67 protein-coding genes (2 of these 67 running past the window's edge) are annotated in these 53,685 nt (G+C 64.5%); 42 read left to right on the top strand and 25 right to left on the bottom strand.

From position 1 onward, the window contains the following. On the bottom strand, positions 1 to 322 hold part of the coding region annotated (locus DS843_RS23065) for a S1C family serine protease (protein WP_149471181.1) (this coding region is incomplete at its 3' end). Its footprint begins 784 nt before the window's first position; 322 of 1,106 annotated nt are visible. Positions 323 to 989: 667 nt separating this feature from the next. Between DS843_RS23065 and DS843_RS23060 the strand changes: the two genes are divergently transcribed. From DS843_RS23060 to DS843_RS23040, 5 genes are all read left to right on the top strand, one after another. Next, positions 990 to 1,277 carry a hypothetical protein gene (locus tag DS843_RS23060; protein WP_149471180.1) on the top strand — a complete coding sequence of 96 codons (288 nt, stop codon included), beginning with the start codon at positions 990 to 992 and terminating at the stop codon, positions 1,275 to 1,277. 18 nt (positions 1,278 to 1,295) lie between these two features. Next, positions 1,296 to 1,658 carry a LysM peptidoglycan-binding domain-containing protein gene (locus tag DS843_RS23055; RefSeq protein WP_149471179.1) on the top strand — a complete coding sequence of 121 codons (363 nt, stop codon included), beginning with the start codon at positions 1,296 to 1,298 and terminating at the stop codon, positions 1,656 to 1,658. Between the two features lie 21 nt (positions 1,659 to 1,679). After that, positions 1,680 to 2,165 carry a bifunctional 3,4-dihydroxy-2-butanone-4-phosphate synthase/GTP cyclohydrolase II gene (locus tag DS843_RS23050; RefSeq protein WP_149471178.1) on the top strand — a complete coding sequence of 162 codons (486 nt, stop codon included), beginning with the start codon at positions 1,680 to 1,682 and terminating at the stop codon, positions 2,163 to 2,165. A gap of 27 nt (positions 2,166 to 2,192) precedes the next feature. Further along, positions 2,193 to 3,419 (top strand): hypothetical protein, encoded by a 1,227-nt coding sequence (locus tag DS843_RS23045; protein WP_149471177.1) that lies wholly within the window; start codon positions 2,193 to 2,195, stop codon positions 3,417 to 3,419. Between the two features lie 757 nt (positions 3,420 to 4,176). Beyond that, complete coding sequence (locus DS843_RS23040; protein ID WP_286192270.1) at positions 4,177 to 4,554, top strand: helix-turn-helix domain-containing protein; 378 nt, start codon at positions 4,177 to 4,179, stop codon at positions 4,552 to 4,554. Positions 4,555 to 4,582: 28 nt separating this feature from the next. Here the strand turns inward: DS843_RS23040 and DS843_RS32085 are convergent, their stop codons facing one another. Continuing rightward, the gene (locus DS843_RS32085; RefSeq protein WP_353618373.1) at positions 4,583 to 4,942 is read right to left on the bottom strand and encodes a transposase; all 360 of its coding nucleotides are present in this window, start codon (positions 4,940 to 4,942) and stop codon (positions 4,583 to 4,585) included. 512 nt (positions 4,943 to 5,454) lie between these two features. On the opposite strand from DS843_RS32085, the gene DS843_RS32080 reads away from it, so the two are divergent. Continuing rightward, positions 5,455 to 5,748 carry a hypothetical protein gene (locus DS843_RS32080; RefSeq protein WP_167525428.1) on the top strand — a complete coding sequence of 98 codons (294 nt, stop codon included), beginning with the start codon at positions 5,455 to 5,457 and terminating at the stop codon, positions 5,746 to 5,748. Between the two features lie 69 nt (positions 5,749 to 5,817). On the opposite strand, the gene DS843_RS23025 is transcribed toward DS843_RS32080, so the two are convergent. Beyond that, a complete protein-coding gene (locus tag DS843_RS23025; protein WP_149471173.1) occupies positions 5,818 to 6,558 on the bottom strand; it encodes a hypothetical protein in 741 nt (246 codons plus the stop codon). 342 nt (positions 6,559 to 6,900) lie between these two features. Here DS843_RS23025 and DS843_RS23020 point away from each other — a divergent pair, with 342 nt between their 5' ends. The 7 genes from DS843_RS23020 (at position 6,901) to DS843_RS22995 (ending at position 10,005) form a co-directional block, all read left to right on the top strand. Next, on the top strand, positions 6,901 to 7,287 hold the full coding sequence (locus DS843_RS23020) for a cytochrome c maturation protein CcmE domain-containing protein (RefSeq protein ID WP_149471172.1): 387 nt from the start codon (positions 6,901 to 6,903) through the stop codon (positions 7,285 to 7,287). 104 nt (positions 7,288 to 7,391) lie between these two features. Then, entirely contained in the window at positions 7,392 to 7,529 is a 138-nt protein-coding gene (locus DS843_RS31345) for a hypothetical protein (protein WP_167525427.1), read from the top strand. 27 nt (positions 7,530 to 7,556) lie between these two features. Next, the gene (locus DS843_RS23015; RefSeq protein WP_149471171.1) at positions 7,557 to 8,093 is read left to right on the top strand and encodes a hypothetical protein; all 537 of its coding nucleotides are present in this window, start codon (positions 7,557 to 7,559) and stop codon (positions 8,091 to 8,093) included. Further along, on the top strand, positions 8,090 to 8,518 hold the full coding sequence (locus DS843_RS23010) for a DUF1924 domain-containing protein (protein ID WP_149471170.1): 429 nt from the start codon (positions 8,090 to 8,092) through the stop codon (positions 8,516 to 8,518). Before DS843_RS23015 ends, DS843_RS23010 begins: the two co-directional genes overlap by 4 nt. 14 nt (positions 8,519 to 8,532) lie before the next feature. Next, positions 8,533 to 9,039 carry a flavin reductase family protein gene (locus DS843_RS23005; protein ID WP_149471169.1) on the top strand — a complete coding sequence of 169 codons (507 nt, stop codon included), beginning with the start codon at positions 8,533 to 8,535 and terminating at the stop codon, positions 9,037 to 9,039. A gap of 11 nt (positions 9,040 to 9,050) precedes the next feature. Then, a complete protein-coding gene (locus DS843_RS23000) occupies positions 9,051 to 9,476 on the top strand; it encodes a diheme cytochrome c (protein WP_149471168.1) in 426 nt (141 codons plus the stop codon). A 49-nt stretch (positions 9,477 to 9,525) separates the two neighbouring features. Beyond that, positions 9,526 to 10,005: a hypothetical protein gene (locus DS843_RS22995; RefSeq protein ID WP_149471167.1), complete on the top strand. Its 480-nt coding sequence runs from the start codon at positions 9,526 to 9,528 to the stop codon at positions 10,003 to 10,005. Between the two features lie 22 nt (positions 10,006 to 10,027). Here DS843_RS22995 and DS843_RS31340 read toward each other — a convergent pair whose 3' ends face one another. After that, complete coding sequence (locus tag DS843_RS31340) at positions 10,028 to 10,381, bottom strand: cytochrome b/b6 domain-containing protein (protein ID WP_167525426.1); 354 nt, start codon at positions 10,379 to 10,381, stop codon at positions 10,028 to 10,030. A gap of 17 nt (positions 10,382 to 10,398) precedes the next feature. Then, positions 10,399 to 10,602, bottom strand: coding sequence for a cytochrome b/b6 domain-containing protein (locus DS843_RS31335; RefSeq protein WP_167525425.1), 204 nt, complete (start codon positions 10,600 to 10,602; stop codon positions 10,399 to 10,401). 116 nt (positions 10,603 to 10,718) lie between these two features. On the opposite strand from DS843_RS31335, the gene DS843_RS22985 reads away from it, so the two are divergent. After that, complete coding sequence (locus DS843_RS22985; protein WP_149471165.1) at positions 10,719 to 11,069, top strand: hypothetical protein; 351 nt, start codon at positions 10,719 to 10,721, stop codon at positions 11,067 to 11,069. A gap of 84 nt (positions 11,070 to 11,153) precedes the next feature. Here DS843_RS22985 and DS843_RS22980 read toward each other — a convergent pair whose 3' ends face one another. Then, positions 11,154 to 11,594 carry a hypothetical protein gene (locus DS843_RS22980; protein WP_149471164.1) on the bottom strand — a complete coding sequence of 147 codons (441 nt, stop codon included), beginning with the start codon at positions 11,592 to 11,594 and terminating at the stop codon, positions 11,154 to 11,156. A 585-nt stretch (positions 11,595 to 12,179) separates the two neighbouring features. Between DS843_RS22980 and DS843_RS22975 the strand changes: the two genes are divergently transcribed. The 20 genes from DS843_RS22975 (at position 12,180) to DS843_RS22885 (ending at position 25,609) form a co-directional block, all read left to right on the top strand. After that, positions 12,180 to 13,529 carry a type II toxin-antitoxin system HipA family toxin gene (locus tag DS843_RS22975; RefSeq protein ID WP_149471163.1) on the top strand — a complete coding sequence of 450 codons (1,350 nt, stop codon included), beginning with the start codon at positions 12,180 to 12,182 and terminating at the stop codon, positions 13,527 to 13,529. Further along, positions 13,519 to 13,800, top strand: a complete 282-nt coding sequence (locus tag DS843_RS22970; protein ID WP_149168202.1) for a helix-turn-helix domain-containing protein — start codon at positions 13,519 to 13,521, stop codon at positions 13,798 to 13,800. The genes DS843_RS22975 and DS843_RS22970 overlap by 11 nt, the downstream gene beginning before the upstream one ends. 368 nt (positions 13,801 to 14,168) lie before the next feature. Then, positions 14,169 to 15,056: a recombinase family protein gene (locus DS843_RS22965; protein ID WP_149471162.1), complete on the top strand. Its 888-nt coding sequence runs from the start codon at positions 14,169 to 14,171 to the stop codon at positions 15,054 to 15,056. Beyond that, positions 15,032 to 15,460 (top strand): hypothetical protein, encoded by a 429-nt coding sequence (locus DS843_RS22960; protein WP_149471161.1) that lies wholly within the window; start codon positions 15,032 to 15,034, stop codon positions 15,458 to 15,460. Before DS843_RS22965 ends, DS843_RS22960 begins: the two co-directional genes overlap by 25 nt. A gap of 89 nt (positions 15,461 to 15,549) precedes the next feature. Continuing rightward, positions 15,550 to 16,128, top strand: a complete 579-nt coding sequence (locus DS843_RS22955) for a hypothetical protein (RefSeq protein WP_149471160.1) — start codon at positions 15,550 to 15,552, stop codon at positions 16,126 to 16,128. Between the two features lie 151 nt (positions 16,129 to 16,279). Further along, the gene (locus tag DS843_RS22950) at positions 16,280 to 16,465 is read left to right on the top strand and encodes a hypothetical protein (protein ID WP_149471159.1); all 186 of its coding nucleotides are present in this window, start codon (positions 16,280 to 16,282) and stop codon (positions 16,463 to 16,465) included. A gap of 48 nt (positions 16,466 to 16,513) precedes the next feature. Then, complete coding sequence (locus tag DS843_RS22945; protein ID WP_149471158.1) at positions 16,514 to 17,584, top strand: IS630 family transposase; 1,071 nt, start codon at positions 16,514 to 16,516, stop codon at positions 17,582 to 17,584. A 64-nt stretch (positions 17,585 to 17,648) separates the two neighbouring features. Next, positions 17,649 to 17,915 carry a hypothetical protein gene (locus DS843_RS22940; RefSeq protein ID WP_149471157.1) on the top strand — a complete coding sequence of 89 codons (267 nt, stop codon included), beginning with the start codon at positions 17,649 to 17,651 and terminating at the stop codon, positions 17,913 to 17,915. A 1,059-nt stretch (positions 17,916 to 18,974) separates the two neighbouring features. Next, positions 18,975 to 19,127, top strand: coding sequence for a hypothetical protein (locus DS843_RS31330; RefSeq protein WP_167525424.1), 153 nt, complete (start codon positions 18,975 to 18,977; stop codon positions 19,125 to 19,127). Between the two features lie 7 nt (positions 19,128 to 19,134). Further along, on the top strand, positions 19,135 to 19,578 hold the full coding sequence (locus DS843_RS22935; RefSeq protein WP_149471156.1) for a hypothetical protein: 444 nt from the start codon (positions 19,135 to 19,137) through the stop codon (positions 19,576 to 19,578). Between the two features lie 13 nt (positions 19,579 to 19,591). Then, a complete protein-coding gene (locus tag DS843_RS22930) occupies positions 19,592 to 20,023 on the top strand; it encodes a hypothetical protein (protein WP_149471155.1) in 432 nt (143 codons plus the stop codon). 12 nt (positions 20,024 to 20,035) lie between these two features. After that, positions 20,036 to 20,743, top strand: a complete 708-nt coding sequence (locus tag DS843_RS22925; protein ID WP_149471154.1) for a hypothetical protein — start codon at positions 20,036 to 20,038, stop codon at positions 20,741 to 20,743. Continuing rightward, positions 20,740 to 21,291, top strand: a complete 552-nt coding sequence (locus DS843_RS22920) for a 3'-5' exonuclease (protein WP_149471153.1) — start codon at positions 20,740 to 20,742, stop codon at positions 21,289 to 21,291. The genes DS843_RS22925 and DS843_RS22920 overlap by 4 nt, the downstream gene beginning before the upstream one ends. After that, positions 21,288 to 21,614, top strand: a complete 327-nt coding sequence (locus DS843_RS22915) for a hypothetical protein (RefSeq protein ID WP_149471152.1) — start codon at positions 21,288 to 21,290, stop codon at positions 21,612 to 21,614. The genes DS843_RS22920 and DS843_RS22915 overlap by 4 nt, the downstream gene beginning before the upstream one ends. Beyond that, positions 21,611 to 22,219, top strand: a complete 609-nt coding sequence (locus DS843_RS22910; protein ID WP_149471151.1) for a hypothetical protein — start codon at positions 21,611 to 21,613, stop codon at positions 22,217 to 22,219. Before DS843_RS22915 ends, DS843_RS22910 begins: the two co-directional genes overlap by 4 nt. Next, the gene (locus tag DS843_RS22905; RefSeq protein WP_149471150.1) at positions 22,216 to 22,653 is read left to right on the top strand and encodes a hypothetical protein; all 438 of its coding nucleotides are present in this window, start codon (positions 22,216 to 22,218) and stop codon (positions 22,651 to 22,653) included. The genes DS843_RS22910 and DS843_RS22905 overlap by 4 nt, the downstream gene beginning before the upstream one ends. After that, on the top strand, positions 22,650 to 23,201 hold the full coding sequence (locus DS843_RS22900) for a 3'-5' exonuclease (RefSeq protein ID WP_149471149.1): 552 nt from the start codon (positions 22,650 to 22,652) through the stop codon (positions 23,199 to 23,201). The genes DS843_RS22905 and DS843_RS22900 overlap by 4 nt, the downstream gene beginning before the upstream one ends. A gap of 11 nt (positions 23,202 to 23,212) precedes the next feature. Then, entirely contained in the window at positions 23,213 to 24,127 is a 915-nt protein-coding gene (locus tag DS843_RS22895; protein WP_149471148.1) for a hypothetical protein, read from the top strand. A gap of 17 nt (positions 24,128 to 24,144) precedes the next feature. Beyond that, complete coding sequence (locus DS843_RS22890) at positions 24,145 to 25,266, top strand: hypothetical protein (protein ID WP_149471147.1); 1,122 nt, start codon at positions 24,145 to 24,147, stop codon at positions 25,264 to 25,266. After that, positions 25,259 to 25,609, top strand: coding sequence for a hypothetical protein (locus DS843_RS22885; RefSeq protein WP_149471146.1), 351 nt, complete (start codon positions 25,259 to 25,261; stop codon positions 25,607 to 25,609). The genes DS843_RS22890 and DS843_RS22885 overlap by 8 nt, the downstream gene beginning before the upstream one ends. A 250-nt stretch (positions 25,610 to 25,859) precedes the next feature. Here DS843_RS22885 and DS843_RS22880 read toward each other — a convergent pair whose 3' ends face one another. After that, positions 25,860 to 26,069 carry a hypothetical protein gene (locus DS843_RS22880; protein WP_149471145.1) on the bottom strand — a complete coding sequence of 70 codons (210 nt, stop codon included), beginning with the start codon at positions 26,067 to 26,069 and terminating at the stop codon, positions 25,860 to 25,862. A 167-nt stretch (positions 26,070 to 26,236) separates the two neighbouring features. Between DS843_RS22880 and DS843_RS22875 the strand changes: the two genes are divergently transcribed. The 4 genes from DS843_RS22875 (at position 26,237) to DS843_RS22860 (ending at position 32,888) form a co-directional block, all read left to right on the top strand. Next, a complete protein-coding gene (locus DS843_RS22875; RefSeq protein WP_149471144.1) occupies positions 26,237 to 28,207 on the top strand; it encodes a hypothetical protein in 1,971 nt (656 codons plus the stop codon). Between the two features lie 200 nt (positions 28,208 to 28,407). After that, positions 28,408 to 31,224 carry an SNF2-related protein gene (locus tag DS843_RS22870; protein WP_149471143.1) on the top strand — a complete coding sequence of 939 codons (2,817 nt, stop codon included), beginning with the start codon at positions 28,408 to 28,410 and terminating at the stop codon, positions 31,222 to 31,224. Between the two features lie 107 nt (positions 31,225 to 31,331). Beyond that, positions 31,332 to 31,838 (top strand): hypothetical protein, encoded by a 507-nt coding sequence (locus tag DS843_RS22865; RefSeq protein WP_149471142.1) that lies wholly within the window; start codon positions 31,332 to 31,334, stop codon positions 31,836 to 31,838. A gap of 96 nt (positions 31,839 to 31,934) precedes the next feature. Next, positions 31,935 to 32,888, top strand: a complete 954-nt coding sequence (locus DS843_RS22860) for a hypothetical protein (protein WP_149471141.1) — start codon at positions 31,935 to 31,937, stop codon at positions 32,886 to 32,888. Between the two features lie 7 nt (positions 32,889 to 32,895). On the opposite strand, the gene DS843_RS22855 is transcribed toward DS843_RS22860, so the two are convergent. The 4 genes from DS843_RS22855 to DS843_RS22840 all read right to left on the bottom strand — a co-directional run bounded on the left by DS843_RS22855 (position 32,896) and on the right by DS843_RS22840 (position 36,360). Continuing rightward, complete coding sequence (locus tag DS843_RS22855; RefSeq protein WP_149471140.1) at positions 32,896 to 33,705, bottom strand: hypothetical protein; 810 nt, start codon at positions 33,703 to 33,705, stop codon at positions 32,896 to 32,898. Between the two features lie 225 nt (positions 33,706 to 33,930). Continuing rightward, the gene (locus DS843_RS22850) at positions 33,931 to 34,860 is read right to left on the bottom strand and encodes a replication initiator protein A (protein ID WP_167525423.1); all 930 of its coding nucleotides are present in this window, start codon (positions 34,858 to 34,860) and stop codon (positions 33,931 to 33,933) included. A gap of 565 nt (positions 34,861 to 35,425) precedes the next feature. After that, complete coding sequence (locus DS843_RS22845) at positions 35,426 to 35,611, bottom strand: hypothetical protein (protein ID WP_149471138.1); 186 nt, start codon at positions 35,609 to 35,611, stop codon at positions 35,426 to 35,428. Positions 35,612 to 35,613: 2 nt separating this feature from the next. After that, positions 35,614 to 36,360: a hypothetical protein gene (locus tag DS843_RS22840; protein ID WP_149471137.1), complete on the bottom strand. Its 747-nt coding sequence runs from the start codon at positions 36,358 to 36,360 to the stop codon at positions 35,614 to 35,616. 233 nt (positions 36,361 to 36,593) lie between these two features. Here DS843_RS22840 and DS843_RS22835 point away from each other — a divergent pair, with 233 nt between their 5' ends. Then, positions 36,594 to 37,967: a hypothetical protein gene (locus tag DS843_RS22835; RefSeq protein ID WP_149471136.1), complete on the top strand. Its 1,374-nt coding sequence runs from the start codon at positions 36,594 to 36,596 to the stop codon at positions 37,965 to 37,967. After that, entirely contained in the window at positions 37,964 to 38,575 is a 612-nt protein-coding gene (locus DS843_RS22830) for a PDDEXK family nuclease (RefSeq protein ID WP_149471135.1), read from the top strand. Before DS843_RS22835 ends, DS843_RS22830 begins: the two co-directional genes overlap by 4 nt. Positions 38,576 to 38,635: 60 nt before the next feature. Here the strand turns inward: DS843_RS22830 and DS843_RS22825 are convergent, their stop codons facing one another. The 11 genes from DS843_RS22825 to DS843_RS22775 all read right to left on the bottom strand — a co-directional run bounded on the left by DS843_RS22825 (position 38,636) and on the right by DS843_RS22775 (position 47,882). Beyond that, entirely contained in the window at positions 38,636 to 39,622 is a 987-nt protein-coding gene (locus DS843_RS22825) for a hypothetical protein (protein WP_149471134.1), read from the bottom strand. Next, positions 39,622 to 40,065, bottom strand: a complete 444-nt coding sequence (locus tag DS843_RS22820; RefSeq protein ID WP_149471133.1) for a hypothetical protein — start codon at positions 40,063 to 40,065, stop codon at positions 39,622 to 39,624. Before DS843_RS22820 ends, DS843_RS22825 begins: the two co-directional genes overlap by 1 nt. An 85-nt stretch (positions 40,066 to 40,150) precedes the next feature. Next, the gene (locus tag DS843_RS22815) at positions 40,151 to 40,681 is read right to left on the bottom strand and encodes a hypothetical protein (RefSeq protein ID WP_149471132.1); all 531 of its coding nucleotides are present in this window, start codon (positions 40,679 to 40,681) and stop codon (positions 40,151 to 40,153) included. 93 nt (positions 40,682 to 40,774) lie between these two features. Continuing rightward, a complete protein-coding gene (locus DS843_RS22810; protein WP_149471131.1) occupies positions 40,775 to 41,059 on the bottom strand; it encodes a hypothetical protein in 285 nt (94 codons plus the stop codon). Further along, positions 41,056 to 41,274 carry a ribbon-helix-helix domain-containing protein gene (locus DS843_RS22805; protein ID WP_149471130.1) on the bottom strand — a complete coding sequence of 73 codons (219 nt, stop codon included), beginning with the start codon at positions 41,272 to 41,274 and terminating at the stop codon, positions 41,056 to 41,058. The genes DS843_RS22810 and DS843_RS22805 overlap by 4 nt, the downstream gene beginning before the upstream one ends. A gap of 38 nt (positions 41,275 to 41,312) precedes the next feature. After that, positions 41,313 to 43,328 (bottom strand): hypothetical protein, encoded by a 2,016-nt coding sequence (locus DS843_RS22800; RefSeq protein ID WP_149471129.1) that lies wholly within the window; start codon positions 43,326 to 43,328, stop codon positions 41,313 to 41,315. 54 nt (positions 43,329 to 43,382) lie between these two features. Further along, on the bottom strand, positions 43,383 to 44,048 hold the full coding sequence (locus DS843_RS22795; RefSeq protein ID WP_167525422.1) for an SH3 domain-containing protein: 666 nt from the start codon (positions 44,046 to 44,048) through the stop codon (positions 43,383 to 43,385). Between the two features lie 122 nt (positions 44,049 to 44,170). After that, positions 44,171 to 44,587, bottom strand: coding sequence for a hypothetical protein (locus DS843_RS22790; protein WP_149471127.1), 417 nt, complete (start codon positions 44,585 to 44,587; stop codon positions 44,171 to 44,173). An 11-nt stretch (positions 44,588 to 44,598) separates the two neighbouring features. Further along, a complete protein-coding gene (locus DS843_RS22785; RefSeq protein ID WP_149471126.1) occupies positions 44,599 to 45,720 on the bottom strand; it encodes an AAA family ATPase in 1,122 nt (373 codons plus the stop codon). 149 nt (positions 45,721 to 45,869) lie between these two features. Continuing rightward, positions 45,870 to 47,138 carry a P-loop NTPase family protein gene (locus DS843_RS22780; protein WP_149471125.1) on the bottom strand — a complete coding sequence of 423 codons (1,269 nt, stop codon included), beginning with the start codon at positions 47,136 to 47,138 and terminating at the stop codon, positions 45,870 to 45,872. Positions 47,139 to 47,159: 21 nt separating this feature from the next. Continuing rightward, the gene (locus tag DS843_RS22775; protein ID WP_149471124.1) at positions 47,160 to 47,882 is read right to left on the bottom strand and encodes a hypothetical protein; all 723 of its coding nucleotides are present in this window, start codon (positions 47,880 to 47,882) and stop codon (positions 47,160 to 47,162) included. Between the two features lie 145 nt (positions 47,883 to 48,027). Here DS843_RS22775 and DS843_RS22770 point away from each other — a divergent pair, with 145 nt between their 5' ends. Continuing rightward, entirely contained in the window at positions 48,028 to 48,738 is a 711-nt protein-coding gene (locus tag DS843_RS22770; RefSeq protein ID WP_149471123.1) for an HNH endonuclease, read from the top strand. 84 nt (positions 48,739 to 48,822) lie between these two features. Here DS843_RS22770 and DS843_RS22765 read toward each other — a convergent pair whose 3' ends face one another. The 3 genes from DS843_RS22765 to DS843_RS22755 are packed head-to-tail and all read right to left on the bottom strand — an operon-like array spanning position 48,823 to position 52,652. Next, the gene (locus tag DS843_RS22765; protein ID WP_149471122.1) at positions 48,823 to 51,384 is read right to left on the bottom strand and encodes a type IV secretory system conjugative DNA transfer family protein; all 2,562 of its coding nucleotides are present in this window, start codon (positions 51,382 to 51,384) and stop codon (positions 48,823 to 48,825) included. Continuing rightward, complete coding sequence (locus DS843_RS22760; protein ID WP_149471121.1) at positions 51,381 to 52,115, bottom strand: P-loop NTPase family protein; 735 nt, start codon at positions 52,113 to 52,115, stop codon at positions 51,381 to 51,383. The genes DS843_RS22765 and DS843_RS22760 overlap by 4 nt, the downstream gene beginning before the upstream one ends. Before the next feature lie 30 nt (positions 52,116 to 52,145). Further along, entirely contained in the window at positions 52,146 to 52,652 is a 507-nt protein-coding gene (locus DS843_RS22755) for a hypothetical protein (RefSeq protein WP_149471120.1), read from the bottom strand. A gap of 203 nt (positions 52,653 to 52,855) precedes the next feature. Here DS843_RS22755 and DS843_RS22750 point away from each other — a divergent pair, with 203 nt between their 5' ends. Next, positions 52,856 to 53,685: the 5' portion of a hypothetical protein gene (locus DS843_RS22750; RefSeq protein WP_149471119.1), read on the top strand. 571 nt of this gene lie beyond the right edge of the window; only the first 830 of its 1,401 coding nucleotides appear in the window; its start codon is at positions 52,856 to 52,858; its stop codon lies off the right edge, out of view.

The raw sequence follows: 53,685 nt of genomic DNA, 5'->3' as shown, positions 1-53,685 counted from the left end.
CGATGTGGCCGCGCTCATTCCAGATGATGCCGGTGCCATGGGCGGGTCGTCCGACTGGAGTCTGGATCGCGATTTCAACAGCGAGTGAACCTCGAACGCGTGATTCCAACTCCTTCAGATCAATTGGACCACAACTCGTCGCCGCGGCTTCCCAAGAGGGGAGCGAGAGTGCGATGGCCATCGCAAGCAGAGCAAGTCTTTGCATAGCGGGCACCTCCTTGGGAGCAGGCAAACAAAAACGATGCCAGTTGCCACAGCCGACCGGCCGCGCCGGGAATCCCAAGCGAAGCAAGGGCAAAAACAAGCGCGCCACCTCTTCCATCAACGCACCGCAACACGTCTTGTCGGCAACTTCTGCTGGGGTTTGTGGAAATTTTTGCCCAGCGTTCCGGAATTAGACAGGCGACGGGTTTCTTCAAGTCAGGAGCGCAAAACCTGGATGAGTAAGCCTTCTGATCTGCCGAGATAACTATCCTTCCCCCGAGATTGCTAACGCGCTTGTTGATGGTTAATAAAAATTGAATTGTTGATTCCTTTTGCGCGTAAGCCAACTCCATGGGATGATGACCCTACAAAATGGTTGCCTAGAAGGGGTAACCAAAAAAACAACCTAAAGAGGATTGGAAATGCGCCTAGCGATCGTCACCGCTTTCGCCCTTGCTGCGGCTCTCAGTGGATGCACCACCTCTGGCACAGTCGTGACCAGCATGCCGGCGGTTGCTACTCCGGTTGTCGCCAGCCCGGTCATGGCGACCCCTGTCGTTGCGACCCCGGTCATGGCGTCCCCGGTCGTTGCGGCTCCGGTCATGGCGGCCCCTGTTGTTGCGGCTCCCGTCATGGCGACTCCGGTTGTCGCCAGCCCGGTCATGGCGACTCCGGTTGTCGCCAGCCCGGTCATGGCGAGCCCTGTTGTTGCGGCCCCGGTCGCTGCCTCGCCGGTTTACTACGTCCGCTGATGCTGACCAGCCCTGAACAGAGGAGAGTAAGCCATGGCTAAAGCGCTCGTTCCGGCTGTCGCCGCCGTCCTGAGTCTGATGGCCAGTGCCGCGCAGGCCCAGGTCGTCTATTACGCGACTCCCGTTGTCGCCACCCCCGTGGTCGCGGCGCCGGTCGTCACGACTTCGGTCGTTGCTACGCCGGTTGTGGCGGCCCCCGTGGTGGCCGCACCGGTCTTTGCGACCCCCGTAGTGGCCGCCCCTGTGCTGGCCACGCCTGTGGTGTCCATGCCGACTTATGTGGTGCCGACCTACACGGCTCCGGTCTATCACGTCCGTTAATCCGATCAGGGGAGCAGCATGATCCGATCGGCTACAGTTATCGCCGCGGCGCTGCTCGCGGCCTGTGCGGCTGAGGCCGCACAGGCGCAGGTGGTGCTGTATTCCTCTCCGATGACCACACCGCCGGCGGCGGTGGTCGTTGCTCCGGTTGCGCCCACGATAGCCGCGGCTCCGACCGCGACGGTGGCCGCTCCCGTCATCTATGCACCGGGGACTGCTCCCGGCGTGCGGAGCTTTTACCAGGTGAAACAGGGTGGGCGTTTGCAGGACGTCGCGCGCCGCGTGCGCGTGTCTTTGGCGGACCTGGTCCGCCTCAACCCGCACCTCAGCCCACGGGCATGGCTTCCGGCGGGGACCATGGTGGGTCTTCCGGTTTCGTAACTGGGGCGTTGGTCGATTCGCATGATTGAGATTGCTGTCCTTCGTTCTCATTGGCACAGGTCATGCGCCACGGCGGTGTTGGCAGCCACGCTCCTCACCGCCGCTTGTGCAACGCCAGAGCCGGTGCGCGGCGTCATCGAGCCGTCGTACGTCTTTCCGCTCGGCGCCAACAAAAGCGATGTCCTTGCCATGCTCGGCCATCCCCAGACCGGTCCGCGCTTTGACCGCTACAGCAATTTGACCGAGGCGGTTTACACGTTTCCGTTCCGGGCCGTGAAAGCGGAGAGCCGTTTGCCGGACGGCTCAACGCGCGTGGAACTGGTGGACACCATTCATTTTTTCTTCAGCCACAAGAACCAAGTGGAGCGCATGGCGTTCCGCACCAACCGCTACTATTCAAGCTTCACTGATCTGCCTGTCCACAAGGTGACGGTGCTCCCGCGCCTGGTTGATGCAAATGGCAGAATACAGCCGGTGGCGCTCAACCCTGCTCGTCAGTCGTCATAATCAGGTTGTCGAGCGATGCCGTCGAACATGGAAGACGAAGCCTCTCAACCCGGCAAAACGCGCCGCCGCAACAACAAGGCGGGCCAGAAAGGCGCACCCGGCGGCGACAGCTTACCCCAGGAGGATGCATCGCGGCAAAACGGTGCCAGCCCGCACGAAGACGACCCGCGCCAGATCGATGACACAGCGACAAACCCTGATGCCACTCATGAGGACACGGCCACTCGCCGGAGCATCGTCTTCCCTCGGACGCTCCACAATCGGTATGCGCTTGCAGCGCTTGGGGTGACCGCGGCGTTTAGCCTCTACACGGCATTTCCTTATTTCCGCGACCATCAGCGCTCCTCCACCTTGACGGAGGCAACGCTGGCGGAACGGCCCAACCCGCCTCAAACGGAGCCACCGGAGCCCGTTCCCGTCACCCCCGGCGGACAGTCCTCGCACGCCGCGCCGCCGCCCGTGCCGACCGTGCTCACAGTAGCGCAGACAGAGCCTGGCCCGAAGGCGGGTCCGGTTCCTCAGGAAGATCCTCGGCGGACAAATCCTGTTCCCCTGTCCTCCCAGGCGAAAGCCAACCTGTCACGCGCGGACTGCACCAAAGCCTATAAACTGCTCTCGTCCGCCTGCGCCAACACGGGCCTGTGCATCAAAGACATGGATCGTTGGAAGGACGCCAGCGCCCGGGAATACCGCCGCCTGAGCGAACTTGCCCCGAGCCGCATCAGCGGCTTCAATGCGATGTGCTGGCGTGCGTGCCAAGGCGGAACCGTTTCACGATCGATGTTCGAGGAGCGGTTCTGTCTACCATCCACGTTTCCCAACGCCGCTCCGCAGGCGCCTCCGGCGAACCGCACCGGCGACAAAGCGTCCTATGTGCAAAAAATCCACCTCCCCGCCCGAAAGCCGATTGCCAGGGTTCAGCCACAATTGGTTTTTCAGAATGCCGCCCCCTTCGCTGCGCAAATCGACAATACGGTCGTATTGACCATCGGTCGGTCCACCCTCGCGAACACACTCCGCACTCTCGGTCCAGCCCGTCTGGATCACCACTGGCCCGATGACACCCGCGAACTGACCTACCGCTTCTCCAGGAACCGTGTTCTGATCGCCAACATTGGCGTGGCCAGCTCGGTCACGCTGTGGTTTGACCCCCACGGGGTCCTGAAAGCCATCCATTCCAACGACGAGGCACCCAGCACGACCCGTGCTGCGGACACGGCGGCCATTTTGCCGGCTGCGTTCTACGGCCGCTAACGATGTTGTCAAGCCGCTCCCAGCAGCACTGTCACGATAACAGCTGGGGTTGCGTTGTTGCACGGATGGATCTGGTGGGGTAGGTCGGGGCACCGTTCTTCGTCAGCTGGATTTCCCGCGGTGCCGCATGTGGAACGGTGTCCATGTTGGACACCGATCGGCGCGCCATTCCGTTGATTTGCCATATTTCACCTGGCCGGAATCGCGCGCCGATCCACAATCCAGGTTTGAATCCCGGCTCCACCACTTTTACGGGTGGTAGAAATCGCCGAAACGGATGGAAGGAATGACCGTTCCGCCCAGGCGCTTTTCGCCGAAATGTGCACTTCAATAACCCGCCGCTGGCAGCGGGTTATTGATGGGAGGCTGTGCTGAAGCCGATTCGTCGTGGTGTGTTCGAGGAAGCCGCGAAAGCAATGGAGGCCTTCGGAAAGCATATTGTTCTCCATGTTACGTTGGCATAGCGTAATTTACGTCGCACCTGCCGTATGAAAATTTCAAATACAACCTATTTCCAGATTTCACCTTGACTGGAGAATTTAAGAGTTGTCTGCTAGACATCGTAGTCTCTGATAGAATTTCAAAAGCAGTCATGGCTCACGCAAACTGGAAGCCTTCGGACATCAAGGGCGCCGCGTCCCGCGGTCGAAAGGCGGCCCAGCCTGGGGGCGTGTTGGTGGAGAGACCGGCCGCAGCCGAAACGGATAGCCTGGAACCGCCACAGAGGCGGGGCCGGGGCAGGCGTGCCGATCTGGACTTGGAAGTTGACCGGCACGTCGGCAAGCGCCTCCGGCTGCGGCGCACACTGCTCGGCATGAGCCAGGAGAGGCTGGCGGCAGCTATTGGCCTGACTTTCCAGCAGGTCCAGAAATATGAGAAAGGGACCAACAGGGTCGGTGCATCCATGCTCGTCCGCCTGTCCCAGGCGCTTGATGTTCCGATATCCTTCTTCTTCGATGATATGCCGGAAGGCACCGTGGCGACTCCGCTGACAACCAGCGATGGTCTTCCGCTGTCGCGCCGGATTCTTGATCTTGCCCGGCACTACAATGAAATCGAATCTGAAACTGTCCGGGACCAGATCTTCGCGTTGGTGAAGTCGCTTTCGCCTGATCGGGACAAGGGATCTGAGTAGCAGCGGACACTGTTGGCGAATTCCGGGGCTACGCGACGGATGGCCCAAGAACCGCGAAACGAGAGACGCGGGTTTTCGCCAGGGGCCGGTCCGTCCACCATGCCTCCAAGCGGACGAGGTTGAGGGTGGCGGCGGTCAGGACGTGCTGTAGGGAGGTCTTCGCCAGTCCGATATACCGGCATCGGCGCAGGCCGAAGAGTTGCAGGGCTTGGGCCAGCGTTCCCTCAATCCCGGCCCGAGCCGCGTAGCGACGGCGCCAGCCCTCTGTTTCCTGCTGGCGGCGAGCATCCTGAAGCGCTTCATGCTCGGCGCGCGGCCGGAAGGTGAGGTTCCGTGGGCTGGCTTTGGCCTGGGTGCAGTGCGCCCGCGCCGGGCACGTGGTGCACACCCGGAAGGGGAATTTGACGTGGATGATCGCATTGCCCCAGCGGTCCGTCTTCGGCACCAGGATGTGGCGGTCTGGCCCTGCGGACAGGTCACGGTTTGGGCGTCCCAGCCGATGGTGAATGCGCCCAGATCGTAACCTTGGTGGGTCTTGTTCTGCCAACTGATATCGGGCTGGACCGGCCCCACGATCTCAATCCGGTGCTCGGCTTGACTGGCGATCAGCAACGGCGCATCGACATAGCCGGCATCGAGGAAGTGCACCGCAGGCGCTAAGCCGCGTGCCGCCAAGGCCGCGTGAATGGGCGCCGTGCGGTCGATGTCGCTGACCGGCGCCAGCGTGGTCTCGACATGGGTGATCAGGTGGGGCGCTTGGGCGTCGCAGGTTTCGCTGAAATGGACCTTGTACCCGACCCAGGTGGCGCTGCGCTTGTTGCCGTAGTGCGCCTCCACGTCATAGGGCGAATCATGCCGCCGGCCGGCCGGCGGCAACTCGGTTGCGGTCCGCCAGCGGACTTGATCCTCTTCGGTGTAGAATTGGTGAACCCAGGTCCGGCGCAGTGCCTGGACCGCTGGCAGGGCGCGCAAGCCGACCGGAGCGTCCGCGGCGTAGACGGCGGCCAGGATCTGGTGACCGTCGCGGCCGATCTGCTCGGCCAGATCCGCGCGGGCGGCCTCCCCCTTGGGCAGCCGATATTCCTCGACCCGACGGCCATAACGCTCGAACCAGTCAATGGTGATGCGTTCGGTCACCCGTCATTGAGTGATCTTGGACGACAGCATGACGCCGCATCGCTGAACTTGCGCTGAATGGAGGCACCGCGGTAACGCCGGCGAGCACCCCCCGCGGGCAGCCCGCCGTCGTCCGTAAACACCGGATCAGCCGCCGGAGCCAGCCGCGCCGTGGGCCGCTGTGGTCCGGACCCCGCCATCCGGCGGGCTTGCTCCGCGCTCCTGGTTGCGGATCTGGCCGGTAACCTTGGTGATCCGCAGGGCCAGGGCGAAGGACAGGAGAATGGGGGAGATGGCTTTGACGAGGCTTTCGGCGCCGGAGGACTCAAGAGAAGCCCACTGGTTCAGCTCGTCCAGCGTCCGGTTGTATTCCGCTGCAATCTTGGTCAGCCTGGCCAACGTCTCAGCGACCCCGGGCAGATCGGAGAAGGCCTCGGCCCGCGCAAACAGGGCCAGATCGATCTTGGATCGGGTCCGGAACAGACGGTCCATAGTCTGCTCCGTCTCGGTGAGCCACCGGCAGTACGCCTCATACTGGTTCACGCGGCCGGCCTGATCGCCGCCTGTCAAACCGGCCCTCCCGAATTCGACGTGGCACGGGAAGATCCGCAGGACCAGGAAGCTGTCCCTCAGGTAATCGACGGACGCCAAGTGGAGCTGCTCGGAGATCGGCTTGCGTAACTCAAGCCATTGGTGCCGGGCCTCGGCGCTCATCCCGAGCAAGGACAGGACCGCCCCCGCCAGCCAGAGGTAATCCGCGCGCCGCCAGCCGTTGTCGGAGAGAGGATGCGCATACACCAGCAGCGCGTGAAGGATCACCACGAACACCGCGAGCGAGGTCAGGATCAGCATCGGCTGGGTAAGCCAAAGCAAGGCGTTGCCATTCATGACGTCCTCCGTTCTGTCGTCCGCCCGGATTGACGTCGTCTTGCCGGAGCGGCTGGGTTGTCTGCGTGTGCCATTCCTCCGTCCAAACCGCGCCCCCCTCCATCGAGGCCACCGGCTGACGGTGCCCGGCGCCCCACTGACGCTGTTCCCTAGTGATTTAGCGCGCTGTTCGACCGGATGCCGTGGGCCGCGTCCGCACAGCCCCGAGCACAGGGGTACCCCCCCCTTGCGCCGCGATCCTGAATGCGGGCTGAACCTGCCGTTCAGGCTCGCCTCAGGCCGCGTGGCGCAGAGTGCCGGTCATGGAGCGCATCGGCGCTCCCCAGCACCACAGGTGAAGCCATGCTCAAGACCACCGCCCTCGCCGCTCTCGGCCTCTTGACGCTCTCCGGCGCCGCCTCCGCCGGCGACCATCACCGCGCCCAGGCGTTCCAGCCGAGCAGCCCGCAGGCGCTCATGGCCGTCGTCGAGGCCGGCGGCGGCACTGTCACCGGCACGGTCAGCACCGTCGCCGCGACATCGTTCGTCCTCTCCGACGGGGAGAAGGAGATCCCAGTCACCAGCCACCACTTCCTGCCGGACGGCATCCAGTCCGGCGACCAGATCACCGTGGTCGGAAACATCCGGCAAGGCGGCATCCGGGCCGACCAGATCATCCGCCAGGACGGCACCTCCTTCGGCCGCGACGCGTCCCCGGATCGCCCCCGCCACTACGCCGACAATGACTGACCGCGCCCCCGGGACACGGGTGGGGTGGAGCGAACCCCCACCCGGCGCCGTCCCGGGCATGTCCAGCCGTCAACGTCCTATCGTCCCCAGCCTGAGCGCCGCCCATGCTGAAAACGATGATGGTCCACACCCTCGCGGCCGTGTTCGTTATCGGCGCCCTGGCCACCGCCTACCAAGCGACCGTGGACGGCCCGTCGAGCGTCGCCGGGCTCTGGGCCGCTGCTGGCAGGCTGGATCACTGAACCGCGCCTTCCATCACGGACACCGCTATGGCCACCCGAAAGCCGAAAGCCGCCGAGATGATCGCGCTGCTGGCGTTCCACGCCATCCTCTCAGGCGCGTTTGTCGTCGCCTACCTCACCGGGGACGAGGATACCTACGGCATGCACGTCTTCACCGGCTACGCGGCGCTCACCGCCATCGTGCTGCGCGTAGTGATCGGACTGTTGGCTCCCGCCGGCAGCCCGCTGCGCCCTCCCCGGCCATCGCCCGGTCCGGTACTGCACTGGGTGAAGCGCCTGGTCAGCGGCGATCCGAAGGCGCGCCCCGAGCGCAGCCCGCTGATCGCCTGGATGGCCGCAGCCCTCCTCGTCGGCGTCGGCTTAGCGGCGGCCTCCGGAGCGGTGGCAGACTTTGTCGTGAAGTTTGAGGACCTGCACGAGACCCTCGGCGAGTTCGCCCTGTACATCGTCATCGCCCACGTCGCCCTGGTCTTCGGGCTGCATGGGCTGAAGCGGCTCACGCCCGTGGTCCCGTCCCGCGGCACCACCCAGCGCTCCACCCTTTCCGATCGGGTGACCCCATGAAACTGCTTCTCGTCCTCGCCGCAGTCGCGGCCACCACCGCCGGCATCGCCCTGGCGGCCACCGCCGACCCAAACCGCACGAAGATCCTGGACGGCTACGCCGCCGAGGCGAAAAAGGCCGATCCAAGCTTCACCGACTTCTCCGCCGACCGTGGTTGGGCGCTCTACTTGGGCCCGCACAGCGGCGGCAAGGTGGCCGAAACCCCGGCCCGCGCCAGCTGCCACACCCAGAACCCCGCCGGGCCGGGGCGCCACTACCGCACTGGGCGAGCCATCGAGCCGATGGCGGTTTCGGCCAACCCGAAGCGGCTCACCGATCCGGCTGAGGTCGAGAAGCGCTTCGAACGCGACTGCGTCAACGTCCTCGGCCGCGCCTGCACCGCCCGCGAGAAGGGCGACTTCATCACCTTCCTGGCCGGCCAATAGAAAGGACGCTCCCGATGTCTCCCGACCCATATCTCCGTTCGCTGCGCGACGCCTACGCCCGGTACGCCACCGGGGTCGCGGTGATCACCACGCTGACCCCGGCGGGCACTCCGGTTGGCCTGACCGTGACCTCCTTCAGCTCGGTGTCGCTGGACCCGCCGCTGGTGCTGTGGAGCCTGATGCGGTCCTCCGCCAGCCTGCCAGCGTTCCGCGAGGCCAGCCGCTTCGCCGTGAACGTGCTCGCCGACGATCAGCACCATCTCTCGACGCGCTTCGCGTCGCGCAGCGAGGAGCGGTTCGCCGGGATTGACTGGACGCCCGGTCTGAGCGGCGAGCCCCTGTTGCCCGACTGCCTCGCGCAGTTCGAGTGCACCACACACTGTCATGTGGAGGCCGGCGATCACGTGGTCGTCCTGGGCCGCGTGCACCGCTTCGAACACCGCGACGGGGCACCGCTCCTGTTCTTCGCCAGCCGCTACGCCGAGCTGCACCGCGAGCCGGCGTCCGCCACAGCATCCTGAGGAGTCCGGCCATGCGCGTCGTGATCGGTGCCACCGCCGCCCTGCTGCTGATCGGGGGTGCCGCCCTGGCGAACGAGTTCGAGCGGGTGGCGCCGGTGACCGACGCGGCGACGCTGAAGGAATGCAGCGAGTGCCACATGGCCTACCAGCCGGGCCTGCTGCCGGCGGCCAGTTGGAACCGCATCATGGACGGGCTGGCGGACCACTTCGGCGAGAACGCCAGCCTACCGGCGGACACTGTGGCGACCATCCGCGCCGACCTGACGCGGAACGCCGGCCGCGGAGACGGCCAGCTCCTCCGGATCACCAACCAGCGCTGGTGGCAGCGCAAGCACGATTTCGACCCGGCCATCTGGAAGCGTCCGGCGGTCGCCTCGAAGGGCAACTGCGAGGCCTGCCACCGCGAGGCGGCGAAGGGCCTCTACGAGGACGACTGACCGTCCCGCAGGCCATGCTCCATCACGCACATGCACAAGGAGATACGTCATGTCCACGAAAACCACCGCTACCGGCGCCTTGGTCGGCGCCGCCCTGATCTTCGGTGCGGTCGGCCCGGCGCTCGCCGCCCTGTCGTCGCACGACGGTCATGCCGCCGGGGCCCTGGAGCTATCCTTGAACCAGGGACGAAAATGGGAGACTGACGAGCCCCTCCGGCAAGGCATGGCGGCGATACGCAAGGCGATCACCCAATCCCTCGGCGCCGTCCATAACGCCACCTACACCCCAGCCCAATACGCCTCGCTGACGGCGACGCTGGAGCAGCAGGTGGACGGCATCGTCCGGAACTGCCGCCTGCCTCCCGAAGCCGACGCCCAGTTGCACCTCATTCTGGTGGACATCTTTGAGGGGATCGACGGGTTGAAATCGGACGGTGGGCGGGTGTCCGGCGCGATGCGCGTGCTCCAGGCGCTGGATGCATACGGCGCGCTCTTCGACCATCCGGGCTGGGAGCCGGTCGGCCACTGACGCGAACCGGAGCCCGTCACCGTCAGCCGACCCGGAACATCCGTGACAGGCTGTGATGACCGACGCGCTGGTGGAGGATGCCCAGAGCCGGGTGGATGACGAGGTAGGCCCACATCAGCGGAGCGGCGGCCTCGTGGGCCTCCTTCAGCGCGCCGACGACCGGTCTCATCGCCCCGTCCGCCGCCATGCCGAAGAACATAGCCAAGCCGGTGACGGCCAGGAAGGAGGCGAGCAGCAGACCCAGTCCCTGGAACGCCGCCGGCAGAGGACGGGGCTCGGCGGACCGTGGAAGACGGCCGTTGCGGATCTCGGCGACCGTAGCCACCAGATCGTCGCGCAGAGCCTTCAGACGCGCGGTGGAGAACCAGGGAATCAACAGGAAGGGTGTCCCCTTCACGGCGGTGGGCCGATCGACCAGACCCAGTGCAGCCCGAGGGCCGCCACGAGGAGCAGGCCCGCGATCTCGTGGACCTCCCACCAGGCGTTCGGCAGCCGGCCCGGTCGGGGATAAACCATGACCAGGCTGAACAGCATCTGCAGGGTGATTCCGCAGGCGATCACTGCGTGCAGGAGGCAGGTGACGCGGTCGTAGGGCATGGGTTCCGTCCCTTCTTGTGAGGATGGCGACAGGCCGCCGATCATGGCTCCGGCCGTGGTGTCGTGGCGACGCTGGGCGGCAGAATCGGGTAGGTGACTGTGGATCGGCGTCCACATTGGGCGCCGATCGGCGCGCTATCCCATTGATCCGCCATATTTTCATCTGGTCGGAATTGCGCGCCGATCCGCATGCCTGCGCCGCGATCAACGCGCAGTACCAGCATGCGATGGGCGACATGTGGCGGCTGAGCGGGGCGGGCAAAGCGGCGAGCCGCCTGGCCGACCTGGCGGATGCCGATGGCGTCGTTGAGGTGGTCGATCCTGAGGCCGTGCCGGAATTGCCTCGGCACACCTTCCGGCGCATCAGCTCAGGCTCGCGTGCGTCGAAGGCGCGCGACGGCGGCGTGTCGCTCGACAGTGCCGCCCATGCCGTTCTTCAATTTTGCAACAAGCTGTTGCGGAATTGAGAATGTTGCTCAGACACTCGTTTTAGCTGTCTCAGCTGGATGCCCGGCGACCTCTTGCCGCCGAACTGGCGAGCATTGACTCACTCACCGATACCGATATGGCCCTTGAAAAAGGTCGCCGGCGGCCCGGCGCAGCAGGATGGTGATCCGCGCCTGCGCCCGGTGAAACTCCCGATCGTGCAGCATGTGATGACGCTGACACCAGGCCGCGAGGTTCTTCGGCTGCACGTCCTCCGGGCGATGATTGCGGTGACACGCGGCGAGGATCACTCTGGTTTTCCGAATGGCGCAGGCCTCGATCACGTCCGGCCATGACGCCTCCCGGCCGCGGTCGTCGCGCCAGGTGTGCTGCTCTGGGTCGAACCAGCGGCCGTCGGGAAGAACGCGGATTTCATGGCCATGGGGACGGCCGCAGGTCCAGCAGCGCCCCCTTCCATGGGGGCCGTCCACCTGGAAGCGAACGTGGTTGGAGATGATGGGCCAGTCTATCGGATACCACCACCGTCTTTCGGGCTTGATCGGCACGCTGCTCCTCCCCGTTCACCTTGACGCATACTGCGCAGTTCACGCTTCATTCTCAAGATGGTGCTTGCGTGGAGCCGCGGAAATTGGAGCGATTTCCCTTTTTCTCTTCGAGCGGCGAGCCTGTTGGAGCGAAGCTGCCGGGGGATGCGTTGCCATACTGCCGATCCCGACACATCCCGCACCAAGTCAGCCCGCGCGCCTGACTCGACGCCCTGGTGAAGGGTGTGGCCAGCGTTGAACATGGCTGCCGTAGTCGGGGTTGGTGGTGAACTGCAGCATTTCACCGCGCAGCATCGAGCGGTAGGCCGTCACGTCCAAGGCGAAGCGCCCGATGTCCCCGTGCGTGCCAACGTATGCGGCCCGGCGCCGTAAGCCCGCGGGACTCTCGCTTAACCCGCAGCCCCGGTTATCTCGCCGATAGGTCCACCTGACCCTTGACCGGCACCCGGCCCCGAGTGCCGGCGCGGCGGGGGCGGCTCGAACAGCCGGACATCCAGGCGCAGCCTGGGCTGCTCATGTTCCATTGTGATGGTGCATACTATGAAGTAAACTGCCTTCCGTGAACCATTGCGATGGGACAAATTCATGGCCGACCTGACGCTGCAAATCCACCATGGCGGGCAGTGGCACACTGCCGCGGCGCTGGTCGTCAAGGCGCCGGAGAAGGGCATCCCGTCACCCTGCACGCTCGACTACGACACCGACTACTTCGTGGAGATCGCTGCCGAGGGCGGCCTGGGCAACGGCGAAATCCGCGACTGGCGCGCGCTGTCGGTCCGGGTTCCGCTGGATATGACATTCCGGTCCTTGGCACGGTGGCCGGCTTTTCTGCTCGACTTGCTTCCGCAGGGTCACGCGCGGAGGCGCTTGACGGCGAAGCTCGGCTTCACGGATCCCGATGTGCCGGGGGCCGACTTGCCGCTCTTGCTCCAGGGCGCGGGCAACCCCATCGGCAACCTGCGCATTCTGGAGGCGGTCGAGGCCGAGCGGGAGGCCGTTGCCGCCGATGAGGCGGACGTGGGCCCCTGTCCAGGCGTGACGATGGACGACATCCTGGGCCGCTCGGACCTGTTCCTACGCGTGGCCGAGCGGTTCGCTCTGGCCGCGTCCGGGTCAAGCGGCGTCCAGGGCGAGTGGCCAAAAATTCTGATGACTCAGGCGACCGACGGGCTCTGGTATCCTGATTCCTTGGTCCCTGACGAGCACGCCCGCTCGCATGTTATCGTGAAAATGATCCGCGGCCGGCATCCCGAAGACCGCCTCATCCTGGCGAGCGAAGCGCCATACTATGAGGTGGCGCGTTCGTTCGGGCTCCGCACAGGCGCTCCGCTGGACTATGGCCGGCACGTTCTGGTCATCCCGCGCTTCGACCGCGCCATCCGTCCTGACGGCATCGTGCGGCTGGGCCAGGAGAGCTTGGTTTCCGCCATCGGCGTTGCGGAGTTCGGGCACGTCAGCACGCACGAAGCCTATCTGGCCGAGATCGTCCGCAACTCGGCGGACCCGGCGGCCGACGTCACGGAATACGTGCTGCGCGATCTGCTGAACGTTGCCATGGGCAATCCCGACAACCATGGCCGAAACTCAGCCCTTCAAAAGCTGTCGGATCGCACGGTCCGCTTGGCGCCGCTGTTCGATTTCGCGCCCATGCGTCTCGATCCTTCGGTCATCCGCCGCTCGACGCGGTGGGCCTGCATGGGTGGGCGGGATGCCGCCCCGGACTGGTCGGTCATCTGCGAGGCGGCGGCGGAAGGCGTCATGGCGGTCGAAGACTTGATGGCCGCCGTGGCGGGCAAGGAGGCGTTTTTGCGGGACCTGCCGGAGATCGCGCACCGCCACGGCGTGCCGGAGGAAGCCGTCGAGACGGCGTGCCGCCGCCACCGCGAGATGGCCGACAGTGTCGCCGCCCTGAGAGATCGCGGCCATGTCCCTTAAGCGGAGCCGCGAGGAGCAGCGCGCCGCCCGTGAGGCGTTGGCACTGGCGGCGCAGAGCGGTGATCTGCGCCTGCCCGATGCTGTCCGGCGGATGCGGCAGGCGATGGGGCTGAGCCAAGAGGACTTCGGGCGCGTCTTCCACCTGACGCGGCGCCAAGTCTCCGAGCTGGAGACTGGCAAAGGTGACCCCAAGATCTCGACACTGAACCGTTTGGCCCGAGTGTTCGGTTTCACCGTGGGATTCGTGCCGAAAGAACCACCGCAGAGTTGAGGACATGGACCGTGGTCGAGTAGCTCAGCCATTCGGCTTTCGCCCTCACAGATCCGGGCATGCGGATTTCCCGCACCCGGCTCTTCCCGAAGGTAACCCGCGTCATGCTGGACGTCGCGTCCATGGGTGTGGATCGGCGTCCACATTTGGCGCCGATCAGCGCGCTATCCCATTGATCGGCCGTATTTTTCATGGCCGGAATTGCACGCCGATACACACCAGTTAACTCGCCGATTGAATCTCTCTCAGGGCCCCAGAGAGGTCCAACTGAGTAATATCGTCGAGGCAATGCCAACGCACATTTGCAAGTGATGCGCTCATTCCGGAAAAGTCCCCTTTAAGGAATTACGTCCGGCTTGGGAGGAAAAATGCCAAAGTACGGCATCGAACCACGTACTTGGACTGCTACGTCCTACAAAGGGCGTATGGTCCTTTCGGCTCCAACCGACGAAATAATTAAGGCGGCGGTTGACGAAACATATCCTGACGCCGTTTTCCTGCCGGGCATGGGCTGGCAAATCCCCATGGCGGGCAAAATACTTGCTCCAGACATGCAGAAGGTGATTGACTCCATCGCCAAGGTGGCTCGCCGTCTCGTTAAAGAGCAGAAGAAAAGCAAGTGCATTGACGACCGAACCCCTTCCGCCGCTCCGGCACAGATATGGGGCTGGGCACGTTCTTCAACCAAGTCCCAGAACCCCGCGTACCAGGTCGCACTGCTCATGGCGGCCGGTGTGCCCGAGAAAAACATTGCTTGGGAATTTGTCTCCGGCGGGGCGGCCGTCATGAAGGAACTCGATAACCTGGTCGCTAAAATGCGGGCAAACGACATCCTGTTAATGACGGCGCCGTCGCGGCTTGGGCGCGATCTTAGGCTGACCACGGAACGTCTCAACTATATGCTGGACAAGAAAATTATCGTAAAAACACTCTTTCCCGAACTGGACACTTCCATTCCAGGCGATAAAGGGAGATTTCTCAGCGCGATTACGTTTGCCGAATACGCTTGGCTCGAAAATAGTGCTCTGACCAGCATCGGACAGCGGCATGCCCGCCAAAAAGGCGTCGCGATCGGCCGCAAGCGCAAGATGTCATTGGAGCAAATCGATGCCGCCGCTGTCGCGTTTGCCTGCGGAAAAGCCACAAAAGCATCCATAAAGAGGCGCTTTGGCATTGCTGATTCGACATATTACTCTACCGTCTACAGAAAAGCAAAACAGATCAAGCGCCAATGCGAGGTGCTTGCGGAGACCTGAAGCTCGATCAGCGCATCCGCGCCTGGCTCGGCACGCCCGATGACCGCGCGCGCTGCCGCCTGGTGGTCGAGATCATCGCCGCTGTGCGCGGTGCCGATCCGGACTTCCTTCAATCCTTATCCTTCTGGCAGGCCGGGCAGTCAGTGCGGTTCGAGGGCGAGGTCGCCGGCATGAACACCGGCGTCAACCTGGTCGTGGAGAATGCCGCCGCGGCCGTCGCCCAGCTGCAGGTCGTCGAGAAGCTTGCCGCTGCCGGCGAGCTGATGCTGACCGAGACCGAGGTGCGCCTGTCGAGCGGCTACACCCAGGGCTTCGCATCACCCTTCCCGGGCGGTTTCGCGATCCTGCACGCCCACCGCGGCGAGCTGTACCTGCGCCTCGCGCCGGCGCTGCGGACGTGCTGATTTTTTGTCGTGCGACACGGATTTTTTGACGCGGCCGGTGACGCCGACCAGCGGTATTTCATCGGGAAACAGAGTGGGTTTGATGAACCATGTCCAGAGGACGCCCCAAGGGCAGCGGCTACGATGAAGACCATCTCGTGCGCGCGATGGAGGAGCGGATTTCGGCCGATCCTGGAATGTCCCTGAGCGCTGCCGCACGCGCCACCCTCGAAGCTCATGGCCATCAGCCTAGCAGTGCGAACGTCAGAAGGATGCTGCGCAAGATGAAACAGGATCACGCCCGTCAGGCAATGGACGCCGGCAACGTGTCGGACGCTTTCCGCTATTGCTACCGGTTCACCGGCGGCCAACTGCGACCGCTGAGCGATCCTCCCGACTGGTTCCGCGACGCGTGGCTGGCCGATGATCTTGGGTTTGACGACCATCTGAAAAGGGTTGGTTGCTCGAAGGTCGAGGAATACTCTTACGGCGAAATGCTGATCGTGTGGAAGCACAACAGTGGGACCCGCATTGTGGATTACACCGATACCGAGGAACTGGTGTCTGTGACCCTGATCGACGATCCCGGCGAATACACCCTGTTCCGGGCAATGTACATCGCCCCGCTGGCGCAGATCATGATGAGCACCAGAGAGCATGATGCGTGGCTCGAAGATAGGAAAAAGTAAGAAGATCGGCGCCGTGGCGTGTGATGTCTTTCCGATGGAGATAAGATGTTCATAAGCACCAGCCCCGGTCCGACGAACCGGGGCTGGTGCTTATGAGGTCTCAATTCCGCGCGCATATGGTCTTCATCTCCACTCATCGAGGACCAATCCGATGCAGATGATTGACCCATCCATTTTCGTCCGTCCGGCTCGCCGAACTCCATTTCACGACCGGCTCGATAAGCTTTATGGCGAGGCTTTGGGCCGCGCGTTCAGCGACGCTGAACTTGACGATATGTGCGACCTGCTCATGACGATTTATCGGATGCACGAGGCCGAGGGCACCCTAGTGCACTGACGCAGACATAGGATTCACAACGGGTTGCCGACGTGCGATTCTGTCGGCATGGCCCAGACTGTCAGTGTCATTGTTGGAGCGGAGGATCGCGCGCGCTTGGCGGCGATCCTCGGCGACCGGAACCGCCCGCAGAAGCATGTGCAGCGGGCGACCATCATCGCGCTCTCGGCCGAACGGCGGCCCGTCCTGGAGGTCGCCCGGCGCGCGGGTGTGAGCCGCCCGGCGGTGTGGCGATGGCAGGTGCGTTACGCTGAACAAGGCGTGGACGGGCTGTTGCGCGACAAGACGCGCAAACCCGGCAAGGCCCCGCTGCCCACGGCGACCGTCGCCAAGGTTCTGGCCCTGACCTGCTCGGAGCCGCCCGGCGCCGTGACGCACTGGACCGGTCGGGCGATGGCCAAGACGGTCGGCATCAGCCTGCGCGCCGTGCAGCGCATCTGGGAGGCCAATCGCCTCCAGCCGCATCGCCTGCGCACCTTCAAGCGCTCCACCGACCCTGCGTTCGCGACCAAGGTCGAGGACATTGTCGGGCTCTACATGGATCCGCCCTGCCACGCGGTGGTGCTGTCCATCGACGAGAAGAGCCAAATCCAGGCACTCGACCGCACCCAGCCCGGCCTGCCGCTGAAGCCCGGCAAGTGCGGGACGATGACGCACGATTACAAACGCAACGGCACCACCACGCTGTTCGCCGCGCTGAACACGCTGGACGGCACCGTGGTCGGACGCTGCATGCCCAAGCACACCCACAAGGAGTTCATCAGGTTCCTGAATGCTGTCGAGCGCGCCGTCCCGGCGGGCAAGGTGATCCACGCCATCGTCGATAACTACGCCACCCACAAGCACCCCAAGGTGCTGGACTGGCTGGCCGATCATCCGCGCTGGGTCTTCCATTTCACGCCCAAATCGGCCTCGTGGATCAACGCCGTCGAGGGCTTCTTCTCGATCATTACGCGACGGAGCATCCGGCGTGGCGTCTTCAAATCCGTTGCTGATCTCCAGGACGCCATCACCCGCTACATCCGCGCGCACAACAAGGCCGCCAAGCCCTTTGTCTGGACCAAGCCCGCCGAAACCATCTTCGCGAAACTCGACCGACTGCCTGCACCTTCTGAATGAGTCGGTGCACTAGCGGTCCACTGAGCGCTCCGCACCTGATCAGGTAGAACCAGGGAGGATGACCATGACCGAAAACTACACCCATTCCCTCAGCATCGAGGCCTCCGTCCACCGTGAGCTGCGTCGCCTCGGCATGGACCTGGACGAGGCGCTCCGTATGTCCGTTTCGACCGACGGCGCATGGGGCCGGCTGGAGGACGATCAAGGTATCGTCTATGTTCCGGCCGACGCGCTGCTGGAAGCCCTGACCGGCCAGACAGCCGCCGTCGATCTGCGCGCCATCATCGACCGCCTGGCGGCCGACACGGTGCCTGACGCCGTGTTCTGGTGAGCGGAAGAGCCGGAAAAAGAAAAGGCCGCAGCCAGGTTCGGCGCGGCCTTGAGTCTAGAGAGGAAACGAAACCAAGTGCGCAAGTGAACAGTCGTACGGCGTGGTTAACAGTGCGTGAATCGCTTTTGAAAAACGCACAGCTACCTCCATTTCGTGTAAATGGTCAGGTATTTTCTTCAGAGTCTCAAGGCGCCAACTGCTTTGCATTTTATGGTTATTGATCGTGACTGACGGTCGAGCCGATTCCGGGCGCGCTCCCTGTCGGGTGCGGCGTTTTAGCCCGTTCGTCCGAGTTGCGCCCGTCGTGTTGCTTGGCCATCCTCGCAGCTAGAACTAAACGGGAACGGCGGCGGAAGATGGACGGCGGATTCGGAAGCACAGCGGGCACGCCGGTCGAGGACTGGATCAGCTTCCGGTTCGCCGGCGACCTCCATATCGTGGCTCGGGACGGTGTCCGGTGGATCGTGTCCTCGGCCATAGCCGAGATGACTGGGACGGTCGCCCGACCATACTCCGGGCGGTTGCTTCGTCTGGGAAAACCGGCCGGCAGCCTTCACCCGCACGCCGCCGCGGCCGTTCGGAGCTTCCTGGCATCCCAGTGTTGCGAGCCCGAGATGATCGACCGCATTTTGGCGGATATGAGCAACTCGTCCCGAGCAGGAGAGTATCAGTTTTGATTTATTCACGGCACATCAGAGCACAGACCGGCAATACAATGCCGAGCAATTCAGGGATTCCCAATTTCTGATTTTCCGGAAAATCGGAAAATTTGCCCCGCCATGATCGGGCATGTCTTGCCCAACCCAGCTCTATTCGCGCCGGTTTCCACCCTACGCCGGGTGGAGTATTGCTGTTTGACTTGACCTGTGGCACGCTGACGGCGTGAGGAGGGCTGGCCTCCCTACGATCAGGAGGCAGGCTCGTGTTGCGCGTCGATGTCGATCTCGTTCCCCGCGGAGGACAGCCTGGTCGGCGCGTGGCGCGCGTCTGGGCTCTTGAGGCGACCGGGTTGATCCCTGCTGCACGCGCGACGGCCTACATGGTGGCCGTCGCGGAGCCTTGGAAGTCGTTCGTCTCGCGATCGAGGCGCATGAAACCAACACCCTGCGGGAGCTGCCGGGGGACCTCAACGAGCACCTGCGTTTTGAGATCGATTTTGAGGAACATGTCGAAGCCATCGGCTCTGCTCTGCAGACCCTGACGGACCGGTGAAAGAGCCATGACGTCGAGCGCACCCCTCCCCTTGATCGACAACTGGCGCCTCATCCAGACCGAGGCCAACGCTGTGCTGATCGGTCGCGTGAGCGGCCGACCGCGAACCCCGGATGGTGCCATCGTGGTCACCTCGCCCGTCTCGCAACTGGACGAAGGCGCCGGTACGGCGACCACGCGTTCGGGCACCGTCTACCGGCTCGGCGTGCCTTGGTCGGCCGACGAGGCGCTGCCGGACGGCTATCGGCGCGCGCTGATTCAAAAAATGGCCGCCGCTGGTGGTGGAACGCTGACCGAGTCACGGCTCGCTGCGATCAGCGCGGTGGCCGCGCGCTGCTGCCGGGCGGGGGCCAAGGTCGATGAGGCAATCCTGGCGCGCCTGCGGCCGGTCAGCATGTCGTGGAACGATGTGCACCTCCGGGCGCCGTGGGCAACGGACAAGCAGAGCTGAATTGGAGGCAACCGTGGCACGAGCCGAAAATTACCGGATCATCGCGGCGCGCGGGCAGGACGAGGATGACCTTTTCCTGCTGCTGCTCGGCCGCTTTTACGGCCGCCGCGGCATCCCCGACGGCTCCTGGAGCTGCAGTAGCAGCATCGTTAAAGTCGCCGATGACCACGTCATGACTGAGAGCGGCGCGCGCTACGATCTTGGCGAGTCCTGGCCAGCCGACAAAGTCATTCCCGCGCAAGACCCGTTGTTGGCGCGCGCCGGCCGGAATGCCGGGGTCATGACGATGGAGGGCATGGAGCGGCTGGTCAAATACGTGGACTCGATTTGCCAGCCGGAAGCCGCCGCGACCGAAGATGAACTGGCACGGTTTCGTCGGAATACTGCCGACGACGCAGCGCCGGACGAAGAGCCGTCATGGACTGACGAAGACCTCGATTTTTGAGGAGAACTGGTCATGCGCGAGGACTTGCAGGAGCGCCTGTTCGACGCCCACCCTGCGCTTTTCCAGGACCGTGAGGCGACCCCGCTGGTCTACGGCGTCGAGTGCGACGCTGGCTGGTATCCCATTCTCGACGCGCTCTGCTCGGTCCTTATCGCGCGTGCCGAACGGGCCGGCTCATGGCCGGCCCGTTTCCACCAGCTCAAGGAGAAATTTGGTGGCCTACGCGTCTACGGCGACACCGAGGGCGACTACGAGTGTGGCGCGATTACCGCCGCCGAGAGGATGTCATGGCATATCTGCGAGCGCTCCGGGCGACCGGGTAAGCTGCGCGTTCGTCGCGGCTATTACCTGACCCTGGCTGACCACATTGCTGCGCAGGAGGGCTTCGCCACCGTTCACCAACTCCCCAGCCACGCCGAGGCGGAGCGGCGGCTGCATGGCGTGCGTGCCGAACTGGCGCCCGGCCCGGTCGATGTGCCTCCGGGCTGGCGCCATCTGGTCGAAGCACTGCTCGACGGTCTGGCGTGGGAAGATCAGCAGAAGCCGGAGCTTTCCGATCTGAGGGTACTGCGCGTGTCGGCCGAGTCCGGCCAACTGGTGCTGGTCGTGAAAGGCGCGGATCAGCGGCAGGCCGGCCAGATCGCCCTGGCAATCGCGCTGTGCGACCGCATCGACCCGGAGACCGGCGCACCCCGCGAGGACCTGGAGGCAGCGTCATGACACAGGGTGTCCCTGACCTCAGCCGATACGTCGCCCTCGATTGCGAGGCGAGCGGGTTGGAGCCGCGCGAACTCACGTTCCCGGTCAGCGTCGGAGTCAGCTTCTCGGACCTGACCACCCGACATTGGCTCATCCGGCCGGCCAAGGAGTGGCTCAACTGGCCCTGGGACCCGGCGGCTGAGGCAATCCATGGCATCAGCCGGGACATGCTCCTGGCCGAGGGATTACCCGTGGAGCAGGTCGCTGCCGAACTGGCAGACGTTGTCGCCGGCCGCACCTGCGTGTCTGACTCCGACCGCGACATCGGCTGGATCCGCACGCTCTACCGGGCGACCGGCCAGCACGGCGCCCCCTTTCCGCATCAGGAATGGTACGACGTGTTGGAACGGATTGCGAAGACCAAGGTGAGCGGCCCCATTGCCGGCCTCGCACTGATCGACGACGCGGTGAACGGCGCTCGCCGCAGGTATCCGCCGACCCACAAGGCCGACGAGGATGCCCGGACGGTGATGGCGACGCTCCGGCTGATCGCAGGGATCGACACATGACCGACCGGAAATCTCCAAGCCACGCCGAGGTGCTCTCGTTGGCGCTCCAGCGCCCCCGTGAGTTTCGCGTGCGCCTCGCCCCCGGCGCCGACGGCCAAGTCTACGTCACGGTTGACGAGACCGAACTGTGGCGACGCCGCACCTGGCGACGCCGCACCGCCGTTGCGGACGCGCTCCTAGCGCCGTCCCTGGCGGCCGCATGCATTGAGGATCTGCTTGGGGACCTCGTTGACCGAGAGAGCGGTGACGTGCGGGCGATGTTCGGCGTGTTCGCGCCCGACGACGATCGGTGGCCCCTGCCGACCACAAAGGAGGAGCCGTGACGCGAATAGAAAACCTGCGCTCCTACGGCTACTGGCGGACTCGCTCCGACGACTTTTGGTGCGACTTTTTGCCGGAGGAAGCGGAAACCCGCCGCAAACACGAACACCTGTTGTTCTTGTCCTGCCGATACACGATGCGATTTGGTGGCACGGACGAGGGCGCCGATCTTTTGCTCAGACTTGGGGACCCGTACCATCACCACGCCTACACTTTCGTCGGTGGCGGGACCTATTCAGGTGCCGGCCAGCCGTTGTGCCGGGTGCCCCAATGCAAGCGGCTGGCCGAGCGCTGGGAGAAGTGGATTTGCGTGGATTTCAAAGGGCTACTGCTGCGGCAGCCGCGCCTGGATCTACGCGAGACCATCTCCCGAGTCAGTGAAAACTTCGATGCGTCATCTTGGCCTTACTCTTATGAGAAAAAGCTGCTGAAATGGGTTGATCGGGAAGATTACGACGCTGAAGACCTCGTCTCCTTTCGCATCGGCGTTTCACAACAGCATTACAATCGTCTCGTACGTCTACGCCGTCTAACGCGTCCAGGTTGGTGGTGGTGGGACGATGACCTCGGGCGCGTGGTCTGGCGGGAGCAGGAGGACGAAACATGAGCGCGCAGATCATCCCCTTCCAACCGCGCCGCCCCAGCCAGCCGGTCACGCAGGACATTGCGCAGGCCGACATTGAGCGCGTCCTCACGGCCATCGAGACGTTTTGCGTCCGCCACAACCGGCGGCGCCTCGCTGGGGAGGATACCGAGCAGGCCCTGATCTCACCTTGGTCCGGCCGGGTCCAACGGAGCGCGGCCGGCATCGTCATGGCCACCAGCATCCCGTTCGCCAGGGTTGCGGCAATTTTGCGTGTTCTGGCCACCGAAGGCCGAATTTTCCTCGAAACCCGAGAAATCAGATCGGGACACGGTGCTCACCAAGTCACATTCGTGGAGCCCTCTCTGCTCCGGTGGTCGGAAATCGCGCCGGACGTAATCGCTCCGCCGTTCCTGGCTGGGGCGCGCCCGGCTGCCGGAGGAGGAGATCGACCATGACCAACATCGCCTCCGACGAGCCGATCCGCCTGGACAACATGGTGGTCCTTGATTTTGAGGCCTCCTGCTTCCCACAGGCCGGCAGCTATCCTATCGAGGTCGGCGTGGCGACGCTCGACGGCTGGAGCGCCGGCTGGCTGATCCGGCCGACGGCGGACTGGCTTCGGAACGGCGTCTGGGACCTTGCGGCGGCTCGCACGCACGGCATCACTATGGAGATGCTGCAGCAGGACGGCCTCGATCCGGCCGCCGTCGTCCAGGAACTCGACCAGGTGCTGCTGCCCGGCCGCCCGGTGTTCTCTGACGCTGCCGGCGCCGAAACATTTTGGCTGGGCGCGCTTTATGCGGCGGTCGGCCGCGAGCCGCCGGTCGTCATCGAGCCCCTCCAGCCGGTCCTGGAGGGGCTGACGAGCGGTGGCCTGTACGCCGCCGGCGAGATTGACGCAGCCGAATACGAGGCTGCCCTGGGTTGGCCTACGCGCCACCGCGCAGAGCCGGACGCGCGTCGGCTGGCCGAGGTCGTGAGGATCCTGGCCGGGATTAGGTGAGGGAGGTCTGCATGGAGCGACCGAACGGTTTTTACTGGATCCGGGTGAGCCAGAGCGACGATTGGGAGCCAGCCCGCTGGGATTCCACACGGGCCTCCTGGCAGTTGCTCGGCGGGGATGCTGATCTGCAGCACCACGACCCGGCCGAGATTGGTGACCGGATCGAGGCACCAGGCCGACCGGCACCGACCGGAGACCTCACACCCCGAACGCCAGCAGGTGCCCTTGGCCTGCGACCGGGATGGCAAGAGCTTTTTGACAAGCCGGACACAACCGACTTCCCTGACCGCGATCAACCGCCCCTGCCCCCAGCCGTTACTCTCGACGATCTCCTGGCCGATATGCCGCCGGCGCCGGAACGTCCTCCGCGCGCCCCTGAGCCGATGAATGATCTTGTCGCCCGCGCCCGCTGGTGGGCTGAGGTCCAGGCCGCAGAAGACCCAAACGGCCGCCGGGCAGAGGACACGCTGTATGCCGCGCTCGCCAAGGAAATTGAACGACTGCGGGCGGACCTCGATGCACTGGAGGCGAAACGGAGGGCGGCGGATGAGGCCGGCAAGACTCCGTTTGAGATCAACCACATCCGTTGGCAAAAGCGAAAGGACGAACTGCTGCGCGAGGTGGCCACGCTCCCGGGGCACCTGGTTGCAGCGTGGCTGCGGGACGGTAAGGTGTTCGGCGTGATCGCGGAGGACGGCGAAACACGGGTTCCGGCGTTCCAGATCACCAAAGGCAAGCCGCATCCTCTGATCGGTCAGCTGCTGCAGATCCTGAGGCCGCGGAGATCGGACTGGGAGATCTTCTCCTGGTTCGCGCGCCCGGACACATGGACCTGCCGCGGTCGGCGGCCGTTGGAACTTCTCGACGAGGACCCCGCCGCGGTGCTTGACGCCGCGCGGCATCATGTTGAAGAGCGCTGGGACTGAGCGGGAGGGACGGTGTCATGCCAATCGATTACGAGCAGCATTTGCTGGACCGCGCCCGCGAGATCGTCACGGCGGCCGGTGGCGACGCGTCCCGGATTGAGGTCCTGCACCGGCTGAAGCCTTGGGCAGGAACATCGGACAGCCTGCTCTGGCTCGTCGTGGACGCGCAAGGACGCCGGTTTGTCGTCGTCCCGGATGCCGCGGCTGGACCGGAGGTGGTCACGCCAGACTGGTGCCGCCTGCAAGCTCATCGGCTTGAGGCGTCGGCTGAGGAACTCCGGTGTGTCGCCGCGGCGGCCGAGGAGGAAGGTCGGCAGGCCCCGCGCAAGCCCGAGACTTGGTCGAATTGCATCATCGTGTCCGGCATCAAGGTCGGCGTTGCGACGCTGGAAGAGCAATGCGCGCGCGGCCATCGGTCGGCAGCAGGATGGGAGCCGCCGGATGAGGACCCGTTGATCTGGACGGACGATCCGCAGCGTCTCATCCTCGATGCCGAGCAAGGCCCTGATCTGCTGCGTCGCCTGCTCAAGAGCGCGCGCCGGCATGGCCGAGAAGTTGCGTACGACTGGGGCGAGCTTGGAGATGCCTCTCGGATGATCGTCATCGTGAACGGAGCATACCGGCCGACGTCACTATTGCTCCGCACTCTCGGTCGGCAATCCATCGACGAGAACTTCCCAGCGATTCTCGACGAAAAGCCGGACGACGTGATGTTCTTTGACGACGACCAGCCCACCGACAATCCAACGACACACTGGCGGCTGGCCTCCTGCGAGGTTTGCGGCGACCAGCTTTTGCCCGGCAAGCGCGTCTGCTCCTGCGGTTTCTGTTTGCTGCACCCGTCCCAGGCCAGCGTGATAGGCTTGTGGCAGGGCGCGGTGGTTTACGCGGGACTGGGACCGGGACCGGTGGAGTGGCGACACGATGCGCCGCCGCAGGAGATCGGCGCGTCCATCCTCATCCGCATGCCGCAGATCGACGGTTTTCGGGTGCGCCCCGAGGGGCCTGCTGTGCGGCAGCCGGAACATGCGGTCGTCGCCACCCTGGATTCGAACGGTTGGCGCATCGGTGAGGGCTCGTATACCGGGGAGCCCGAGCACGGATGGGCTCTCTGCAAGGGAGGACCGGAGCATGACTGAGACCGACTGGATACTGGAGGACGGCGTGTGGACGCGGAGGCACGGTGATCTCGTCGCGCTCGTCTGGCGAGCAGCACCTGGCGGCGCCTACGCCTATACCGTCACGTCGGCGGACAACCCAAGGCCGCGGCGTGACAGTCTGGGGTCAGGGCCGGACCTCGACGAGGTGCGGGGACGCGCCGACGAGACCCTGCGCCGATATGCGCAACACGCGGCAGACGAGGTCGCGCTGCGCCTGCTGATCGATCGGCGGCGCGCAGGGGCATTCGTCGATCTTGACGAATGCGAAGCCACGATTCTGCAGCGGACGCCGCGCTCGGAGAGTGCCAAGCGTAGTGAGTGAGTGAGTGGGCCCCTGCCCGCCTCTCTCCAAGCGCCACCGCCGCCGGCTTATTTTCCTGACGCCGCTCACGGCCGCGGCGACGGCCAGGTGACTGCGTAGGGAGGCCTCGGGCGCCAGCACCAGGAACATCCCGCCGGCGGCTGAGGCCAAGACAGCGAGCTTCGCAGGACGGGCGCGGAGCGCCCTGCGACCCGGCCGCGTCGGCGCTCCGAATGACCCTGCAGGATATGGCTGTCGGCCCACCCGAATGTCAGCGAGGGCCAAGCAATTCAATGGTTTCGTCGAGGGGCTTCTGCAGCACGAAGCTTCGGCCGGCTGCGACAAGAATAGTGCTGTCGCGGGCTGGATCGGCATCTCCCGCCAAGCTGATCGAGCCCGGACGGATGGCGATCCTGAGCCCATCCTGATTGGTCAAGCAAACGAAACCTCCGACCCGCTCACCGTCCCAGTCGCCGCTCATGCCGTCCTCCTCTCCGTTGGCAATCAGACAGGAGAACATTACCAGAACTAGGACAGGAGTCCAAGCCCTCCAGACGGCCTACCCAACCGCATCTTAGTTTCGTCCGCCTATTTTCGTTCCAGCTTGCGGGGCGCCGTGAGATGATGGTGCGGCTAGGGAGGCGAGGGATGGCGCGGCGTCGGGGACCGAAGGTCAAGCGGACACAGCAACTGGAGAAACACGCCCGCCTCGACGGCGACGCCGACATACTCTTCAACCTGTTCCTCGATGGCGATGGCGAAGAACGGCCAGCCTGGATTGCGTTCCGCGCGACGGAACAGGGGGCGCAGGCTTTCACCAACACCGAACATGCCCTACCCGATGTGGTCGCGGAATCCGGTCCCGCCCTGCGCTCGAAGATCGTGGCGCTCATCGCTGCCAACCCGGCCGTGATCTGTGACACCTACGAGCAGGCCAGGGATCGGTATTGGCGACTGCAGCGCGATGACCGGGATGACCGCGACCGCCTGGAGCGGCTGGCGCGCGAATGGACGGTTGAGAACCACATCGACGTCGGGGGTGGCCTGTGGGTTGCTCACGTCAGCACGACAGAGTTGATCGTGCCGAAACCCCGGGCGAAACCTCGGCCAGGGAAGACGTGGCATTTCGTCTTCGGCCGCACCGAGACGGGAGACCCAGTCGAACTCTACGGTTACGAGACGCGCGAAGACCTCGCGACACGCGCGCCGACGGCGCGGGAGGCCATGCGGCACCTGACCCATGTTCTTCGAGATGTCGAGACGGTGAGCGGGTTCTCGGATCCGGACGACGCGCGGATTCTCTTTGCCCTCCTTCGGGCGAAGCTCACCGGGCGGCCACCTGTCCCGATCGAAGGCCGACCGCTGCCGGCATTCCAGGTCATCGAGGCATGGCCGCTGGCCGGTCGGAAAAAGGCGGTGTTGGCCCGGTCCGGTGACCGTTGGCTGACCGTCGAAACCCGGCCGCCGGACAGGTATCGGCGGGACGCCTTTCCCATGGCGCAGACCGGCTGGGAAAAGACCTTCCTGGACGACGAGACAGCCGCGGTCGGGCGTTTTTTCGCCCGCGGTCTGGGGATGTCGGAGGCGAAAGCCAAGGAGGAACTGAAGCGGATCCGGAAGACTGACCGGCATGGAAAGCTGATCAGCGAGGCGATCTGCCGCGGCTTCGCTCTTCATGCGGTCGCTGTCCTGTCGGATGGCAGGAGCGCCTTGCACGCCTCCTGCGCCTGGCCGGCCGAGCGTTTTGCACCGGACGACCTGAAGCGTCCGACGGACCTCATTATCCTTCAGGAAGGATACCGGGCCTGGGAACTGGACGAGGCTGGGGAGCACAGCCTCGCATTGCTCAGCCTCGACCCACAGATCCTGCCGTCCGTGGCCGCGAATGGCGTCGTTGCTGCCAGTCGTGAGAAAATCCTGGATGCCCTGAGGACGGTGGACGTTGGTTTCGCGAGCGCTTCGGCTGCCGACGCCGCCTGGGAGCAGCTTGTGTCGGCCGGGGTCGTTACGGCCACGACCACCGGCGAGGAGCGGGCATCCGAGCCGAGGGGCAATGCCTATCTAACGGAGCGCATCGCCGAGTTTTGCGCGTGGAGCGCCGAGGTCGCGGGCGTGCACAACACCGGCGGCGCTGGGAACGAAAATAAGGGGGACGAAACTCCATCGCCTCGCAAAGCGGGCGGTCGTAGCCTTGGCCGCCGAAAACTGACGCAGGCCGATGTCGTGGAGGGCAGGACCGCCCCGGTCGCCATCGAGAACGAAAAGGGGGGCGACGAAACTCCGGCACCTCGTCAGGCCGGTCGTCGTCGTCGCGTCAACCAAGAGCCTGACCACGCCGTTGATGGTGGCGCCCCGGTCGCCGCGGGGAACGAAAACGAGGGGGACGAAACTCCGCCCAGACACGCCGGCGGTCGTCCACGCATCCACGAGAGCGACGCGGCACGTAGGCGGGCCTGGCGCGCCCGCAAACGCGCCGAAGCACGGGAGAAGGCCAAGGCCAGTCCTGCTGCACCACCCAAGCACGGGCGACCTCGCCTGTATGTGGACGACAAGGCGCGCAAACAGGCGTTTTTGGAGCGGCGGCGGGCCGAAAAGGCGGCCCTGGACGACACCGAATAGCTCGTCGGCCCGGTGATCATGGTCAGCGCCGCGTCCACAACACGCACCGCAGCCAGGGTGGACGTTGCTCTAGGTTGCTCGACCAAGGACGCCGGATAAGCAGCATCTAACCAGTCATCGTTCTTGCCGGTTACAAACCGATCCCTCACATGATGCGCATATGCTGAAAACCACACAGTGATTTTCGGAGGGGTGCAGGGATGGCGGGGAAGACCAAGACAAACAAAGCCGGCAAGCAAGCGCTCCAGCGTCAGCTGCACGCCAACCGAGCCTCGCAGGGCTGGGAGGTCGTCCAGGTCCTCGTTCCGCCGACGCTCTCCGAGATCATGGAGCAGCAGCGCGGCGACCTGCCCCGCTCTCAATGGCTGGCCATGACCGCCGCGCGCAGCGTCGGCCTGGCGCTGACACCCGATCAACTGGAGCGCAAGCGCGGCCGGCCAGCCACCTCGACCAAGCCGAAGCCCATCCCATACATCCCGTTCGACCCATCGCGCCCGGTCGTGCTGAGCGAGATCGGCTGGGGGATGCGCGAAGAGGGCGTGCTGGGCGACGGCGTGATGGCTGTCGGCGACATCGGCGACCGGACGGGCCTGCTTTGGCGGAAGTTTGGGAAATTCGCCGGTTACGAACCCTACTACGACGCTCGCAACGCCGGCGTTTGGGCACGCACCTACTGGTCGGTGCCGTCCCGCGCCGCCGAACGCATCGTCGAACGGGCGCGTGCCGGCGGCGCGATCATCGTCCCCCTGCATGTGCGCGACTGGGTCGGCATCACGGTCCATATGCACCCCATGCGGGACCGCACTGACCGGCAGCCGGTGGCCTGGGCGCCACGCATCGACATCGACGATATCGAGCGGGCCTGCGCGGGCGACCGGCGACGCCTGGCCGATTTCCTGGTGGCCAACGGCGGTCCGCTTGGTGGCCTGCCGTGGTTCCGCGCCGCCGGCGGGGACCAGTTCTTCGCCGCCGCGATCTCCGCCGGCGAATTCCAGGAAATCCGCGAAAAGCTGGAGGCGCGCGGTGTCCGCGTGATCGAGAGCGAGCCGGTCGGCCTATCAAAAGAGCCGGTGACCGCGCGCTACGACGACATGGGGCTCTCGGTGAGGGTCACCCGCGACCGCGGCGACCGCCGACACCTGCGCCTGTCGCCCGCGTCCAACGACCTCGGCCGGTTCCCGGCGGAGATCACCCTGCCCGCCCCTCGTTGGCGCGATCAGGCCATTGCCCTGGCGGAAATGGGCGTGATCATCCAGGAGATCGACCGCCCGGAAAGCCGGATCCCCGATGTCCACTGGGACACGATCCCGGGCTGGTCAGCTCCGGCAGCCAACGGCTATCTGCTGCGCGATTACCAGCGCGAAGGTGTCCGGTTTTTCTTGTCGAAGCGGATGAGGGCCGTCTGCGGCGACGAGATGGGGCTCGGGAAAACCGGCGAGGCCATCGCCGCTGCCACGGCCGCTGGGTACCGGAAAAATCTGGTCATCTGCCCGAAAAACGCTGTTGGCGTCTGGCGCCGCCAGATTGCCGAATGGGCCGCACCCGGCATGGCACCGGAGATCGTCGTGATCCGCTCCTCCACGGACATCCCGCCCCTGCCGACCGGCGAGGATCGGGTCGGCTGGGTCATCGTGACGTACGACACATTGACGCCGCGCAAGGAGACCGTCAGCATCCCCGAGCGGCTGATCGAGCAGGTCACCACCTTGCTCCAGGAGGCCGGCGCCAGCCACCTGTTCGACGAGGAAACGCGGAAAATCACACTCGACCCGGCAGACCCGGAAAGCCTGCAGCCGCTGCTCGCCGTCCGCGCCGACCTTGATGATCTCCCCGCCGATCTGCGCCGGATTCCTACCGCGCTCGACCGCGTGCTGGGGCCGGTGTCGCAGGCACTGAAAGCGTGGAACCCGCACCTCACCATCGTGGACGAGGCGCACCGCATCAAGAACAAGGCCGCGCGCCGCACCGGCGTCGTCCGCGCCCTAACGAGCGAGCCAACCCGTGGTGCCCTGCTGCTGACCGGCACGCCACTGCGCAACAAGGCCGAGGAAGCCCTGGTCCTGGCCGAGGCGATCGTGCCGGTGGCCGAGATGCGTCGCCATCTCCAGCGCATTGGATCATCGGAGGTGGACGCTGCCAAGGCCCTGCTCGGGGCGATCATGATTCGGCGAACCAAAGACCAGGTACTCAAGGAACTGCCGCCGAAAATCCGAACCCGGATCGACCTGGATCTGGAGAGCATCGCGGGATACGCGGAGGCAATGGCAGCGGCGCAGCAGGCGTTCGAGGATGCCCTCAAGGCTGGCCAGACGCTCGCCCAGGCGCGTATGGCGGCGCAGGGCAATTGGAGCCAGGCGCGGAAGGCGCTGGGCGTCGCAAAGGCCGCCAGCGGCCAGATCACCGACTTGGTCGAGGAGGTCGTCGCGGAAAAAGGATGCTGCCTGCTCTGGGCGCACCACCACGACGTGATCGACGAGCTGGCCCGCCAGCTGCGCGACATCGGTCTGAGGGTGGCCACGGTTGACGGCCGCACCAGCCAAGGCGACCGCGACGAGGCCGAACGCGCGTTCCAGACCGGTGAGATCGACGTTTTCCTCGGTGGCATCACCGCGGCCGGCGAAGCCCTCACGTTGACCAGGGCGGACACCTCGATTTTCGCGGAGGCCAGCGTGGTTCCTGCCGAGATGTTGCAGGCCGAAGATCGCGGGCATCGCCTGGGTCAAACGGCGGCCGGATACTCGGTGATGACCTGCCTGGCGCTCGCTGGCGCGCCAATCGAGGTGGACGAGATCGCTTGGCGGATCGTGCAGCGCAAGGTCGGCGAGATCAACGCGGTGCTGGGCGAACATCGCACGCTCGACCCAGAGGCGCAGGCGCTGATTGACGGCGCGGGGGACGCCTCGGACGTGCTGGCTGCCCTGGCACTGGCGACCTACCGGGAGAAGGGCGGTGAGTCACCGGCGGCCGGAAAAACGGAAAAGCCGAAGAAGACCAAGGGGAAGAAAGCGAAAGCTTGAGATCAGTAGCCCCAGCGGCGCCCTTGGCGCCGCTGGGGCTACTGACACGTCACCAACTCCAAAATCCGCGCGCACATGAGATCTCACCAACCTGGGAGATCCTCATCATGACCAGCGCCATCCGTGATTCCGCTCTCTACAAGGCCCTGGACCGCCTCATCCGTCCCGCCGACGTTGTTCCCGACACTGACGACCTGGTGCAGATGATCGACGAGCACTTGGCCGAGATGAGACTCACGACGGTGCGCTCGGCCGCAAAGTCCATCGAGGACCAGATCAAGGGTCTTTCCATGATCGAGCCGTCCGCGAAGGCAGGCTACGAGGATTTTTGGCAGCTCGCTCGCGAGCGCGCTGAGGCCGGCGAGAAGAATCCGTACCGGGTCGTCCCGAAGACGTCCGACATGGAGATCGGCACCCTCCGTCGGTTCGGCATCGAGGATACCCCCGAGACCGCCGCCGCGGCATGCCTGTACAGCCTCGGCTGGCTGTCGGCCCTGGGGGAATTCGAGGAGCGGTTTAACGTCGATCCACTTGCGTCCTTCGAGGAGGCCGATGTCGTGGAGGCCGCGGTCCACGCTGCGTTCCCCGACCTGCCCTCGTCCTACTTCGGCTGAGCCTTGGAGTGCAGCGTGACCGTCCCGGCCTGCTTTGCGCCGGGGCGGCAACAGACACAGTAGGATGTCGGTCAGAAGATCGGCAGGGTGAGCAGAATGAAAATCGCGAACTCCATTAAAAACCATATCGGTGAGACCGCCCTTGCCGCCCAGGCGCGCGACGACCTGAAGCAGATGGTTTTCGGTCAGGTCGCCTCGTCGGCCCTGATGATGACCCTGGTCTCCGCGCAAATGCAGGCCAAACAAGCCGAGTACGACCGCATCGCGAGGCCGCTCAGCGCGCTTTTTGAGCGGGCGAACCGTGAGATCGCTTCCGGCCGGCGCCTGACACCCGAGCAGGCAAAAATGCTCGCCCGCACGACGGCCACGGCGTATCTCGACGCCGCGGCGCTGCTCCACGAGCGGAACTTGGCGACATGGGATGAGACCGGCGAGAGCAGCCAGTTCGCGGCTCTGATGCGGGCGTTGCGTGAGCAAGTCGAACGCCACCAAGGCTCGTCGCGCGATCTGTGCGCCGTCGTTCAGCGTTGCCGCATTTTTGCCGGTTTGGCCGCAACCACGCCGCCGACTGTGACGGCGCTGATGGCGCAGTCCAAAGGCAGCCTTGAAGAGGCTATCCGTGCAGCCAAAGGGGAAAAGGACCGCCACACGCGCACCGCCGCGGCTCATCCGTCGGCGGAATACGCCCAGCTCCACCAGGCCTTCGCGGAGATCGCGGCCGATAGCGCGCGGCGCCTTGAGGAGGCTCGTGGCACGGTCGCGCAGCGTCTTGGCGCCGCTGGCCTGGACGCGGCCGAGGCCGGCGTGAAGCGCATGACGGCGACGGTCGGCGAGGTCGTCGGCAGCATTGCGCGCCTGGGGAGTTGGGGCGGTCGGAAGGCGGCGGAAGTCCCTGCCCCGGCCACGCCCGCCAAGCCGGTGGAGAGCTGGATCGAGCGTCGGACGGCGGAGTTGGCGGCCGCGCAGCGGAACACGCTCAAGCAAGCCCTGGCGACCAGGGACAAGCTGGCAGCGGGATTGGCGAAAGGGATAGTGGTGCAGGCGGCGTGAACGCCAATCACCGACATTCGAATAGCCTGATCACCTCTCCGGTTTCCGGATCCAATCCATCATCGGTCAGCCACAGGGGTGGCTCTTGTGGCTGACCGATGCACAAGACGGGTTGCTGAGCCATCCGGGAACGAGGGTTCGACGTCCAGGGTTTCCCGTCAGGCATCTTGCGAGCCCTTTGCTCGGCCTTGGCTTCTCGGATGGTCTGACATTGGCGCAGCATCCTTTCTGTATAAGTAGATTCTCTCGTCTTTACACCGCTCAGATCTAAGCGGTCTGTGGATAACTCCGGAGCCGGCTTTTGGCGCCGGGGAATCGACTCGTAAAAGGGCTGCACCAACTTGGTCAGCTCGACGTAGATACCGACCGGCACACCACCCTCGCGGATGATGTCGGTGGTCACGTAGGCGTCGCCCGGGATGCCGCCGGGCAGATCGCCCCGCAGCTCGCGCAGCCAACGCTTGATGGTCGCCGGCGATTTCTCGACGGCATCACACAGGGCGGCATTGGTGGTGGCCACGAACCCGCGCTCTCCGCACATCGCGCGCAGGATCACGAGGAGGCGGACGGCGCCGCTGCTAATGCGGCTGTCGCGCGCGACGGTGGTCGCCATGGCGCGGGCATACTGGCGCTTCCGGACCGGTCGGTCTCGAAAGACCCGGCGAGGAGCGGGCGTGGCCACCCGATGCTGGCGGCGTTCCTGGACGCGCTGCCAATCCTGGTCGGCATCCTCCCAGCTGATGCTGCCGGCGCTGATGGCGGCGTAGTAGGCCGGGGTGCCGAATTTCGGCCGTGGCGTCGCGGTGGCGGACAACATGACAGATCTCTCCCGTGGCGCCAGAGGGCGCGGCGTCGGTCAGGTGCGGGAGATCGCTGCGGGCGAGCCACTGGTATTATCGGGAATTAAAAATTCCCGATTTCCCTTGGCCGTCGAGTCGAACTGAGCTAGGATCTGAATGCCACTTCGGATCTAGCGCGCAGTCCAAGACGGCCGCAGCGATCTGTGCAAAAAGCCCGCCTTCCCAGGCGGGCTTTTTGTTGACTACGACATCGGAGCCTCCAGCGTGAAAAGGTCGGATTGCCGTGTCGCGGTGCCTTCCAGCACAACGTCACGCGGCGTAAACTCGATCACAACGCCGTTCACTGGCGGTCGCCCACGGCCTTTGCGGGGCGAGATGTTCTTGTCGGTGAACCGGAACCGGTATTGCGGGAGGACATCGGTCTCCGCAATGGCCCGCAATTCATCTGCGAACTTCCTGGGCAGCATGGAACAGCCAACTTGCTTGTGCAGGCTTCCCAAGTCGATCTCCCAAAGTCGTTCACCTTGGCAATTCACATGCGCCAAGTCATACAGGCGCCGAGCGATAGGGGTGAGGCCGAAATACTCCGGAACCAGTTCAAGTTGGTTAGCGTCGCCCAGCATGGACTCATAGAGCCACTTGCAGAGAACAACTCGGATGAACCGCAGGCGAGGCTTGCCTTCTTCGTCATCGACGAACTCCAGCATGGTCCCGTCGGAAAGCCAGGAGAAGTAGCCTTTGATCGTGGTACGGCCAGACTTGATGTTGGTCTTGACCATCGTGCCCTTGAGCCGATCCACCATCTCTTCGATGCGGTCGTAGCCTCGGCCCGAACGATCCCTGCCGGCGATCCGAATGAAGTCGTTAGCGGTGAATATAAAGGTGCGTTCTTCCTCACTTGATCCTGCCTTAGCCGGATCAATCTCGCCGTTCTTGATCTTCTGGGCCATGAGGCTGCCGACGTACAGCAGCAGGTCGCGATCATAAATGGTCGCCAACCCCTGACCTTCGAGGGCCTTCATCTCGATCTTGATGGCACCATCCTGGTAGGTGAGTTCGCGGCGCTTGGCTTTGCGATCAAGCTCGAAAAACGGATTCGCGAGGAAGTGGCTGACCGACTTGACAGCCTTGGTGAGGGGGCTGTCGAAATAGGGCAGCAAAGAGGTCTGCATGGGCATACCCTCCTTCGCCTGTTCCTTTCGTGCCCTCGCCATCATACCGCCTCCACTCAACCATCAGACGCAGTTTCTGATTGAAGCGGGGCCAGAGTCCAGAGGGTCGATGCGTGCCTTGGGGGACAAAAACCCGTCGAACTTCAAAATCTTGTAGGCTGCCGCCCGATGAATGGCCAAGCTCGCCCGCCGTGGTTGATCGTGTTGTTGGCCTGATCTAGTGCGTCTGCGTGCTTTGGGGGACAGAAATAGGGTTCCATAGGATCAAGCAAGCCACCTGGGGTTCGCTGCGTCACCCGATTCCATGACGATTCTATCTTCCGATCTGGATGATTGTGCTTTGGGGGACGAAAATCGAAGCGCGATCTGGGACGATGCCAGTGTGGTGCTTATCGGGGCGGCCAATTGTGCTTTGGGGGACAAAAAAGACCTCATGGCAGGGATCGACATGTCCAGGAATCGGCATCCTGCGGGCAGTTGGCCCGCGGCTGAACATCCGATGGGACGCGATTGTGCTTTGGGGGACGGAATTAAAAAAATTCAGGAAATTCCGAGAACTCCGCACTTACCCCACGAGCCCAACCGACCGCAGCAGCACGCCCGGCCCGATCCCAAGGTAGCCTAACACCACCGCGGCGGCGGCGACCAGGATCGCTAGGCTGACCAGGGATCGCAGCGCCTTCAGCGCCACGATGACCACCAGCACGACGACGGCCAGGACGATTGGGTTGCTCAGATCGACGATGTCCATGGTCAGGCTCTCCCTTCGCACATGTCGGCCGCGGTCTTCTTGATGTCGCCGACGCGCGGCGGCGGCACCCGCACCTCGACGCGCGCCAGACCGGCTTCCTGCGTGCGGGCGCGCTGAGCGCGCTTGCGTTCGGTTTCCATGACCCGGGCCCTGACGGTGGTGGCCGGTTTGCCAAACAGGGTCAGCACGCGCTTGGCCGCCGCGCCGATGGCGCCGCGAGCCAGAGCTTCATCCTGCGAAGTGTCGAACTCGCCGTCGTCGCTGACGGCCACCCGCATGGCCATGAGCACCTTCTGGCGGCCGTGACACGGATCGATGAACCAGGCGACCGGCCCGTTGGGCGTCGCCATGACGTGCAGTTTGCCCGACACGCCCTCCACGTCGATGATGACCGATGGGCCGCTGCGGGCAAACGCGAAGTGAGGCTCGCGCAGGAACAGGCCGCCGTAGCTGTCCTGGACGTAGGTCTCTCCGAACCCATACCGGTCCATGCGCGCGTCCCAGAGCGCGTCCTCGAAGATCTCCAAACTGCCCTTGGCGGTGCGGATCGCGACGATGATGCCGAGGTCGGTCGGGGTGGCCACCGGCGCTCGCCCAGGGTCGGGCGTCCAGTCGTCGTAGCCCTTGGCCTCCGACAGAAACGAGCGAACCACATCGCGGGTGACCGCGATGTGGCCGCCTCGTGCGTCAGGCAGCCAAATCCAGTCGCGGTCGGCCTTGGCGTCGTGAATGAAGTAGGCGTTGGACATGATCACCTCCCTGGTCAGGAGGTCATCTGCGCACGGGATGAGGGGCAGTGTGCATGAGCGCCGGCTATCGCACACGGCATCACAGGATACCGGGACAGCAACCGGTTCGCCGCAGTTCGTGAGAAAGGTTCGTGGAAAAATTTACGGACCTTTCGTTAAATACGAACCCAGATTCCGGCTGTGTCAGGCATCATTCGGTCGTCGTCACAATCTCGCAAGCGGCGGAGGGGACCATGCCGAACAACAAGGACACCAGCTTGGAGGTCGCTCAGATGAAGGACCGCGTGGAGGCCCAGATGGGGCATCAGCGCACGCAAATCGAGCGACAGGCAACCTTCGCCCGCGCGGGGATCGCCAAAAACGAGAAGATGAAGGACTCCAACGTCATTCGCATGGCGAAGAACTTGTACACCATCATCACGCAGGCGTGTACTGCGGCTCGTGTGGGTGGCGGGCATCTGACCAAGTCCGCCATCACCGAGGCGGCGTGCATGGGGAGCAGCAACGGCAAGAGCGGCGCCTTGGAGCGGTTCACGCGCGATCCGCTGTCGGAGGAGAAGACACGGGGCCGCCTTACCCAGAAGCCTGCCGGATACCTGAAGCTGGCGGAGGCGGCGACCAAGCTGGCCGGCCTAGACTCCGACGGCGTGGTCGTGGCCCTGGTCCAGGGGACGACGCTTGCCGAGGGCATGGATGCGCTGCCGGAGAACTCAGAAGCCGAGCATCTCGTCATGCTCTCCGCCGCCATCCAGGGGCAGGCGCGCCGCATTGCAGAGGCGACCGGCCTTCCCTGGTACTACGACACCATCGAGCGTCAGGGGCTGGCGCCGAACGGCAACACCTGGGAGGCGGACTACGAGTCCTTCATGTGGGAGTGGCAGACTGTCCCGCGCATCGAACTGGTTACGGAGGAGTTGGCGGTCTTCTTCGGTGACTGGTGGCCGAAGAAGGCGGACGGGACGCACGGTGAGGTGCAGCGCATGGCCGTGTGGGCTTGCCGCCGCATCGGCTTGGCCCTCGCTCCCTTCGGTCCCAAAAGGGAAGTGCGCGCTTATCTCGTGCGACGGCCGGTGCTCGCCGTGACCTACATCCCCAAGCCGCGCAGAGAAGGCGTCCCACTGTCTTTGACTGATCTTTCGGATTTCATGATTGATGGCACGTTTGTAATAGGCATGCCGGACCACCAGGGGCATGTCTTCTCTAGGCACGGCACGTTGAGGGTCTCCATCGACGATGCGCAGGCCATCCGGACGGTCTGCCACTGTGAGTCCAGCGACTATCCAGGCGATGACCACGAGTTCATCGAGGTCTCCCCAACAAGCTTGGCATCGGTCCTAGACAGTGGCTTCCCGGACGCCCGGAATATCCACGGCGACGCGCTCAGGCTTCCGAAGGCCGATGTTACGCTTTCTCCGCCAGGCACTCGCGCCGCGAGCCTGGAACGGGATCTGCGTCTCGGTCAACATTCAGACGAGGACGGGAGAACGCTCATGGTGCGCTTGGAGGAGCGTGCCCGGGAATATGTTGAGGGGTTGCACTCGTGGATGTACGAGAAGGCCGCCCGCATCGAGGACGATCTGGTCCGGATGGCTGGAGGTGTGCGATGAGCGCCGCCATCCTGACCATTGACCACGCTCTGGCGGCGCGCCCTAGCGCCTTTCCGGCGATGTCCGGCCCGAAGCCTACGCTTTACCGCGGTGTCCGCATGGCGTCGCGCCTGGAGAGCCAATGGGCCGTTTTCTTCGACAACCGCAGCATCGCGTGGGCCTACGAGCCCCACCGGCTTCGCCTGTCCGGAGAGGACACCGACTACTTGCCGGACTTCCATCTGCCTGAGATCGGCACCTGGTTCGAGGCGAAGGGTGGCCTGGACCTGCGCCTCATCGCCAAGCCGATGGCCCTCTGGGAGCAGGTGACCAGAGTCGGTCAACGCGTCGCCATCGGCACGTCCAATGGTCGGGTTGCCGTCCCCTGGCGCCGTGCCGACGGAGCGGTCTCCATGGCGGGCGCATGCGCGTGCTGCTCTCGTTGCGGAGGAACCTGGTTCGCCAACCCCGAGGACCCATCGGCGGGCATGTGCCTTTGGTGCGGAGACGCCGACGGCGGAGTGGCATCGGTCAAAGCTGCGGCGGCAGCTATCTCTGCAGGGCTAGTCCCCGGGTGGCCCGGCGGCTTCGATCCCACCCATTACCGATCGCTTGTTGAGGACGCCTGACGCGCCAAGGTCCAGAGGTTCGTGGCGAAAACGTGAAGGGCGCCCGAAGACGCTGTTCGCTCATGGAGCCCGCGCCAGTTCCTCGTCCACCTGTCGGGAAATCAGCGCGACAAAACGGTCCCGCGCGTCGTGCAGGTCGATCTCGATCCGGGATATGGCGCGGCCGACCCGCTGGCCGAGACGCTCGATGTCGTCCCGCTTCTGACGTGACTTCGCCAAGCCGGTCAGCTCGACCGAACGGGTTTCCTGGCGGACGGCGTTCTCGTTGCGTCGGTCGTCGTAGGACGTGAAACCGGCGTTGCCGCTGACCCACTCGGTCTGCTCGACGTACACCGGACCCTCGAATTTCTTCTCCAGCAGCGTCCGCGCCTTGAGGCCGGACATGTAGGTTTCGGCCATCTTGGCGCGGAGGTCGTGATAGGCGGACAGATACTGGCGCCAGTCGTCCTCGGACGTGTCCTGGCCTGCGCGGACACGCTCCGCGAACCGGCTCTGGAAATCGTCTCCGTAGATTTTGGACTTCTCGATGGCTTCGGTTCTGACCATGTTGGCCTTGATCCACATGCCTTCGAGATTCGGAGCTTTGACCATCAGAGCGCGATGGTTTGGAACCGTGGTTGTCGCAACATCGTAAAGAAGAGTGGCGCGCTGGAGCTGTGTCTTTACGCCCCTCAGGGCGTGGAAATTCGGGTCGGTCAGGGTCGCCCGACAGCGCGTTGCGTGGTCGGCCAGGGCGGCATGACCACCGCGACGAAAAGCCTTTGCCGCGAGATGCAGATGGGCGCCGGCAAGCGCCACGGTCAGGCGGTTTCTCATCTCTTGGGTGACCTTCGGCTTGGTCCCTGGAGCCGCCATCGTCTTCTCGTAACGGCCGATGGCGTTGCGCAGGTCGCGCAACGCCATCCACGTCACCGTCTTATTCAAGGGCCCCTGGGCGTCGGTCAGCGCATGCGAGGCAAAGGTCTTTGCCTGTTTCAGTAGCTTGTCTGACCGCTCAGGGCTGGGAGATGCCTGAGCCGACTTCAATGGAGATGACTTGATGCGCATCAGACCTTCGCCTTTACCTTGCGCGTGATGCCCAGGCGTTTGAAGGACTCCTCGTAGTGAGCTTTCCCAAACTCCCAAGGGTCGATGGTGTTCTGCATGCCATACGGCTCAGCCCAAATCTCAGCCGCCGCCTGGAAACCGTGATGGAAGTTCCACCGGTCTTCCTCGCTCAGCGTGTCGAGATAGGCTTCCAGTTCCTTGCCAAAGCGGTTGTCGTTCCAGGCCTTCACGCCCGCTTGGCAATCGGGATCGTTCACATACAGGCGGCTGAGGCCCCCCTGCATCTCGTCCAGCGCGTTGACCTGCGCTTCGAACTCGCGGTCCTCCGCGCGCGCCTTCTCAAGCTCAACCTCGCTGTTAAGGATGCGCTCCATCGCCTCGGGCGACATCTGGCTCTTCTTGGCGAAAATATTGTGAAAGAATTCGGTGATGTTGTTCAGCATGGCGCCCTCCCTTGGTCGGCTTCTTTATTATCTGCGCACCCTATTAAGATGGCGACGGCCGACCAGTTTTGGGGCAGTCCTTGGATCAGGCTGCCCAGGCGTAGGAGGCGCCACTCGGATCAACCCGGCGTCCACGTTCGTACCAGACGCTGCGCAGGCCCGGCGCGGTCTCGGCCGGTCCGCCGCGGCGATGCAGGGTGCCGTCCTGGCGGTAATCCTCGCAGCCGTCGCGGTAGAGCGTGCGGGTGGTGGTGCCGGACGTCCATTCCAGGTCGCCGTCGCGCGTGACGCGGTGCGGCGGCGGATCATCGAACTCGCCGGCATCGACACAGCGCTTGGCTTCGGCAATCAGCGCGGCGCGCGCGGCGACCTTGTCGCCCAGCACGCCCATCTTCTGCGCCTCCTTCAACAGCAGCAGCTCGCGGCGAACCACCTCCTCGCCATTCGGCGCGCGCAGCAGGCCGGTCAGGTAGCGCAGTTCCTGGTCGCGCGGATAGCTCATCACCGAGGCCAGATGCATGACCAGTTCGCGGCGACGGTTCGCGGGCGCGGCCGGTGCCTCATGGCTCGGCGGAATGGTGCGGACAGGGCGGCGGCCGAGATTCATGGAGGGCATGGCACTTTGACTCCGGTCGGTGTGTCTGCAGATGAGTATGGGGCAGCCGCGCGTGTTTCGGGACGTGCCGGACCGGGACCGTCCCGGTCAGATTCAGGTGACCAGGGACATCACGAAAAACGCACCAATGATGGCCAAGCCGCCCTGCAGCCAGCTTTCCATCCCTCGTCCCCGGCCACCGACAGCCTCCAGAATTTTCCAAATGCCGATCAGCGCCAGGACGAGGGCGATGCCCATACCGATGTCCCCGAACTTGCCCTTCGGCACCGAGCCGTGCGGCGTCGGCTGCACCACGGTGCCCTGCTGCGTGGTCGCGCTCGGGGCGTATTGCGGCGTCGGGGCCGAACTTTTTCCGGTCATATCGTCAAACGCGCTCATTCGTCCCTCCCCTCGTTGACCCGTGGCAGACCTTCTTTTTCGAAAAGGTCGTCGAGCGCGCGGGCGATGATGGCTTCCTTGGTTGTCTGGTTCAGCTTGGCGAGCTGGGTGATCAGATCGGAGGTGCGCGGGTCCAAAAACCCGCCGACGAATTTCCGGTCTGACCGCGGCTTGTCTGATCGTTTCTGGGGCATGATGGTGTTGGTGGGGTTCACCGGTGGCCGCGCCACCGGTGAACCCTCACTCTCCCTGATTACTTGGAGCGGTAGCGGAAGTCGTTGTCGCCTGGGATGCGCAGCGTGGCGTCGTCCGGCCCGCGCAACAGCACCTGGAAGGACACGGCGGCCATCTTGTAAGCGATTTCCGACTCCTTGGTGATGCGGCCATCCTCCAGAGCCTTGTCACACTTGGCGGCGGCGCGCAGCGCGTAGACGCCAGGCTGGCTGGCGGTGAAGGTGCCGCTCCACACCGGGGCGGTGATGCCGACAGGCCGCAGGTCCTGCTGACCACCGGTGTAAATCGCGCGCTCGGCAGTGGCCACGACGGGATGCTCAGTGCCCGAGCCGTCGGACACGTACACGCTGACCGAGCACTTGTCCCCCGTCATGTAGTCCCTGGTAGTCGCGTAGGCCTGGTTGGCGGCCACGACAGCGATGGTGTAGTCACCGGCCTTCGGCGCGACGAGACGAGTGTTGGCCAGGTAGGACTTGCCCCAGGTCTTGCCCCCGAACCGGAAGTGGTCGCCCAGCGTGAACTTGCTGTTCGCCCCGGACGGGAAGGTCATGTCGATGTCCTGCTCGCTCGCGGCGTCGCGCGCATAGACGTCGATGAACCAGCCCGGCTTGGTATCCTTCAAGTCGAGGTTCGGCAGAGCCTCAGCGACGCTCTTCCGGCCACCGAGCGTGATCGCGCCCGCGGTCGAGCCGCCAGCCACGGAGAGGCCGGGGTACTGGTTGATGTCGAAGACCACCTCGTCCGGCTTCAGTTCAGAGAAGCCGTTCTCGCCCGGGCGTTGGACCTTGAGCTTCACGTCGGGCAGCAGGGCAACCTTGTTCTTGTCGCGGTTGACGGCGGGGCCAAAGAACTGCGCGACGATCTCCGGGCTCTGCTCGATCTCGGTCGTGTTGAGCGGGTTGCACACGATCGAGATCTGCATCTCCTGCAGACCCGCCGCGGCGATCTCCACCGGCCGGTCCATGGCGACCGTCTCCACCATGCCACGCTTGCCGGCGATGGACTGCACGGGCTGCACGTTGGTCAGCGGCACGGGCGTGCCGTTGTCGATGGCGGCAATTGACGGCCAGCACTGATGGCCGACAATCTGCTGGCCCGAGGTGATCACCTCGACCGCGAAGCGGTAGGCGCCGGCCTGCTTGGCGTCGAACATGCCGCGCAGGGTGTACTGCGGCAAGAACCAGCTCTGCGCCACCGGCATCATCGAGTAGACCTTGTGCAGGTCGAGCGACGAGGTATCCTTGTGGGCCCAGCGGGCGAAGCGGTCGCGGATCGGCTGCGTGCCGTCGAGCGAACCCGGCATGCCGGCGTCCACCACCCAGCCGGCGGCGTACTTCGGATCGGGCTTCGGCTCAGCCGGCTTCGCCGGGGCGGCCGCAGCGCCCTTGAGCGAGACGCCGAACGGGATGGCGTCGGTGCCGGTGTAGGCCAACGGAGCGTGGCCGCGCGCGGTCTTGCGGATGATGGTCGGGGCGTCCAGGCCACCAATCAGCACGTCGCCATCCACGAGCGCATCGACGGTCGGCATGGCGACGAACGGGTCCTTGCCGGCGGTCAGCTCGGCGGCTAGCTTCTCGGCAGCCGCTTTGGCGTCCTTGGAGACCTTTTCGACCTCGGCCGCCAGGGTGGCCGGATCAAGCTTCTTCGCGGCAGCGGCCGGGGCGCTGGTCAGGCTGGCGGCCTGCGCCGCGTCGGTCACCTTGGTGATGGACACAGCCGGGTTGGCCTTGAGCGCGGTCACGGCGAGCGCCGAGTAGCCCTTGACGGTCTTGCGGACAGCGACGCTGCCCCACGGGCCGGACACCACCACATCGCCGGCGGCGAGGTCATCGACGACCGGCAGGGTGGCGATGGGGTCCTTGCCGGCGGCCACGTCGGCGGCGATCTTGTCGCAGACCGCCTTGGCGTTCGCCTCGGCGGCGACGCACTCGGCGGTGATCTTGGCCGCGTCAGCCGCGGCGTCGGCGTGCGCCTGGGACGCGATGGCGGTCATCGCCACGCCAGCCAGCAGCACGCTTCGGATGATGGTGTTCATGTCGGTGTTCCCCCGAAACTCGAATTCTGCTCATTCAGTTGCGCACGGCCGCGATCACTGCCGGATCATCACTTCACCGGCGCCGGAGGCGCTGCGGTCGAAGCTGCCGGGATCGCGCGAGGCCGGAGCGGACGAGGTGCTGTCGCGCACGATGCGGCTGGCGTCAAAGCCCTGCTGCTTCGAGCTGTCACGCACGACCGAGGTCTCGTCGAAGTCCTTCGGCGCGCCGGTCGTCTCGCGCACGACCGAACCGGCGTCGAAGCCCTTGCCCTCGCCGCCACGCACCACGTCCGGCTTGGAGGTGCTGCTCTTGCCGCTGGACCGGGACGGTGCCGAGGACTGGGACTTGGAGGCAGACTGCGCCTTCTGCACGGCTCGCGGGGTCTGCGCCTGGCCTTCCTGTCGCACCAGTGTGGACGACACGTAGCCGGTGATGGAGCCGGTGACCGGATCACCGATGGCCAGCCACTTGCCGTCCGAACTGGCGCCGAAGCTGTGGACGCGGTCGCCGTCGTTGAGATGGCCGACGATCTTGGCGTTGGCGCTCGGCTCAGCGCGAACATTGACCGCGGCGGTGGCGATGTGCGGCACGGTTCGGGCGGTGGCGGCACGACCCGCCTGAGCCTGATCGGCGGCACCCTGGACCAGGTAGGTGTTGCTGGTTTCGCAGGCGGCCAGCGTCAGGACGGCGGTGGCGGCGAGAAGGACATTGCGGATCATGTGCATGGGATTCCCCAGAGGTGAAATTTTTCTCTGGGGGTCAGATGCGCACGCAAAAAAAATGGGGCCGGGTATTTCCCCGACCCCAGAACTCCACCGACGGTTCTATTTTTATCCGACCCTCAGAACCCTTCCAACGGCTTCACCGTAGTTGGTGGAGCCTGGCGCGGCGCCACCGGCTGCGGCTGTGCGGGCTGCGCCGACGGCGCCGCGCCACGAATCACTGTGGACGGCGACGGGGCGACCGGCGTTACCGACACCGGGCCACTCGGCATCGGCGCACCAGGACCGCTCAGGACCGGCTGGTAGGCCGGCATCTGCGGCGCCTGTGGTGCGGCCTGCGGCATCGGCTGCTGCGTGGCGAAGACGTTCTGCGGAGGCGGCGACGCCGAGCCACCGCCACCACCTCCGCCCCCTGGGCCGCCGGTGGCGAGGAGAAACACCGTCGCTCCGGTGGCAAAGAGCGCCGTCCAGAACGCCATCTTGAATGACCGCTCGTGTTCCCAGAGGTCGATCCCGGTGACCAGCATGGCGCGCATGTTCATCCCCCTCAGAAGAAGCTCTTGTCGTCCCGGTCCGCCGCCGGCGGCGTGTACCCGGAACGAGGCGTGGAGGCACGCGGCGCTTCGGCCTGACGGACCGGGGTGGGGGCTGCCGCCGAGACACCGGCGGCGCCGGCCGGGGTGAGGATCAGCTGGCCATCCACGAAGTCGGCGACCACGCGCTTGATCTTGCGATCATTCACACACTCGATGAAGGCATCGTCACAGACCTTACCGAGCCAGCGGATGACCCCTCGGGTGGACGTCTGGCCGAAGCGCTCGGCGCCCTCGACCAGCAGATCGAAGAAGCCGTCGCCCACGTCCACGACCTCGCACTCGTGGCTCTTGGCCAACTTCTGGAAGTGGAGCATGACGATGCGCGCACGATCTTGGGTTGTGAGCCCTCGGGTCGTCGTGATGACGTCCAAGCGCTCCATAAACTCGGGCGCCATGGTGTCGGACAGGACGCGCCGGGCGACGACCTCCAGCTCCTCGCCGTCGGTGATCTGCTGGGCGGCGTCGGAGAGTTCCTTCGCCTTAAGGTTGCTGGTTAAAATAATCACACAACCAGAAGCCGAGTGAGATTGCATCGAATATTGGTCTTGGAATTTCGCTTCGTCGAGCAGCTTCAGCAGCATCTTGGCGACTGGTGCATCCTTAGTCGGGCACGCCTTCTCGAATTCGTCGAACAGGATGACGCCTTCGCCCTTCATCTTGATCAGGTAGTCGGCGATGACGCCGCGCGAGGAGCCGGAGTAGACCGCGGCCGAGCCGACCAGCGACGCGAGCGCCGCCTCGCCCGTTCCCAGATTGCCGCAGTCGATCTGCAGCATGTAGTCCTCGGAGCCGAACATGGCCTCCGCGATGGCCTTGGCGGTCTCGCTCTTGCCTGTGCCGGTGACGCCGGAGATCATCAGGTTGATGATGGTGCCCTTCTTGACCCGGCGCGCGGCCTTGCGGGCGATGATCTGGCTGACGTAGTCGGCGATGTGGTCCTGACCGATGACGCGGGTCTTGATCTTCGCCGCGATGGTGGCGGCGTCCCACTTGCGCGTGTCCTTCTCGGCCTGCTTCTGCTCCATCTTCGACTGCAGGCGGGACATGAAGTTCGGGTTGTTCATCAGGTCCATGTTCGGGTCTCTCCCGTCGGAAAAAGGTTCTCCCGGATCACATGCGCACGCAGCGCCCCGATCAGCCGCGCCGAAAAAGTAATTATTCAAACAGAGAGGGGGCCGGCGGTTCGACCGCCGGCCCCCTCTCTGTTTGACGCGCGACGCTCTCAGGCGTCGGCCTTCATGATCCCCAGTTTCCTGTTTAGCTTGCCCGCCTTACCCTTCAGGTGATCTTCCAGGCTCGGGCCGCGCGCTGCCTGCGCCGCTGCGCGCGCCGCTTCCTCGGCCACCATGTCGCGCTCTAGCAAGATGCGTCCTTGGTCAACGTCGTAGCTCGCGAAGGCGTGGGTGATGCCCTCGCGCGCGGCCTCGATCAGGCTCTCGCCGGCGACTTCGGCCACCCAGCGACTGGCCTCACGAACGCCGATGCCGTGGCTGGCCGTCTGCCACTTCTCCATCGCGCGCATCAGGAACTCGTCCAGGCCTTCGCCGCCCTCCTGGTTGATGACGATGCCGTGCTCGGTCTGCACCGACTGGCAGAACAGACGCCACACGATGGCCGCCTTGCCCATGTCCTCGACCGGGCAGATGACCAGCGGCAGAGTGACGCGGCCGGTCACGTCTACGCCGATCTGCGCGTTGCCGAGCGCTGTCTTGCGCATCTCGGCCAGCAGATGCTCCAGGCCCTGCTCGGCGTGCTTTTTGTGGAGGTCCTTGGCCTCGCTCTCGGCGATGCTGCTGGTCAGCACCACGAAACCGCGGCTGGCCTTGCCCTTGACGCCCAGGATGGTGCCGTCTTCCAGCAGGCGTGCCATTTCCGTGCCGAACGAGCCGCTGGTGAGCGCGGTGCCGACGCGGTCGATGCCGTCCACCAGCAGGACGGTCAGCGGGTTGGCCTCATACGCCTTGGCGATGTCGTTCCAGTCCACCGAGCTGTCGCCGGCGCAGTCGATGCGCTTGACCGTGCCCTTTTCCCCAAACATCGCCTGCGCCATCATCTCTGCAAAGCTGGAGCGGCCGGACGAGGACGGTCCGGCGAGCAGCAGACTCAGTGGCTCGACCGGGTTCTTCTTCGCGACGTGCCGCTCGACCGCGCGCGCCACCGCCTCGTTGAGCGCCTGCTGGCCGACGAAGCGGTTGTTCAGCCCAGCCTCGACAGCGGCACGCGTCACCGTCGCCAGCATTTCCTGGCGACGCTTCTCACGCTGCTCGGCCTTGACGCCCGAGGTCAGGCTGGCCTTTATGCCCTTGCCCAACAGGAGGCTGGCGAGTGAGTCGGGGAGCGCGCCATGCTTGGCGAGGATCATGCCAAGCATATAGAGCCAGGCACCGGCGGCCACGATGGCGAACAGCCACCACATGCTCGCCAATTTCGGGGCCATGACGGCGACCGCGACCGAGATGGCAACGCCGATGATGATTGCCTTCATGTTCATTTTGCGTCTCCCCGCCCCGACTTACTGGACCGCGAAGGTGAGGGACTGGCCCTCTTCAAGGTAGGGCGCCGGCATGACACCGCCCGGGGTCATGATGCCCTGGGTGACGCCGCCGCCGCCGTCGATCACGCCGGTCACCGTGACCACCGTCTGGCCGCCGCCGACCGGAATCATGACGTACTGGACACGATTGACCAAGGCGACCTGCACGGCCATGCCGTTGGCGGAAACCTGGATCACATCGCCGTCTACCACCACGTCGTCCCAAAAGCCCAATGCCTTCATCTGGACCTTGCCGTCCAGGACGGCCTTCTTCATCTCTTCGCGCTTGGCCGGCTCCTGCACGGTCTGATCGATGTAGGGCAGCGCGACGCTGACCGGTATCACGTCGAGCTTCGACAGCACCTGGGCCTTCTTGCTGGCATATTCGTCTTTGCGCGTCTGCCAGTCTTTATCGGAGAGCTGGTTGTCGCTCTGCGCGATGGCGGCGGTCCACATAGGGCCATCACCGACGGTCGTGGTCAGGCCCGGCACCGGCGATGGAGCGGCGCTGGTGGCCGGCGCCATGGACTGCATCGCGCCGTAGCCGATGCCGGCGACCAGGGCGATGGTGGCGACCAGGCCACCGATCTTCTTCGCCATACCCGAGCCGGAACGCTCACCCTCGGCCTGGGTCGTATTGGGAGCCTGCGGGCGCATCTCGCGCTTCCGCTCCGGCTCGCGCATGTTCATCTTGGGGTCCATGTACGGTTCCTCAGAATGGAAATATCTCTGAGGTCATCTGCGCACCGATGCAGCTGATGCGGTTCGTCCCGCGCTTCCCCCCACCCAGTTGCTTTGCTCGATTGCCTTGTTACGGTCCGTGCGACGTCGGTAGAGGGAGGAGAGCGTGGGATACATCGTGTTCGACAGGAGCGACGTTGAACTCGCGGCATGGATCCGGGAGAATCCGGACGGGTACCTGCTGAACACTCACCGCAGGAAGACCGGAGCCGATCTCAAATACATGGTCCTGCACCGCAGCCAATGTCGGCACATGAATAAGTACACGGCGCATAATGCTAAGCCCGGCGGATTCACGCAGAACGACTACATAAAAATCGGCTCTACGGACGTCAGATCATTACAGCTCTGGGCGCTCAAAGCGGGCCAGGCCGATGGCTCATTCACCTCGTGCTGCACTGAATGCCTGAGGGATTTCCACCCGCCACGGTTTATCGCGCCATCCGTCAGCCTTGACGGAACGATTGAGGGTGAGGAATTCGTCGAGGGCGCAGCAACGAGGATAACCGTAAACAGGTACGAGCGCGATATTTCTGCCAGAAAGAGATGCATCGAGCATCACGGGGCAAAGTGCGCGGTCTGCGATCTGAAAATGGAGGATCGTTATGGCGAGCCTGGAAAAGACTACATAGAGGTCCACCACAGGACGCCGCTCTGGCAAATCAGAGAGAGCTACGTCGTCAACCCGATCACCGATTTGGTTCCCGTTTGCCCGAACTGCCACGCGATGCTGCATCGGCAAAGTCCGCCGCTTTCGCCGGAGGCACTGCGGGAACGGTTGAAGGCTGACAAAAGATATTCGAAACAAGGCCGCTAATGTCACTGCCGTCGCACGACAACACGCAAAACGAAACGGGGAGGCTCTTGCCTCCCCGTTTCGTTAATCGCGGTGTGATTTTCCTCACGCCGCGGCATCCTCTTCCTCCGGCCGGTAGCCGACATGTTCGAAGACCTCCTCGAACATCACCGGCAGCGCCTCGGCGCGACGACGACCGATGGCGTGGATGAGCACCGAACGCTCCAGGGCCGCGAAGTCAAGATCGAGGTCCTCGTCGTTTGCCGGCGGCTGGATGGACACGCCGCCGATCTCGCCGTCCTCCAAGCCGGCGTAGAGGTCGGTGTCGGCCATGCCGGGGTCCAACTGCAGCACGGCCTCCAGATCAGCGTCGTCGAGACCGGCGAGCGGGTTGTCCTCGATCGGCTCGGACCGCCGAACCACCGGCTCGGGCATGTCCTCATCGAGCGCGTAGGACCTGACCTCCTCCTCCATCTGGGCGAAGCTGAAATCCTCCACTTCGTCGAAGGCCTCACCGGCGACGCCCGCCTCACCACCCATCACCGCGATAAGACGGTCAATGTCGTTGGCGGCGACCACCGGTTCCGCAGGAGCCGCCAGACGCTCACGCTCCAGCTGAGCCTTGCGCTGCGCCCACAGCGCGCCGACCGTCACCCGAAGGCTGGCGTCGGGCATCTTCGGCTTCAGGCCTTTGTTTTCCGGGCGAAACGGGTTGGGCGCCGCAATCGAACGGAATTCTGAGCGCTTGTAGTAGTCCGCACGACCGCAACGCAGCGGGTTCTTCCCGCTGATGAACACCAGAGACTGCCAAGCCGGGAGGCGCATCACCTCGCCGGGCATGATGAGATCACGGCCGGTGGTTTGCGTCGAGATACCGGTCGATTCACCGCCGCGGGCGTTCATCGGCGCATGGAGGGCGTCGCTGTTGTTCTCGCCGGTGTTTGTGGACTTGGTCAGCACCGTCGTCTTGTCGGCCAGCTCGCTGACAAACTTGGCGTCGATGGGGCTCTGCGCCCGGAAGAAAACACGGGCGATGGAGTTGGTGCACCACTTATCCAGGATTTCCTTGCCGGCCGCCTTCTCGGCACCCGGCTTGGACTGGAACACCGCGCAGAGCACGATGCCAGCCGACCGGCCATACTGCAGCGCCTGGTCGTGCACCAGTTCCAGGTTGCCGAGCTGAACGATCTCGTCCAGCATGTAGAGCACGGGATTCAGCTCACCGACACGCAGCTGATACCCGATGAAGCTGGCGACGATGACCCGGATGCAGGCCGGCGCACGAGCCGCATCTTCCGGCAGGAAGTTCAGAAAAACCGAAGTTTTCTGGTCGAGCAGATCACCAACGCTGAAGGAATTGGACACCACCAGCCGGTTCAAGCTGGGATCGGCCAGCCAGGAGACGCCGTTGCTATAGGAAGCCCGCGTTTTGCTAAAAACCTCAGCATCCATCTTCGCAAAGTCACCGAGCAGCTTAAACAGGGCGTCCAGAATGAAGTTCGGACGGTCGCCGGTCTGGAAAGCCTGCTGAATGGCAAGGCCGGCAATCGAATGAACGTTTTGGATGTCCTTCACCATCTCCTCGTCGGGACGGGACAACCAGTTCACCACCGTGTCCAGCGTCGGCCGGGGGCCTTTGCGTCCATCCTCATGCCACTGATGAAAGACCCAGAGGATCGCCGCCTTGGTGATGTCGCGGGACTTGCCAACCCAGAACGAACCATCGCCCGAGGCGTCTGGCGGGTTCACGAAGAGCGACGCCACGATGACGTCGGCCGCACCGATGATGTCCTCGCGCGACGGGTCAAGCCACGACAGCACATCGAAGCCATGCGTGTTCTCGCCGGCCTTGGGATCAAGCCAGAAGACCTTCTGTCCCAGCCGCTCCGAGCGGTGCTTGGCGACCTGTGCGCGGATCTCACCCTTGGGGTCGTAGCAGAACAGGCTGTACGGCCAGAGCAAGCAGTTCGGCACCACCACACCCGACGTTTTACCGCCGCCGGCGCCGGCCATGAGGGTGATCGCGCCGTTGCCGACGGGGTTCACGCGGATCAGTTTCCCGGTGGGAACCTCCTCTTCGGTGGCCGCGGCGACACCGACCACGAACGGTCCGTTCGGATCCACGATGGGCCCCGGCTCCAGCACCTCCTCGAAGGTCGCCCAATCCGCCGAGCCGTGGGTGTCGTCGTTCTTGGCGCGCACCACGTTGACCTGCTGTCCCTGCCACTTGGCGCGCAGGCGCATCCCGAGATCGACCCAAAGACGATGACCAAAGATGTTGAGACCAGCGGTCACCGCCACCATGATGACCAGGAAAATGGTGCCAACCGCGAAAACCCAGCTGCCCGGGTGCCAGCCGATCAGCAAGGCGATGGTGGAATAGCCGCCCATCGTGGAGATGTCGTCCAGGGTCGAATACAGATACCAGGCCTGGGCAAGGCACAGCACCTGCAGCATCCAGCGCTGCATCAGGCGCGCTTGGACAAGAAAGATTGAGATGCACCAGAAGAAGAACGGATTGCAGAGGTCGATGAGGCCCCACCAGGTGATGGCATCCATCCACAGCGGGGGAGCGATGTACTCCTTCATCAGGCCCGGCAGCATGAAAAATGCCAGCAGCGGCAGGCCATAATGAAGGAGAATCGCGAACAGGCCGGAGTGCCTCATTCGTCGTCTCCGGCCGCCTGGAGATGGCGCGCGGTGCGGGTCGGCTCAGGCCAGGTCAGCTCCAGACCGAGCAGGTCCGCGGCTTCCTTTGCGAGCGCCGTTGTCGGACGGACGATGGTGCCGTAGGCGAGCTTCTCGCGGAAGGGCACGCTGTAGTTGGCGATCTCGCGGAGCATCTCACGGTTCGGCAGGCGGGTCGCCATGGTGAGGATCTCGGCGGCCTCGTAGAAATCCAAGAACCCCGGCTCGGACTCGACCTTCAGCCGGCGCTTTTCGTCCGTCGGCCAGGCGTTCAGCAGGAACCTGACCGGCACGCCCTCACGCACGACCGGCGCGACGGTGTCCAGAGTCAGCCGGGCGCGCAGGTAGCTGTCGTCCGTCGGCATCACCGGGATGACGACCAGGTCCGCACGAGCGCCCAACTCGACGTCGAACTCGGACCGGTTCGCCCCGCCATCGACGATCAGGATCAGGTTGTCGAGGCGGTTCTCTGCCTGCGCCTTTGCGAGAACGCGAGACAGCATATCCTTCCCGCGCACTGCGATGTACGGGCGCTTTTCTTGTTTGATGAGGCGCTCCTCATCGTCGCTGGCCACGTCCGTGTGGTACAGGACGATCAGGTTCGGCTGACCATCCGGGCGCAGCGCGCGCGACAGGCCGAACGCGATGGCGTGACAGGTGACCCCTTTCCCGGCACCGCCCTTCCTTTGACTGACAAACACGGTCTTCATAACTTTTGCCCCCTTGGCTTGAGTGTTCCCTCAGGCCGCGAGCAACCCATATTCCCGTGCCCTGCGTTTGACCTCGGTCTCGATGATTTCACGGACGAGCTGCGACGGTTTCAGGACGATGGCCTCGCGGTCCACATTGAGCATTTGCGCACGCCGCTCGACCTCGCGTGCGGTGACCTGCTCGACGAGGTCGATAAAGGAGGCCTTCACGCGCGATTGAAGCAGCACGTCCTTTTTGTCGGCCGCCGCCATCTTGGGGCGGCCCTTGGGCCGTTCATCGGGAGGCACTGACGCCATTTCGGCCTGCTTCGGCGCTTTCCTGGCGGAGGCGGCCTTCTTGGGGGCGGGCGTATCCGTCACAGCCTGCTCGGCCGGGCTCACCACTTTGGCCGCCAGCTCTTTCAACGCGGCCGTCGCTGGGGCGAACGCACGATCCCCCTCGCAGGGCGTGCTCGAAGGATCAACCAAAAGATCGTCCCACGTCGTTTTGGCCGCCGCCGAGGTCTTGTCCATTGCGTTTTTGTCAGTCTTGGCCATCGCAGTTCCCCAAAAAATACATTCCCGTCACAACATATTCGCACAGGAACGTGTAACCCGTATTATCTCGTCGTACAAAAACTGACGCTGACCGACGTTGCCTGTCAAAAAATCCATCCGGGACGGTCCCGGCCGCTGTGCCACTGCGCGCAACTGAGGACTGGCATGATCCAGCCAAGAGTTTTTGCGCCGAGGCCGCTCCCATGAAGACCGCAACACGACGGAAGACCGCACCAAAAGCGCCGACCACCCGGCTGGCGAAGCCGTTTCCCGGTTTTCCGGAAAATCTGATGATCGACGGGCGCGCTCCTCGCTGGGCTCGGTTGACGCGGCTCTATCGGGCGCCCAAGACCGACCGGAAAGCGGTGACCGGCAAGCTGGCAAAACTCCGCTGGCACGCCATGGATGAGGCGATCAGGGATACCAAGATCCTCGTCAAGGTCGTTCCGCCTGAGGCGCAGAGCGGCCTCAAGAGGCTCGCCCAGCGGCATTCCCTGTATATGGCCGTCGAGCGCCACGCCGCACAGATGTACCGCGCGCTCGACCGCGACCGTCCCAAAGCCGCCGGCGTCGCCGAGGCGAAACTGGCCCGTCTGGTCGAGCAATGGAACAAGCTGGCGAAGGTCGATCAGGAGATTTTCGAGGCGGTCATTCCGGTCGAGGCGCGGCGGCCGCTGCGCGATCTGGTCGTCGGTGTCGGCGCCCACGATGTCGGCGTCACGATCTACCGGCAGCGCCAGATCGAGGACATCGGCAAGCTGCCGCTGACTACGGCCGCGCTCGACTTCGAGATGGGAGCGCCGGCCATCGAGGAAGTCCGGGCGCTGCCGATCTTGGACGGCAAGAAGCTCAAGACGCGCAACGTGGCCGACGACGACGTGATGCAGGCCATCCGGCAGCGCCGCTGGTACTCCGAGATGCCGTCAGCGGCCGTAGAGATCATCGAAATGAGCTGCCGCACTGACCTCCAACTGTCGATCGAGGCCGCTGCACTCCGCCTGGAGGAGGCCAAGGCTGCCGGCGACCGTGAGGG

Source organism: Roseomonas genomospecies 6 (genome assembly GCF_008365375.1).
GTDB lineage: Bacteria > Pseudomonadota > Alphaproteobacteria > Azospirillales > Azospirillaceae > Azospirillum.
This window is presented reverse-complemented; position numbering and strand designations above follow the sequence as displayed.

Excerpts from the sequence above, each read along its gene's own strand:
- DS843_RS23060 (WP_149471180.1), top strand. The coding sequence starts at position 990 with ATGGCTAAAGCGCTCGTTCCGGCTGTCGCCGCCGTCCTGAGTCTGATG.
- DS843_RS23055 (WP_149471179.1), top strand. The coding sequence starts at position 1,296 with ATGATCCGATCGGCTACAGTTATCGCCGCGGCGCTGCTCGCGGCCTGT.
- DS843_RS23050 (WP_149471178.1), top strand. The coding sequence starts at position 1,680 with ATGATTGAGATTGCTGTCCTTCGTTCTCATTGGCACAGGTCATGCGCC.
- DS843_RS23045 (WP_149471177.1), top strand. The coding sequence starts at position 2,193 with ATGGAAGACGAAGCCTCTCAACCCGGCAAAACGCGCCGCCGCAACAAC.
- DS843_RS23025 (WP_149471173.1), bottom strand. The coding sequence starts at position 6,558 with ATGAATGGCAACGCCTTGCTTTGGCTTACCCAGCCGATGCTGATCCTG.
- DS843_RS23020 (WP_149471172.1), top strand. The coding sequence starts at position 6,901 with ATGCTCAAGACCACCGCCCTCGCCGCTCTCGGCCTCTTGACGCTCTCC.
- DS843_RS31345 (WP_167525427.1), top strand. The coding sequence starts at position 7,392 with ATGCTGAAAACGATGATGGTCCACACCCTCGCGGCCGTGTTCGTTATC.
- DS843_RS23015 (WP_149471171.1), top strand. The coding sequence starts at position 7,557 with ATGGCCACCCGAAAGCCGAAAGCCGCCGAGATGATCGCGCTGCTGGCG.
- DS843_RS23010 (WP_149471170.1), top strand. The coding sequence starts at position 8,090 with ATGAAACTGCTTCTCGTCCTCGCCGCAGTCGCGGCCACCACCGCCGGC.
- DS843_RS23005 (WP_149471169.1), top strand. The coding sequence starts at position 8,533 with ATGTCTCCCGACCCATATCTCCGTTCGCTGCGCGACGCCTACGCCCGG.
- DS843_RS23000 (WP_149471168.1), top strand. The coding sequence starts at position 9,051 with ATGCGCGTCGTGATCGGTGCCACCGCCGCCCTGCTGCTGATCGGGGGT.
- DS843_RS22995 (WP_149471167.1), top strand. The coding sequence starts at position 9,526 with ATGTCCACGAAAACCACCGCTACCGGCGCCTTGGTCGGCGCCGCCCTG.
- DS843_RS31335 (WP_167525425.1), bottom strand. The coding sequence starts at position 10,602 with ATGCCCTACGACCGCGTCACCTGCCTCCTGCACGCAGTGATCGCCTGC.
- DS843_RS22975 (WP_149471163.1), top strand. The coding sequence starts at position 12,180 with ATGGCCGACCTGACGCTGCAAATCCACCATGGCGGGCAGTGGCACACT.
- DS843_RS22970 (WP_149168202.1), top strand. The coding sequence starts at position 13,519 with ATGTCCCTTAAGCGGAGCCGCGAGGAGCAGCGCGCCGCCCGTGAGGCG.
- DS843_RS22965 (WP_149471162.1), top strand. The coding sequence starts at position 14,169 with ATGCCAAAGTACGGCATCGAACCACGTACTTGGACTGCTACGTCCTAC.
- DS843_RS22960 (WP_149471161.1), top strand. The coding sequence starts at position 15,032 with ATGCGAGGTGCTTGCGGAGACCTGAAGCTCGATCAGCGCATCCGCGCC.
- DS843_RS22955 (WP_149471160.1), top strand. The coding sequence starts at position 15,550 with ATGTCCAGAGGACGCCCCAAGGGCAGCGGCTACGATGAAGACCATCTC.
- DS843_RS22950 (WP_149471159.1), top strand. The coding sequence starts at position 16,280 with ATGCAGATGATTGACCCATCCATTTTCGTCCGTCCGGCTCGCCGAACT.
- DS843_RS22945 (WP_149471158.1), top strand. The coding sequence starts at position 16,514 with ATGGCCCAGACTGTCAGTGTCATTGTTGGAGCGGAGGATCGCGCGCGC.
- DS843_RS22940 (WP_149471157.1), top strand. The coding sequence starts at position 17,649 with ATGACCGAAAACTACACCCATTCCCTCAGCATCGAGGCCTCCGTCCAC.
- DS843_RS22935 (WP_149471156.1), top strand. The coding sequence starts at position 19,135 with ATGACGTCGAGCGCACCCCTCCCCTTGATCGACAACTGGCGCCTCATC.
- DS843_RS22925 (WP_149471154.1), top strand. The coding sequence starts at position 20,036 with ATGCGCGAGGACTTGCAGGAGCGCCTGTTCGACGCCCACCCTGCGCTT.
- DS843_RS22920 (WP_149471153.1), top strand. The coding sequence starts at position 20,740 with ATGACACAGGGTGTCCCTGACCTCAGCCGATACGTCGCCCTCGATTGC.
- DS843_RS22915 (WP_149471152.1), top strand. The coding sequence starts at position 21,288 with ATGACCGACCGGAAATCTCCAAGCCACGCCGAGGTGCTCTCGTTGGCG.
- DS843_RS22905 (WP_149471150.1), top strand. The coding sequence starts at position 22,216 with ATGAGCGCGCAGATCATCCCCTTCCAACCGCGCCGCCCCAGCCAGCCG.
- DS843_RS22900 (WP_149471149.1), top strand. The coding sequence starts at position 22,650 with ATGACCAACATCGCCTCCGACGAGCCGATCCGCCTGGACAACATGGTG.
- DS843_RS22895 (WP_149471148.1), top strand. The coding sequence starts at position 23,213 with ATGGAGCGACCGAACGGTTTTTACTGGATCCGGGTGAGCCAGAGCGAC.
- DS843_RS22890 (WP_149471147.1), top strand. The coding sequence starts at position 24,145 with ATGCCAATCGATTACGAGCAGCATTTGCTGGACCGCGCCCGCGAGATC.
- DS843_RS22885 (WP_149471146.1), top strand. The coding sequence starts at position 25,259 with ATGACTGAGACCGACTGGATACTGGAGGACGGCGTGTGGACGCGGAGG.
- DS843_RS22880 (WP_149471145.1), bottom strand. The coding sequence starts at position 26,069 with ATGAGCGGCGACTGGGACGGTGAGCGGGTCGGAGGTTTCGTTTGCTTG.
- DS843_RS22875 (WP_149471144.1), top strand. The coding sequence starts at position 26,237 with ATGGCGCGGCGTCGGGGACCGAAGGTCAAGCGGACACAGCAACTGGAG.
- DS843_RS22870 (WP_149471143.1), top strand. The coding sequence starts at position 28,408 with ATGGCGGGGAAGACCAAGACAAACAAAGCCGGCAAGCAAGCGCTCCAG.
- DS843_RS22865 (WP_149471142.1), top strand. The coding sequence starts at position 31,332 with ATGACCAGCGCCATCCGTGATTCCGCTCTCTACAAGGCCCTGGACCGC.
- DS843_RS22860 (WP_149471141.1), top strand. The coding sequence starts at position 31,935 with ATGAAAATCGCGAACTCCATTAAAAACCATATCGGTGAGACCGCCCTT.
- DS843_RS22855 (WP_149471140.1), bottom strand. The coding sequence starts at position 33,705 with ATGTTGTCCGCCACCGCGACGCCACGGCCGAAATTCGGCACCCCGGCC.
- DS843_RS22850 (WP_167525423.1), bottom strand. The coding sequence starts at position 34,860 with ATGCAGACCTCTTTGCTGCCCTATTTCGACAGCCCCCTCACCAAGGCT.
- DS843_RS22845 (WP_149471138.1), bottom strand. The coding sequence starts at position 35,611 with ATGGACATCGTCGATCTGAGCAACCCAATCGTCCTGGCCGTCGTCGTG.
- DS843_RS22840 (WP_149471137.1), bottom strand. The coding sequence starts at position 36,360 with ATGTCCAACGCCTACTTCATTCACGACGCCAAGGCCGACCGCGACTGG.
- DS843_RS22835 (WP_149471136.1), top strand. The coding sequence starts at position 36,594 with ATGCCGAACAACAAGGACACCAGCTTGGAGGTCGCTCAGATGAAGGAC.
- DS843_RS22830 (WP_149471135.1), top strand. The coding sequence starts at position 37,964 with ATGAGCGCCGCCATCCTGACCATTGACCACGCTCTGGCGGCGCGCCCT.
- DS843_RS22825 (WP_149471134.1), bottom strand. The coding sequence starts at position 39,622 with ATGCGCATCAAGTCATCTCCATTGAAGTCGGCTCAGGCATCTCCCAGC.
- DS843_RS22820 (WP_149471133.1), bottom strand. The coding sequence starts at position 40,065 with ATGCTGAACAACATCACCGAATTCTTTCACAATATTTTCGCCAAGAAG.
- DS843_RS22815 (WP_149471132.1), bottom strand. The coding sequence starts at position 40,681 with ATGCCCTCCATGAATCTCGGCCGCCGCCCTGTCCGCACCATTCCGCCG.
- DS843_RS22810 (WP_149471131.1), bottom strand. The coding sequence starts at position 41,059 with ATGAGCGCGTTTGACGATATGACCGGAAAAAGTTCGGCCCCGACGCCG.
- DS843_RS22800 (WP_149471129.1), bottom strand. The coding sequence starts at position 43,328 with ATGAACACCATCATCCGAAGCGTGCTGCTGGCTGGCGTGGCGATGACC.
- DS843_RS22795 (WP_167525422.1), bottom strand. The coding sequence starts at position 44,048 with ATGATCCGCAATGTCCTTCTCGCCGCCACCGCCGTCCTGACGCTGGCC.
- DS843_RS22790 (WP_149471127.1), bottom strand. The coding sequence starts at position 44,587 with ATGCGCGCCATGCTGGTCACCGGGATCGACCTCTGGGAACACGAGCGG.
- DS843_RS22785 (WP_149471126.1), bottom strand. The coding sequence starts at position 45,720 with ATGGACCTGATGAACAACCCGAACTTCATGTCCCGCCTGCAGTCGAAG.
- DS843_RS22780 (WP_149471125.1), bottom strand. The coding sequence starts at position 47,138 with ATGAACATGAAGGCAATCATCATCGGCGTTGCCATCTCGGTCGCGGTC.
- DS843_RS22775 (WP_149471124.1), bottom strand. The coding sequence starts at position 47,882 with ATGGACCCCAAGATGAACATGCGCGAGCCGGAGCGGAAGCGCGAGATG.
- DS843_RS22765 (WP_149471122.1), bottom strand. The coding sequence starts at position 51,384 with ATGAGGCACTCCGGCCTGTTCGCGATTCTCCTTCATTATGGCCTGCCG.
- DS843_RS22760 (WP_149471121.1), bottom strand. The coding sequence starts at position 52,115 with ATGAAGACCGTGTTTGTCAGTCAAAGGAAGGGCGGTGCCGGGAAAGGG.
- DS843_RS22755 (WP_149471120.1), bottom strand. The coding sequence starts at position 52,652 with ATGGCCAAGACTGACAAAAACGCAATGGACAAGACCTCGGCGGCGGCC.